This is a genomic window from Streptomyces sp. NPDC048671, assembly GCF_055587045.1.
The window spans coordinates 1-57671 of the sequence record NZ_JBVJHB010000008.1 but is presented as its reverse complement, the minus strand read 5'-3'; the positions used below and the strand labels follow the sequence as shown (position 1 = coordinate 57671).

Here is a 57671-nt window from a genome sequence, read left to right as displayed (position 1 = left end):
GTGGGGGGCGGCGAGGTGGGCGGAGACCACGGCGGCGGCGAGGCGCGCCGGGTCGCGTCCGGGGCGGTCGACCGCGAGGTGGACCACGGTCGCCACCCGGGGAGGACACCGGTCGCCGGCACCGTCCAGCAGAGCGGGAGCCAGCACGTCCCGGACGTACGAGGCCGGAGTGAGCCAGGTGATGGCGACGTCGGTCACGGCCGCGGCCGATCGTGCCATGGCGGGCCGCAGCACACCCGCGCCGATCTCGACGGCCGGGTGCGGGCGGGTGGGTGTCAGCGAGGTACGCAGGCGCTGGTACTCGCCCGTCAGATCGGCCGTGTCGCCGTCGAGCAGGGCGCGGGCGGCGGTGAGGAACTCCGTGGCCGCGGTGCGCGGGCTGCGGTACGGCGCTCCGTGCAGTGAGGCGACGAAGCCGGGGGTCGCGGTTCCGTAGCCCATGACCACGGTCCGGCCGGTGATCAGTGCCAGGGAGCGGGCCTGCGCCGCCGCGTCGTACGGGGTGCGCAGCGGTATCAGGGAGACGCCGGTGCCGACCGGGAGACGCAGCCCGCGGCCGGCGAGGTGGGCGAAGAGCTGGAGCGGGTCCAGGCGCAGTGACTGGCCCGTCCACAGGCGGCGGGCGTTGTGCCGGACCGCCAGTTCGGCGTAGGGCAGGGCGTCGTCGACGGAGTCCGGCTGGTGCGGGATCATCACGGCGGGCGTGGCCCGCGAGGACATGGCCATGGCGTGGGTCCAATCGTGGATCAGCGTCCGGAGGTGGCGAGCCGCCCGGTCGGACTGGGCAGTACCTCGCGGGGCGAGGTGAGGTTGTGAGCGGGGTCGGCCGGGTCGATTCCGGCCTCCAGCAGGCTGTCGTGCACGGTCTGAACGAGAGACCGGGCGGCGGGATCCTGGGCGTGTGCGACGAGGCCCGCGGCCACCGCGGACGCCCGGTGTTCGCCGAAGCTGACCCGGCGCATGCCGGCCCGGCCGTCGTCGGGTTCCCAGGCGGCCCCGACACCGGGGGCGAGTTCGCGTACGAAGGCCGAGACGGTGGCGCCGAGTCCGGGCAGGCCCTGGGCGGCGCCGGCGATGAGTTCCGCCGCGTCCCAGCTCTCCGGGCCCAGGTAGACCACACAGGCGTCCTGGCGGGGATAGCCGATCCGGGAAGAGGTGATCTTGGCGCGGTACGGGACTCGTTCGCACTCCAGCAGGCCCAGCACGTCCGCCCAGATCCGCGGGGCCGCGTCGGGCCCGGTGACGTGCAGGTAGATCCGGAGCGTGCCGGTGGAGCGGGACCTGGCGGCGGTGGTCCCCTCGCAGAGGAAGAAGCCGGGTGACACGGCGGGCCGGGCGGCGTCCAGACGGACCCGGGCGCGGGTGCCGGTGCCCGCACCGGTGGTGTCCACGCGTTCGCGCGCCACCGTCACCCGTACCCCGCCGTCCAGCGCGATGGGGACGCCGGCCTCGTCGCCGTCGCCGAGCAGCTCCACGGGGCGCGTGATGTGGCGGTGCGGCATGGCCGCGAGCAGCCGCGCCTCAAGGGCGGTGTCCCGCAGCGACCTGGGAGCCGTCGTCTCCTCGTCGGTGCGGCCCATGTGGTGGCGGCGGTAGAACTCGGCGGCGATCACCGCGCGCAGGGACCGCGGGTCGTCGGCGGTCAGTTCCCGCTCGCCGACCAGGGCGCTCGTGGCGCCGTCGGCGACGCTGGTCTCCCGCAGAATGCGCAGGATCGCGGGCGCCAACGGGGCCTCCGCGGCCGGGATCGCCGGGGCGTCCGGGGTGCTTCGAACGCTCTGGCTGCGTGGGACGTCCGGAATGCTCCGTGTGGTCCGGGTGCTCGGGGCGGTGCTCATGCCTGGGTTCCCTTCCAGCCGAGTACGGACACGAAGGCGTCCGGGGAGAGCAGGGCGGTGCGGCCGATACCGGCGGCGGCGCGTTCGGCGGCGCCGAGGCGTGCGCTGCGTTCGGACGTGGCGAGGAGCCGGTCGAGCAGGTGCCAGCCGGCGAACGCGGTGGCCCGGGTCAACAGCTCCGGGTCCTGTTCGGTGGAGTCCGGCCGTGCCTGCGTGTAGGCGTCGTGGAAGGCCGCGATCAGCGGGGTCACCCTGGCCAGTTCCGCGATGCCGGTGGCGACGACCTCGTCGTGGGACACGGGTGCTCCGGGAGCCTGGGGCAGGCCGGCCGGCACCTTGAGGACGGCCCGGAAGAGCCAGTCGCCGGCGAATGCGCCGAGGTCACGGGCCGGGTCGCCGAGACGGAACTCCTCCCAGTCCGTCAGGAGCATCCGGCTGCCGGGCGCGGTGAGGAACTGGTCCAGACGCAGGTCGCCGTGGATCGGGGTGCGGGGCGCACGCGCCTCGTCGCGCCTGAGGCCGTGCAGTGCCTCGTGCAGCGCGGGGTCGCCCTGGAGCAGCCGCCACGCCTCCAGGGCGCCGGCGCTGGCCCGGGTGTAGAGGGCCCAGGGCAGGGACCGCAGGTGGCCGAGGGGCGGCAGTGGCAGCGGGGTGTCCTCGATGTCCGCCCCGCCGGCCGGCCGCAGTGAGTGCAAGGTGGCGAGGATCCGGCCGGCTTCCCGCGCGAGCGGCGTCCCGAACTCGTCCTGGGCGGCCAGGTCGCTGCCCGATGAGGCGTCCGCCACCAGCTCGAAGGCCAGGAGCCGGGCCGCCTCGTCCGATCCGATCAGCCGGGGGCGGGGGAGGGACGCCTCATCGGCGGCTGCCGAGACGACCTGTTCGAAGCCGAGTACCCGGCGGAAGCGGCGCAGCGACTGCGCGGGCTCCCCGCTGATGTGTTTGACGAAGACCGGCGTGCCATGGGTGGTGGTGCCTGCCCAGTTGTCGTTGCGGCCGGGGTAGGCGCTGAGCGATTCCTCGGTGAGGGAACCCACCCCCAGACGCTGCAGGAGATCCGGTACGGCGGGGAAGTCGGACAGATCCGCTGGGGCGATCCGACGGCGCGTGCGCTCGTCCGGCGTCGCCAGAGTGTCATTCGGCATGACCGAATGGTAGTCACCCACTTCCGTCACATGTCAAGGACCAGGACATTTTTGGCATGAAACTTGACAAGCTCGGGGTCCGGTCGTGTACACCAGTCAATGTCTTGCGCAGCGTGCCGCTGCGAATGTCGGCGACCCGACGGAGGAACAGCCATGTCGGCCGAACAAGTACACCCGGAACCCCCGCGCACCCGACTGCGCGTGCTGCGCCAAGTGATGAGGGACAGGAAGAACACGGTCCCCGCCGTGCTCCTCGCGCTGGCCGCGACTGCCGCGTCGCTCACCGTGCCGCTGGTGGTCCGCAACATCGTCAGCGAGTTCTCCCAGCACCACTCCGTGACAAATTATGTCATGTTGATGACAGTGCTTGCGCTGGCCGGGGCGGTGGCCTCGGCCCTGTCGTCGTTCCGGCTGGCGCGGGCCGGCGAAGCCATGGTGCTGACGGTCCGGCAGCGGCTGGTCGCCCATGCGCTGCGCCTGCCGCTGTCCGACGCCCGCCGGGTCGGTGTCGGTGAACTGGTCTCCCGCGTCACGTCGGACTCCTCCCAGCTGCGGTCGGTGGTCGACATCGGCGTCACCCAACTGCCGATGGCCGCGCTCACGGTCACCGCCACCCTGATCATCATGGGCCTGCTCGACTGGGTGCTCCTGCTCATCGTGCTGTTCACGTTCACGGTGGCCGGGCTGGCGATCACCGTGTTCATCAAGGGCATCCGGCAGAGCAGCGCCGACCAGCAGGAGGCGCTCGGTGAACTCGCCCAGCGCTTCACCTCCGCACTCGGCGCCCTCACCACCATCAAGGCCTGCCGGGCGGAGACCCAGGTCACGGGCGCCATCGACGGCGACGCGGCGACCGCCACCGGCGCCGCGGTCACCGCGGCCCGCCGTCAGGCGTTCGTCACCCCGATCATGGGGCTCGGCCAGCAACTGGCCCTGATCGGTGTCGTCCTGGGCAGTGGCACGCGGCTCGCCACCGGCTCGCTGAGCATCGCCGAGTTCGCCGCGTTCCTGCTGTACCTGCTGCAACTCCTGGCACCGCTCTCGCTGGTGACCAGCGGCATCGCCCGGCTCCAGCTCGGCTTCGCCGCGCAGGCGCGTATCGAGGACGTCCTCTCGGAGGAGCGCGAGGACGCGTCGCGGGAGCCCCGTCCGCTCGACGAACCGCGCGACGTCCCGGTCTCGGTCCCCGGCACCCTGCCCGGCACGGTCGCTCTCCTGTCTCCCGCCGGGCTCACCGACCCCGGTGCGCCCGCGGTCGAGTTCGACCGGGTGGAGTTCAGCCACGACGGGAAGCACCGGGCCGTCGACGACCTGTCCTTCACGGTTCCCCGGCGCGGGGTCACCGCCCTCGTCGGCCCCTCGGGCGCCGGGAAGACGACCGCGCTGAACCTGGTGGAGCGCTTCCTCGTACCCGACGGCGGCGCCGTCCGGCTCCTCGGCCGTGACACCGCGCTCTGGCCGCTGGACGAACTGCGCGGCCACGTCACCTACCTCGATCAGGCGTTCACCCTCCTGGAAGGAACCGTCAGGGAGAACCTGCTCCTCGGCCGCACCTCCCCGGCCACGGAGGACAGCCTGCTGGCCGCACTGGCGGCGGTGGGGCTCGACGAGGCGGTCGCCCTGCTGCCCCAGGGGCTCGACACCACGGTGGGCCGAGGCGACGACCTCTCCGGTGGCCAGCGTCAGCGGCTCGCGCTGGCCCGGGTGCTGCTCACCGACGCCCCGGTGGTTCTGCTGGACGAACCGACCTCCCAGCTCGACAGCATCAACGAGAACCGGCTGCGCGAGGTGGTCGACCGGCTGTCCCGGGACCGGGCCGTCGTCGTCGTGGCGCATCGCATCTCGACCGTCCGCCGGGCCCAGCGCATCGTCGTCCTGGACGAGGGGCGCTGCCTCGACTCGGGCACCCACGACCAGCTCCTGGACCGCTGCGAGATGTACGCGGAGCTGGTACGGGGACAGCGGCTCGGTCTCCGTGTGGGCGCAGGTGTCTGAGCCGGCCCGCCGCACATCCGTCGCGGCCGACACCGGCCGTATCCGGCGCCTCACCCTGCCCAACGGCCTCCGGGTGGTGCTCGCCCCCGAACACGGCACCGGCGTCTGCGCCGTCGGCCTGCGGTACGGGGTGGGGTTCCGCTCGGACCCGCCGGGGCGGGCGGGGCTCGCACACCTGCTGGAACACCTGATGTTCCGGCGGCGCGGCGCGCGGGGCGACGCGGAACTGGCCGGCGGGTACGCCAACGCGGCGACCGGGCAGGACTCCACCGACTTCTACCACGTGGTCCCGGCCGGTCTGCTGGGCAGCGCGCTCGCCGCGCAACGCGGACGGATGGACGCGCCGCCGCCGGACGCGGCGGTGCTCGCCACCGAGCTCAACATCGTCGCGGAGGAGATCCGGCGCAACATCACCGGCCGTCCTTACGGCGGATTTCCCAAGACCGTGTTGCCGCCCCTGCTTTACCGCACCTACGCCAACACGCACGACGGCTACGGGGACATGGAGGCGCTCGGACACGTCACGCCGCAGGAGTGCCGGAACTTCTTCGACCGGCACCACGCTCCGGGCAACGCCGTCCTCACGGTGATCGGCGCCTACGAACCCGAGGCGACACGGCAATTGATCGAACGGAAGTTCGGCGATGTGCCGGCCCGGCCGGTGCCGCCGTGGGAGGCCCCGTGCGAGCCGGAACAGGTCACCGACCGCCACGGACGGCACACGGATCCGCTCGCGCCGCTGCCCGCCGTCTGCGTCGGCTACCGGCTCCCCGACCCCGTCGCCGACCTGGACGGCTACCTCGCGCATGTGCTCCTTGCGGCGCTCGTGGAGCAGCGCCTTCGCGAGCGGCTTGTGCGGCGGGAGAACCGCGCGGTGGCCGTGACGGCGGGCTGCGGACTGATCGGCGGGGCGTTCGCCGCACGCCACCCGGTGACCCTGGCCTGCACCGTCACCCACACGGAGCGGATGGGCGCGGAAGAGGTCCGGGGCGCCCTCGACACCGAACTCGCCGCACTGGCCGCGGACGGCCCCGCCCCGGACGAACTCCGCGTGGTCGCCAACCGCTGGATCGGCGGCCTGCTGCGTCACCATGACGCGCCCCACGCCCGGGTGCGCGCCATCGGCGCCTTCGAACTGTTCCACGCGGACGCGGCCCTGTACGAGCGTGTCCCCCGGCTGCTGGCCACGACCTCGACGGCCGCGACCGCCGAAGCCGCGGCGCGGCTGCGCGACGCGCACCGCGCCGTCCTCACCCTGGCCCCGCAGGAGCCCGCCCGCCGCACCCAGCCCCCCGTACCCGGACCGTGAGGCAGACATGACCCACAGGACGACCGCCACACCAGGCAGCCCACGCCGTACGGGGCGGCCGCACGTGCTGCGCCGGGCGGGGCTTTGTACGGGGCGTCCGTACGTGTTGCGCCGACCGGATCCCGGTACGGAGCGGCCGCATGTGTTCCGCCGGCCGGGGCCCCGTACGGTACGGCCGCACGCGTTCCGCCGGCCGAGGCCCCGTACGGTACGGCCGTCAGGAGCGGCACGATGACCGGCACGCTCCTCGGTCCCGCCGCCACCGTTCCGCGGAGTGCCGTCGCCCGTCTGCCCGGTGGCCTGCGGGTCACCGCCGTCCGGCTGGCCACGGTGCCCCGCGTGGAGGTGCGGCTCACGATGCCGCTCGCGCCCCGGTTCACCGGGCACGCCGCCGCGGACGCCGTCACCGGACCGGTGCGGGCGGCGCGAGCCGCTGTGCTCGCGGCCTGTGCGCTGCGCGGTGCCATGTGTGCGGACGGCACGCCCACGGAGACCGCGCTGGGGCGGGCCGGCGCGGACGTCGTGCCGCTGGCCGGCGCCGACCGCCTGGCGCTGCACGGCGGTGTGCTCGCCGGCGGCCTGGACGTCCTGCTGCGCGCCATGGCCGGTGCGGTGTCCTCGATGACGTGGTCCGACCACGACGTGGCGGCGGCGCGCACCGTGCTGGGCGGGCAGGCCGCGGTGGCCGGCAGGCAGTCCGCGGCGTCGGCCCGCGCGCTGCTCCACCGGCACGCTCCCGGCTGGGCCGGTGACCCGCAGGAACTGCCGACGCCGGAACTGATCGACGCGGTCACCTCCGAGCAGGTGTGCGAGCTGCACGCCCGTGCCCTCGTACCGGCACCCGCACGGCTCGTCCTGGTGGGCGACCTGGACCCGGACGAGGCCGTCGGCGCGGCCCAGGAGGCATTCGCGGGGTGGACCGGCCCGGCGGCAAGGACACCTGACGCCCTCGGGTGCGAGGGCCTCCCGCCCCTGCCCGCCACGGACTTCCCGTCCGGGACGGTCGGGCTGTATCCCGCCGTCCGGGAGAGCGTCGCGCAGGTGCTCCTGTGCGCGGCGAGCGACGACGAGCCGCTCACTCCGGCCCTGCGTCTGGCGGCCCTCGTATTCGGCGGCCACCCGGAGTCCCGGGTGATCACCCGGCTGCGCGAACGCCACGGCTACACGTACGCGGCCCGGTCCTGGGCGGAGAGCCGAGGAACCCCCGAGCCGGGATCCCGGTCCGGGGGCGGGTTCCCGCTGGGGCGCGGACACCGGCTTTTCATCGGCGCGGACACGGCGCCGTCCACGGCGCGTCCCCTGCTGGAGAGCCTGGGCGACGAGCTGGCACGGATGGTGACGGACCCGCCGTCGGCCGGTGAAGTGGAGCGCGCGTGCGCCCACTTCACCGGGATCTCGCTGATCGCGTGGTCGACCCAGGCGGGTCTGGCGGACGCGCTCGCGGATCCCTCGCCTCAGGCGCCGGCGGACCCGGAACAGCTCCGCGAACTGCTCGTGGCGCTGGCCCGTACACCTCCCGAGACCGTTGCGGCCGCCGCCCGCGGCGCCTTCGCTCCCGGCCGGTTCACGGGTGTGGTGACCGGCGCGGCGCCGGCACCAGGCGCCGGCCGCCACTGGCGGGTCACGACCTCAGCGGAGTGACTGCCGGAGCCGTCCCGAGAGCCCTCGTGGTGCGTTCGTCAGCGGTGCGTTCGTCAGCAGTACGTTCTTCAGCGGAGCTGGTCGAGCGCCTCGGTCGCGATCTTCTCGAAGGCTCCCTGGTCGGCCGCGAAGTCCGAGTCCGGGATGGGCCAGTGGATCACGAGCTCGGTGAAGCCGAGATCGCGGTGGCGGCCGGCGAAGTCGACGAACGCGTCGACCGATTCCAGCGGACGGTTGCGGTCCGGGGTGAAGCCCATGAGCAGGACCTTGTCCAGCGGCGCGGCGTCCCGGCCGATCTCGGCGCAGGCCGCACCGAGCCGCTCGATCTGGCCACGCAGCGCGGCCACCGACTGCTCCGCGGTGCCCTCCTCGAACAGCTTCGGGTCCCCGGTCGTCACCCACGCCTGTCCGTACCGGGCGGCCAGCTTCAGCCCGCGCGGTCCGGTGGCCGCCACCGCGAGAGGCAGCCGGGGCCGCTGCACACAGCCCGGGATGTTCCGCGCCTCGACCGCCGAGTAGAAGTTCCCCTCATGCGTCACCGCGTCCTCGGTGAGCAGCCGGTCGAGCAGCGGCACGAACTCGCCGAAGCGGTCCGCGCGCTCACGCGGCGTCCACGCCTCCTGCCCCAGCGCCGTCGCGTCGAAGCCGTTGCCGCCCGCCCCGATTCCCAGGGTGATCCGCCCGTCGGAGACGTCGTCGAGAGTGATCAGCTCCTTGGCGAGTGTCACGGGGTGGCGGAAGTTCGGGGAGGTGACGAGGGTGCCCAGGCGGAGGCGCTCAGTCGCTGTGGCGGCGGCCGTGAGGGTTGGCAGGGCGCCGAACCAAGGGCCGTCGCGGAAGGTTCGCCAGGAGAGGTGGTCGTAGGTGTACGCGGTGTGGAACCCGAGCTCCTCGGCTCGCTGCCACTTCGCGCGGCCCCCCTCGTGCCATCGGTCCACGGGGAGGATCACGGTGCTCAGGCGCAGACTCATGCCCCGAGCCTACGTGTCACCTCTCCGCCGGCCGGTCAGGCCGCCTGAGCGCTGGCTTCACGGGCATCCGGATGTGGGATTCGCTCCAGGTGCGGGATTCGCTCCGGGTGAGGGGTTCGCTCCGGGTCAGCCGGGCAGGCGCAGGAACTCCGGAGGCACCGCGGCCGTGAGCCAGACCCCGTTGGCGCTGACGCGGAAGGTGTGACCGGCCAGGTGCATCGCGCCGGTGTCCACCGACAGCACGACGGGCCTGCCGCGCCGGGCCCCGACGCGGGTCGCCGTCTCACGGTCCGGGGAGAGGTGGACGTGGGTGCGGTTCATCGGCCGCAGTCCCTCGCTCCGGATCGCGTCCAGGAACCGGCCGACCGTACCGTGATAGAGGTACGCGGGCGGCTCGGCCGGTGGCAGGTCCAGGTCCACTTCCACGGTGTGCCCCTGGCTCGCCCGGATGCGGCCGCCCTCGACGGCGAAGCGCTGCTTGTCGTTGGAGGCGACGACATGGTCGAGCTCGGCGCGGGTGAGCGGGAAGCGGTGGCGGGCCGTGGCCCGGAGCAGCTCGTCGATGGTCACCCAGCCGTGTGCGTCGAGCTGGAGGCCGATCCGTTCAGGTTGATGTCGCAGGTGCTTCGAGAGGTACTTCGACACCTTGACGGTGCGTCTTTCATCCATCCCTCCAGAGTGCCCGCGGCGCGGTCTCCGGCGCATCCGGATTCTGCCCGGGATTTACGGCAGCAATTTTTGTCCACAGGTTTGATCCACAGCCAACTCGGGTTATCCACAGGTAATTTGGCGATTCTGTGGACAAGTGGCGTGCGATTTAGTCTATTTGGTCAATTTGCTCCGTGTTGGCATGAGATGAGGCAAGTGAGTCCAATGTTCTTGCTTGTACCTCACGTTCAGTGGCCGCGGTGACAAAGGCGGAGGCATGTTCCCGGCCAACCAGCCGTTCCACCGCTGTGATTGTCGCGGGCGGCAGGGCCACCGGCACCGGCGGACGCGCCGCGGAACCCGAGGTGAAGGGCTCCTCCGCGGTGAGATGGTGCTCCAGATGACGTGTCGCGAACGTCCGCATCGCACGGGCGAGTTCGGCGTCCACCGTCTGCTGGGCGAGCGGACGGAGCCTGCGCACCATCGAGGCGGCCTCGGTCGCGGCAGCGTCCGTCGGCGGCCGGTGGCCGAGATAGCGGGCGAAAACGTGCTCGGTGGTGAACTCCAGGAAACGGGACGCTATCTGCTCGACCTGACCGCGAAGTTCCCTCAGATGCCCGGAGATCGCGCTGAGCGGGACGCCCGCCGCGTACAACTCCACCGCGACCGCGAGCTCCTGGGGGCTCGGCACCAGGAACTCGTCGTCGCGTCCGGGGATCGGTTCGAGCACGCCGAGGTCCACCGCCTCGGTGATGGCCTGCTCGTCCGAGGTGCCGCCGAACTTCTTCTCCAGCTCGGCCCGGGTGATCCGGTCCGCCCGTTCGTCGGTCCACGGCCCGTGCACCTCGGCGACGAGCCCGAGCACCCCGCCGAGCCCCCGGCCCGTGTCCCACGCCTCCAGCAACTCCTTGATGCTGGCAAGGGTGTAACCGCGGTCGAGCAGGCCGGCGATCTGCCGGAGCCGGGCGAGATGGGTCTCCCGGTACACATTGGCCCGGCCCCGCCGCTCCGGGGTCGGCAGCAGCCCGCGGTCCTGGTACGCGCGGATCGTGCGGACCGTCGCACCGCTGGCATGCGCCAGGTCCTCGATCCGGTACTCCGCGCCCGCCCGCCCGGCCGACGTCGGCTCCGGCCCGCTCACAGCGGCGGCTTCAGCCGGGCGATGCCGCGCAGCGCTCCGGGGCTGACCCGGGACAGGAACCGGGCGGCATGGGACTCCGGCGTCACCGGGACGACGGCCTGGTTGCGGACGACCGCCCGCAGGATCGCCTCGGCGACCTTCTCGGGCGGGTAGTTGCGCACCCCGTACAGCTTGCTCGTCCGTTTCCGCAGCCGCTGCTCCTCCGCCGCGTCGGTCCCGGCGAAATGCGCCGCCGCGGTGATGTTCGTGTTGACGATGCCGGGACAGACCGCGCTGACCCCGATCGACTTCTCGGCGAGCTCGGCGCGCAGACATTCGCTGAGCATCAGCACGGCGGCCTTCGACGTGCTGTACGCCGGAAGCGCGCGTGACGGCTGATACGCGGCAGCGGAGGCCGTGTTGACGATGTGGCCGCCCTGCCCGCGCTCGGCCATCTGCTTGCCGAAGAGCCGGCAGCCGTGGATGACACCCCAGAGGTTGACGTCGAGGACGTGCCTCCAGTCCTCGGTGGTCGTCTCCAGGAACGAGCCGGACAGCCCGATCCCCGCGTTGTTGACCAGCACGTCGACGATCCCGTACTCGGCGGCGACCTTCTCGGCGAGCTTCTCCATGGCCTGCTCGTCGCTGACGTCGACCGTCTCCGCCCAGGCGGCCGGTGCGCCTATCAGCCGGGCCAGCTCCGCCGTCCGGGCCGCACCGTCCGCATCCCGGTCCACGGCCACCACCCGGGCGCCCGCCTCCGCGAAGGCGAAGGCGGTGGCCCGGCCGATGCCGCCGGCCGCGCCCGTCACCAGGACGAGCTGTCCGCCGAACCGGTCCGCGTGCGCCCCCTTCGGCACGGTGTCCCGCACCGGGACCCCGCCCTGCAGAGCCTCCTCGTTGGCGGCGGCGAACTCATTGATCCAGGAGGCCAGCTGGTCGGGCCTGGTGCGCGGTACCCAGTGTTTGGCCGGCAGCGAGCGGCGGGTCAACTGTGGCACCCATGATTCGAGTTCGTCGTAGAGCTGCTCCGACAGGAAGATGTCACCGGTCGGTGTGATCAGCTGGACCGGCATATGCGCGTAGGCATCGGTGCGGGGCCTGCGCAGCCGGGACCGGACGTTGTCGCGGTAGAGCCAGGCCCCGTGCGCGGCGTCGTCGGGCAGGGACGCCGTCGGGTAGTCGCCCGGCGGCACCTTCTCCAGCCGCTCCAGAATGCCGGCCCACCGCTTGCCGAGCGGGCCGCGCCAGGCCAACTCCGGCAGGACCGGCGTATGCAGCATGTACACGTACCAGGACTTGGCGCCCTGGCCCAGCAGCTGGCCCACCCGGCGCGGAGTGGGCCTGGCCATCCGCTGCTTGATCCAGTGTCCGAAGTGGTCCAGGGACGGGCCGGACATCGAGGTGAAGGAAGCGATCCGGCCCTCCGTGCGGCTGACCGTCGCGAACTCCCAGCCCTGGACCGAGCCCCAGTCGTGCCCGACCACATGGACCGGCCGGTCCGGGCTCACCGCGTCGATGACGGCCAGGAAGTCGTCGGTCAGCTTCTCCAGGGTGAAGCCGCCGCGCAGCGGGACAGGCGCCGTCGAACCGCCGTGACCGCGTACGTCGTACAGCACGACGTGCCACTCTTCGGCCAGCTGCCGGGCGACCTGCGTCCAGACCTCCTTGCTGTCCGGGTAGCCGTGCACGAGCACGATCGTCGGACGCTCCGCCTCGCCCAGTTCGACGACACACAGCTCGATACCGCCCGTGGCCACCCGGCGCTCGCGCGCCCCCGGCAGATCCCGCAGACTCATGCCGCCACCCTCTCCTCGGCCCAGCGCCGCACATGCGGCAGATCGTCGTCCAGCCAGAAGGCGCTCTGCTCGGGGTCCCGTGAGTCGGTGACGACCAGGATCTCCTCGAACTTCGCGCCGGTACCCCGGAACCCGAGATGGGGTTCGACCGCCCACAGGCCCGGCTGCGGAGGATGGTCGGAGAAGCGGTACGGACTCCAGAGCGGCGACCAGCCGTCCCGGTGCCCGTGGACCGCGTCACTCAGCAGCCCCTTGAGCGACTGGGTGCCGAACCCGAACACCTGTGGCGACCAACGGCGTTCGGCCACCCGGTCGACCTTGTGGGCGATGACACCGAAGGGGTACGCGCGGTGCCGGTTGGCGTAGCCCTGCCTGATCATCAGGCGCTCGACGTCCTCGTATATCTCGCGCAGCGGGCGCCGCTCGCGCACCTCGCGCAGGATCAGCTCGCGGTGGACCTCCAGGTCGGCGAGCAGTCTGTCGTGCAGGGGGTTCAGCCCCAGGCAGCCGGAGTAGCCGATGTCCGCGGTGAAACCCTTGTACACCGGGGCCATGTCGAGGATGAACGGCATCCCCGGCTCCAGCTGCCGGTTGGTCGGGAAGAACTGCGGCGGCACCTTGAAACCGGTGAACGCCGTGCGGTCCCCGAACCAGGCGAAGGGAAGATGGAACCAGTCCCGCACCCCGCGCTGACGCAGCCACTCGCGCTGCATCCGGGCCGCGTCCCGCTCGGTCACCCCAGGCCTCAGACGGGCGGCGACCGCTTCCGCACAGGCGTACGCGAGACGCTGCACGTCTCTGAACCCCTGCAGCTCCGGGGCTCGTTCGTCGTTCACTCGCGAGGCCATGCCACCGTCCGTTCCCTGCCGTGTGCGGTACGTGCCCGTAACGTGACACTGATGAATGTGACAATGTCCGGCGGCTACGTCAAGAGGTGGGTGAGACCTGTGGACAACTCCGCGCCGCACCCGGCGCGACGGCCGGGAGCAGAGGGCCGGGACCAGCGGGCGGCCTCCTCCTTGACGGGGTCCCCCTACGGGTCCGTACATCTGGAGTCTGACGCGAATCCAGCCGCCAGGTCTGACGACCTGTGTGGCCCGCGCCACTACCGTCGATGACGTGACTGTCATCGCGACCGAAAGCCTGAGCATGCGGTTCCCCCGGGTAACCGCACTTGACCGGCTCTCCTTGGACATCGGCCCCGGCGTGACCGGGCTGGTGGGCGCCAACGGAGCCGGCAAGTCCACATTGATCAAGATCCTGCTGGGTCTGTCTCCCGCCACCGAGGGCCGGGCCGCGGTGCTCGGGCTCGATGTCTCGACCAGCGGCGCCGCCATCCGGGAACGGGTCGGCTACATGCCCGAGCACGACTGCCTGCCGCCCGACGTCTCGGCCACCGAGTTCGTCGTCCACATGGCCCGGATGTCCGGACTGCCGCCCACCGCGGCGCGCGAACGCACCGCGGACACCCTGCGCCACGTCGGCCTGTACGAGGAGCGCTACCGCCCCATCGGCGGCTATTCGACCGGTATGAAACAGCGGGTGAAGCTGGCCCAGGCCCTGGTCCACGACCCGCAGCTGGTCCTCCTCGACGAGCCGACCAACGGCCTCGACCCGGTCGGCCGCGACGAGATGCTCGGCCTGATCCGGCGGGTGCACACCGACTTCGGCATCTCGGTCCTGGTCACCTCGCACCTCCTGGGCGAACTGGAACGCACCTGCGACCACGTCGTCGTCATCGACGGCGGAGCGCTGCTGCGCTCCAGCTCCACCAGCGACTTCACCCAGACCACCACGACCCTCGCGGTCGAGGTCACCGACAGCGACACCCACCCCGACGGCACCGACGCGCTGCGCCGTGCCCTCACGGACACGGGGATCAAGCTGGTGGGTCTCGACGGTCTGGACACGGAGGGGCTGCCGGGGGCGGGCCACATCCTGCTGATCGAGGCGGCCGGCGAGGAGACGTACGACATCGTCCGCGACAGCGTCGCCGGACTGGGCCTCGGTCTCGTCCGGATGGAACAGCGACGCCACCACATCGCCGAGGTCTTCCGTACCGAAGAGGCACCGGCGGCGCAGGTCGTGGCGCAGACCGCGTCCGTGGCCGCCGGGGCCGTACAGCAGAAGGGGAGCGGGAGCGATGAGCACTGAGACCGGCGCCGCGATCGGGAGCGAGACCTCCCGGATCCACAACATCGGCTACCGCGCCTACGACGGCCCGCGCCTCGGCCGGGCCTACGCACGCCGCTCCCTCTACTCGCAGTCCCTGCGCGGTTCCTTCGGGCTCGGCCGTTCGGTCAAGTCCAAGGTGCTGCCCATGCTGCTGTTCGGCGTGATGTGCCTGGTGGCGGCGATCATCGTGGCGGTGGCCATCAACATCCCCGACTCGACGAAGCTGCCGGTCAAGTACACCTCCTACGCGATCTTCCTCCAGGCGATCATCGGGCTGTTCCTCGCCTCGCAGGCACCGCAGTCGGTCTCCAGGGACCTTCGTTTCAAGAGCGTGCCGCTGTACTTCTCCCGGCCGATCGAGCGGGGCGACTACGTCGTCGCCAAGTTCGCCGCCATGGCCTCCGCGCTCTTCGTGCTCACCGGCGTGCCGCTAGTCATCCTCTACGCCGGCGCGCTGCTGGCGAAGTTCGACTTCGGCGACCAGACCAAGTGGTTCGCCCAGGGAATGGTGTCGGTGGCGCTGCTGTCCGTGCTCTTCGCCGGCCTCGGTCTGGTGATGGCCGCGCTCACCCCGCGCCGGGGCTTCGGCGTCGCCGCCGTGATCGCCGTCCTCACCATCTCCTACGGTGCGGTCTCCACCGTCCAGAGCATCGCCTGGACGACGGGGTCCACCGGAGCCGTCCCGTGGCTGGGGCTGTTCTCCCCGATCACGCTGATCGACGGTGTGCAGACCGCGTTCCTCGGAGCCACCTCCGCCTTCCCCGGAGGGGAAGGCCCGGGGGCCGGTGCCGGAGTGGTCTATCTGATCGTTGTTCTCGCGCTCGTCGCCGGCTCGTACGCCGTACTGATGCGCCGCTACCGGAGGGTCGGGCTGTGACCACCATCGAGATCGACCACACCTCCCGCTGGTTCGGCAATGTGGTCGCCGTCAACGACGTGAGCATGACCGTGGGACCGGGCGTCACCGGGCTGCTGGGCCCCAACGGCGCGGGCAAGTCCACGCTGATCAACATGATGGCCGGATTCCTCGCCCCGTCCACGGGAACCGTCACGCTCAACGGCAAGGCGATCTGGCGCAACGAAGCCGTGTACCGGGAGATCGGCATCGTGCCCGAGCGGGAGGGCATGTACGACTTCCTGACCGGCCGCGAATTCGTGGTCGCCAACGCGGAACTGCACGGCCTCGGCGACGCCGAGGCGGCCGTCTCGCTGGCCACGGTCCAGATGGAGTACGCGCAGGACCGCAAGATCTCGACGTACAGCAAGGGCATGCGCCAGCGCGTGAAGATGGCCTCAGCGCTGGTCCACGACCCGTCCGTGCTGCTGCTCGACGAGCCGTTCAACGGGATGGACCCGCGCCAGCGGATGCAGCTGATGGAACTGCTGCGACGGATGGGAGAAGAGGGCCGCACGGTCCTCTTCTCCTCTCACATCCTCGAAGAGGTCGAGCAACTCGCCTCGCACATCGAGGTGATCGTGGCCGGACGGCACGCCGCGTCCGGTGACTTCCGCAAGATCCGCCGGCTGATGACGGACCGCCCGCACCGCTATCTCGTACGGTCCAGCGATGACCGCGCGCTCGCTGCCGCACTCATCTCCGACCCGTCGACGGCGGGGATCGAAGTGGACCTGAGCGAAAACGCCCTGCGCATCCAGGCGGTCGACTTCGGACGCTTCACCACGCTGCTGCCGAAGGTGGCACGCGAGCAGGGCATCCGGCTGCTGACCGTTTCGCCGTCCGACGAATCCCTCGAATCGGTCTTTTCCTATCTCGTAGCGGCCTGAGTAGTGGCCGATAAGGAGCTGTGAAGCGTCATGTACGACCCCACAGTCGCCCGGCTCACCTACCGGGCACTGCTCGGCCGGCGCCGGGCCGCCATCCTCTTCATCCTGCCCGCACTGCTGGTGATCATCGCGGTGGCGGTACGGATGTTCGCCGGGGCCGATGACCAGGTCGCCTCGGATGTGCTGGGCGGCTTCGCCATCGCCACCATGGTGCCGCTGATCGGCGTGATCGCCGGGACCGGAGCCATCGGTCCGGAGATCGACGACGGCTCGATCGTCTATCTGCTGGCCAAGCCGGTGACGCGGCCGACGATCATCTTCACCAAGCTGATCGTGGCGATCGCCGTGACGATGGTGTTCTCGGCGGTGCCGACCCTGATCGCCGGCCTGATCCTCAACGGCAACGGCCAGCAGATCGCGGTGGCCTACACGATCGCCGCCCTGGTCGCCTCGATCGCCTACAGCGCGCTGTTCCTGCTCCTGGGCACGGTCAGCCGGCACGCGGTCGTTCTCGGACTCGTCTACGCGCTGGTGTGGGAGGCCCTCTTCGGCAGCCTGGTCTCCGGTGCGCGCACGCTGAGCGTCCAGCAGTGGTCGCTCGCGCTGGCCGAGAAGGTCGGCGGGGGCGGCGCGATCACCTCGGACGTCGGATTGCCGCTCGCGACGGTCCTGCTGATCCTGGTCACCGTGGCGGCGACCTGGTACGCGGGCCAGAAGCTGCGCACCCTGAAGCTCGCCGGCGAGGAGTGAGCACAGAGACCCTGCGATGCGACAACCCCCGTCCGACGGACGGGGGTTGTCGTATGTCGGACAGTATTACGCGTAACTGTACGGATATCGGTTCGTTGTTCCGGATGCGTGGAGGCAACTGGAATCCGTGACGTCGAGCTTTCGTGAATCTAGGGAATGCCGATGCCGTGGGACACGCCTACGGGCGACACCCTCGGGTCGGCCATTGAGCAAGTGGCAACCGTGAGCGCCCTCCGCCCCTTGAGCCCGGGGAGAGGGCTGTCCCGCGTCGCTTTCACGATCGGAAGGCATGCTCATGCCCACGGAAATCGCCCTGCTCGAATCGCGCGCGCTGCGCGTCGAGCAGATGGAGCGCGTCGACGCTCTCGACAAGGTGAAGAGTCTTGTCATGCTCCCGGACGGAATCCATGTCCGCACCGAGGACGTGGCTCGTTACTTCGAAGTATCCACAGCCTCTGTCAGGAGGCTCACCGATCGCCATCAGAGCGAGCTCATCGAGAATGGGATGCGCGTGCTGCGCGGCTCTGAGCTGCGCTCTTTCCATAGCGACATGGTGTCGCTATGGGGAGACGAGCAGGCGGAAAGTTATCCACAGGCGGCCACGCAGCTCCGTCTTTACACCCGCAGGACCGTCCTCAACGTCGCGATGCTGCTCCGCGACAGCGACATCGCGCGCTGCGTCCGTACGTACCTTCTCGACGCCGAGCAGGACCTGCGGGCGGGATACGCCTCGCTCGAACACCGCGTCACCCGGGTCGAAAGCTGCCTGGCCGGAGTCGGCACCGCTCTCCAGGAACTGGGGCCGGTCCTCAACCGGATGTCGTTCCGGCTCGACAGCCTCGACCGGAGGCTTGAGGTCACTCAGCAGGTGGTCGGTGCCATGAGCGTGCGGCTGGGCGGGGTGTCCGAGGACATCGTCCGGCTCGACGGGCGGATGGACGAGCTGGCGCGCGGTCTGAAGGATCTGAGCCGCCGCAACAGGAGCCGCTGAGAACCCTGATGTCCGGTGTCACCCGGCACCCGCCGCCCGTAAATGGGTGGCACCGGACATCGGGTGCGCGGCACAGTAGCCGGTACGGCACCCGCCGGGTACGGCACCACAGACCGGGAGAGGAGCGCGGCGATGACCGAGAGTCCGAGTCCGTCGAGCTCCCAGCAGGGCGTGCCCGAGCGGGCGGCGCAGTAGTCAGCGACTGCTCCGCCGAGCCGCTTCGAGCAGCACGCCGGGGCGGCCGTTTCCAGCGCATCGCGCGCGGCCGCCCTCCCCCGGAGGATTGGCCGAGTGGTAAGGCAGCGGCTTGCTAAGCCGTCGTCGGGGAGAAAACCCCGCGCGCGTTCGATCCGCGCATCCTCCGCCTCAGGCAGCCGGCCCCGAAGACTGCTGGAGCAGCTGCTCCAGCACCATGGCGATCCCGTCGTCCTCGTTCGACGCGGTGACCTCGTGGGCCACGGCCTTCAGGTCCTCGTGCGCGTTGGCCATCGCCACACCGTGCCGCGACCAGGCGAACATCGGGATGTCGTTCGGCATGTCACCGAAGGCGATCGTGTCCGCCGCCTTCACCCCCAGCCGGCGCGCGGCCAGCGAGAGGCCGGTGGCCTTGCTGAGCCCGAGCGGCAGGATCTCCACGACTCCGGGGCCGGCCATGACCACGTCGACCAGGTTGCCGACGGCCGCTCGCGCGGCCTTCGCCAGTGCGTCGTCGTCCAGATCCGGGTGCTGGATGTACACCTTGTTGAGCGGGGCCGCCCACATCTCGGCCGGGTCCTGCACGAAGAGGGCCGGCAGCGGACCCTCCTGCACGCGGTAGCCCGGACCGACCAGCACCTCGCCGTCCAGCCCGTCACGGCTGGCCGCCATCGCCAGCGGACCGACCTCGGCCTCGATCTTGGACAGCGCGAGACCGGCGAGCTGCCGGTCCAGCGTCAGCGAGGTCAGCAGCTTGCGCTCGCCCGCGTGGTAGACCTGCGCGCCCTGGCCGCAGACCGCCAGGCCCTCGTAGCCCAGGTCGTCCAGGATGTGCCGGGTCCACGGGACCGCGCGGCCGGTGACGATGATGTGTGCCGCACCGGCCGCGGTGACCGCGGCCAGTGCCTCGCGCGTGCGCCCGGAGACCGTGTGGTCCTCGCGCAGCAGGGTGCCGTCGAGGTCGGTCGCGACGAGCTTGTAGGGGAAGGTCACTTGGCGACCGGCTCCAGCACTTCACGCCCGCCCAGGTACGGACGGAGCACCTCGGGCACCCGTACCGAACCGTCGGCCAGCTGGTGGTTCTCCAGAATCGCCACGATGGTGCGCGGTACGGCGCAGAGCGTGCCGTTCAGCGTGGACAGGGGCTGGAGCACCTTCTTGCCGTCGCGGGTGTCACGCATCCGGACGGACAGCCGGCGTGCCTGGAAACCGTCGCAGTTGGACGCGGAGGTCAGCTCGCGGTACTTGCCCTGGGTGGGGATCCACGCCTCGCAGTCGAACTTCCTGGAGGCCGAGGCCCCCAGGTCGCCGGTGGCGACGTCGATCACCTGGAAGGGCAGCCCGAGAGCGGTGAGCCACTGCTTCTCCCAGTCCAGCAGCCGCTGGTGCTCGGCCTGGGCGTCCGCCGGGTCGACGTACGAGAACATCTCGACCTTGTCGAACTGGTGGACCCGGAAGATGCCACGGGTGTCCTTGCCGTACGTACCGGCCTCGCGGCGGAAGCACGGCGAGAAGCCGGCGTAGCGCAGCGGCAGCTTGTCCGCGTCGATGATCTCGTCCATGTGGTACGCCGCGAGCGGTACCTCGGAGGTGCCGACCAGGTAGAAGTCGTCCTTCTCCAGGTGGTACACGTTCTCCGAGGCCTGGCCGAGGAAGCCGGTGCCCTCCATGGCGCGCGGGCGGACCAGCGCCGGGGTGAGCATCGGGATGAAGCCGGCCTCGGTGGCCTGGGCGATCGCCGCGTTGACGAGGGCGAGCTCCAGCAGTGCGCCGACGCCCGTCAGGTAGTAGAAGCGCGAGCCGGACACCTTGGCGCCGCGCTCCATGTCGATCGCGCCGAGCGCCTCGCCGAGCTCCAGGTGGTCCTTGGGCTCGAAGCCCTCGGCACCGAAGTCGCGGATGGTGCCGTGCGTCTCCAGGACGACGAAGTCCTCCTCGCCGCCGACCGGCACGTCCTCGTGGACGATGTTGCCGAGTCGCAGCAGCAGGCTCTTGGTCTCCCCGTCGGCCTCGGTCTGCGTCACGTCGGCCGCCTTGACGTCGGCCTTGAGCTGCTCGGCCTTCTTCAGGAGCTCGGCGCGCTCCTCCGGAGAGGCCTTGGGGATGAGCTTGCCGAGCGATTTCTGCTCGGAACGGAGCTCGTCGAACCGAACCCCGGACGACCTGCGCCGCTCGTCGGCGGAGAGAAGGGCGTCGACGAGCGCGACGTCCTCTCCACGGGCGCGCTGGGAGGCGCGAACACGGTCGGGGTCCTCACGAAGCAGGCGAAGGTCAATCACCCCTCCAGGTTACCGGTGTCGGCTTCCGTAGCTAGAACCGATATTGACAAGAGTGTCGCTTTGCCCGAATTGCCGGTATTGATAATGCTGATGAGGAATCCACGGCAAGCGCGTGGGTGTCACCGTCAATAAAGAGGCTCTATTCCCCTAAATGGGGCAGAAGGGTTCATGGATCTTGACGTATCGGCCTTGTCTGGAAAGGGAGTTGACCGTCGCTTGTCCACAGGGAGGGGTGGTTCTCAAAAGTTATCCACAGGCTGTGAGGAAGATCTGTGGACATGGAGGAGATCATTCCGAAAGTGGCGTGAAGGCTCATGGAATCCCGCTTCAAACCCGCCCTGCACGCTCGTTCGGGTGGGAATTGCTCGCTCTAAAGAGTTGATCAATGGAATTGGGGTGACACCGGACGTCCTGCTGGTCTGTGGATGGATCTGAGCGAACTGGGGAGATTTGTCGACCATGTCGCATTGCGGTGTCGACTTGTCCCCAGGTCGAGACTCGCGCCTGTGGATAACTTTTCCGGTGCCGACAATCCGCTGATCGCACCGGAAGAGCGGGCGCGGCAGGGCGGGCGCGGAAGGCGCGGAAAGGCAGGGGTGCGAGGCCGCGAGGGCGTACGGGGCGGTTGGGGTGCGACGGACCGAGGGCCGTCAGGCTCGCCCGTCCAGGTTCCGGGCCAGCCAGTCCGAGGCCACCGTGAACTCCGCGTCCGACGTACCCGCACGCAACGGGCCCACGTCCGCCGGCGTCACTCCGGCCCGCGGATACGAACCGAGGAAGCGGACGTTCGGGCAGATCCGCTTCAGCCCCATCAGCGCCTCGCCCACCCGGCGGTCGGAGATATGCCCCTCGGCGTCCACCGCGAAGCAGTAGTTCCCGATGCCCGCGCCCGTCGGCCGGGACTGGATCAGCATCAGGTTCACCCCGCGCACCGCGAACTCCTGGAGCAGTTCGAGCAGCGCACCGGGGTGGTCGTCGCCCAGCCAGATGACCACCGACGTCTTGTCCGCACCGGTCGGCGCGGCCGGCCGGGCCGGACGGCCCACCAGCACGAAACGGGTCTGGGCGTTCTCCGCGTCGTGGATCTCAGTCACCAGCGGTTCGAGCCCGTACGTCGCCGCGGCGAACTCACCGGCGAAGGCGGCGTCGTACCGCCCCTCCTGCACGAGCCGCGCACCGTCCGCGTTGGACGCCGCCGACTCCCATACGGCCTGCGGGAGATGCGCGGCCATCCAGTTGCGTACCTGCGGCTGCGCGGCCGGGTGAGCGGTGACCGTCTTGACGTCGGACAGCTTGGTACCGGGGCGCACGAGCAGCGCGAAGGTGATGGAGAGCAGCACCTCGCGGTAGATCATCAGCGGTTCACCGCTGGTCAGCTGGTCGAGGGTGGTGGTGATGCCGCCCTCGACGGAGTTCTCGATCGGTACGAGTGCCGCGGCGGCCGTGCCGTTCCGCACCGCGTCCAGGGCCGCCGGCACGGAGACCATCGGGACGAGCTCACGGGTGGCGGCTTCCGGGAGCGTACGGAGGGCGACCTCGGTGAAGGTGCCTTCGGGGCCGAGATAGGCGTAGCGCGTGGCGGACATACCGTCACCCTAATGCGCCATGGTGGCTCAGGACTCCACGATCAATGCGCCGTACCGGCTCAGGATTCCAACAACCGCTGCCCCACGTACTCCCCGGCCGCCGCACCGCCCGGTACCGCGAAGAGGCCGCTCGCCTCGTGGCGGAGGAACGGCGACAGGGCGTCTCCCCGGTCGAGTTTGCGCTGCACCGGCACGAAGCCCCGCAGCGGATCCGCCTGCCAGCAGATGAACAGCAGCCCGGCGTCCGGGGTGCCGTCCGCGGCGATGCCGTCGTGGTACGAGAACGGGCGGCGGAGCATGGCCGCGCCGCTGTTGCGCTCGGGCGAGGAGATCCGGGCGTGGGCGTTGTCGGGGATCAGGAGTTTGCCGTCGGGGCCCGCCTTGTCGAGATCCATGTCGGTGGTCTCGGTGCCGCCGCTCAGGGGGGCGCCGTCCGCCTTGCGCCTGCCGATGACCTGTTCCTGACTCTCGACCGGGAGCTTCTCCCAGTCGTCGAGCAGCATTCTGATCCGCCGGACGACCGCGTACGAGCCGCCGGCCAGCCATGCGAACGTCGCGTCATCGGCGCCGGACGGGACGAAGACGCGACGGTCGAAGTCGTTGTCGGCCGGTTTCGGATTACCGGTACCGTCGATCTGGCCCATCAGATTTCGGGCGGTCATCGGCCTGGCGGTGGCTCCGGGGGTGCGGTTGAAGCCGTTCATCTGCCAGCGCACGGTGGCCGTCGAAGCGGCCTCCTTCTGTACGGCCCGCAGCGCGTGGAACGCGACGAGCGCGTCGTCGGCGCCGATCTGCACCCAGAGATCGCCGTTGGAGCGGGCGGAGTCGAGGTGGTCGGCGGAGAACGGCGGCAGCGGGTCGAGCCCCGGTGGCCGGCGGCCGACCAGGCCCGTGCGTTCGAAGAAGGTGGCACCAAAGCCGAAGGTGACGGTCAGCGAGGACGGGCCGGCATCCAGCGCGATCCCGGTGTCGTGCCCCGTGCCGTCCGCCGCGCCACCGGCGGTGGGCTCGCCGGCCATCAGCCGCTGCGCGGCGGTGGACCAGCGGCGCATCAGGGCGGCCGCCTCCTTCCGGCCGGCGCCGGGGGCCAGGTCGAAGGCGATGAGATGGCCGCTCGCTTGGAGCGGTGTGGTGATCCCCGGCTGATGTTTCCCGTGAAACATCACCTCGGAGGAGCCGACGGAGGTCAGCGCGGTCGGCGCCTCGTTCCGCGTCGCGGCGTAGCCGGCCGCACCGCCGGCCGCCCCGAGCACCAGCCCGGTGGCCCCGGCCACGCCCGCGGTGCCGAGCAGCCGCCGCCGGGAGAGGGCGCCGGCGGTCCCGGGGCCGGGACTTGTCCCGGCATCGTTGCTGGTCCTCTTGTTCCCGGCGCGTGAGCCGGTTGAGCTGCTTGAAGTGTTTGAGCTGCTTGAGCTGCTTGAGCTGCTTGAGGGGTTCGAAGGGTTTGAAGGGTTTGAAGTGTTTCCGTTCACGATCCTGCTCAGCCGATCTTCACGTTCTTGTCGACCGTCGTCTGGTCGATGTCCGACGTCCGCACGGTCGCCGAGACGTTCCAGTCCCCCGCTATCGGGATCTGGACACCGGTGGATGTCCAGTGCCCCTCGGTCAGCCGGACCGGCACCACCGGAAGGGGCCCGATGTCCTTGGACTTCAGGGTGAGGGCGAGCTTCACCTCGGGGACGTCCATGGCCTTCCCGTTGGTGTCGTCGACCCAGATGTGGACCACATTGGTCCCGGTACGGCCGGGGTCGATGTCCATCCGGACCGTGCCCTTGCCGTTCTTGCCGCCGGTGTCGAAAGGCAGCGTGACGTTGACGGGGCCGCCCGCCGCGGGGGCGGCGGCCGCGTTCGACGCACGGGCCGCCTCCTCCTCGGTACGACCGGGCTCGGTCGAGGTCAGGATGGTGGTCACCGCCAGCAGAGCCACCGCGACGCCGACTTCGGCCAGCACCGAGCGGCGGAGGCCGGAGCGGTCGGGGTCGGCATCGCGCACCCTCCTCTTCTCGGCGGTTGCCACGGCGGCCTTCTGGCGGGCGAGCTGGACGGCCCGCGCCGGGTCCTGCGCCTTTGGCTCGGACGTGGACGTGGCCTCGGCGTTGGCTTCGGCTTGGGCCCCGGCCCCGGCCCCGGCCTCGGCGCTGGCTTCGGTTTCGGCCTCCGCCTCAGCCACCGGTGCCGCAGCCGCAGCCGCCGCCCCCGTGCCGGTCGCCAGCCTTCCCGTCCACCGGCGTGAGAACGATGCGACCCCGACGAGGACCGCGACGAGCCCCACCTTCACGAGCAGCAGCTGCCCGTACCCGGTATCGGTCAGCGCGGACCAGGAGCCGAGCTGGCGCCAGGACTGGTAGATGCCGGTGGCGGCGACCACGAGGACACTGCCGAACGCGATCCGGGAGAAGCGCCGTACGGCGTCGGCGGTGACGTCGGGGGTGCGGTACAGCGCGACCAGCAGGGCCGCGAGTCCACCCAGCCAGGTTGCCACGGCCAGCAGATGGAGTACGTCGACCGGCATGGCGATCCCCGGCTGGATGCCGGTCGACGCGTGCTCGGCGAGGGCCCAGGTCCCGGCGATCCCGGCGGCGATGACCGCGCCGCCGATGGCGAGGCCGAAGGTGAGGTCCTTCTTCTCGCGTTCGTCCTCGCGCTTCGCGTACGCCCCGAACAGCACGGCGACGAACAGCGCACTGGCGCCGAGCAGCAGCAGCCGCGAGACGAGTGCGGCGCCGGGCTTCGTGTCGAGGACCGCCTTGAGCCCGTCGAGGTCGAAGGCGTCCGCGAGCTTCCCGGAACCGGTGTAGGGGTTGCGCAGCAGCAGCATGGCGAGAGTGGCCGCGGTGATGGTCATCCAGCCGCGCACCACGAGGCGTTGCAGCGGGCGCGCGCCCGCCCCGCGCTGCCAGCAGGCCAGCACGAAGGCTGCGCCGCCCGCGAGCACGATGAAGCCGGCGTACGCGGCGTAGCGCGCGATCCCGTAGAGGGTGCCGACGAGGCCGCCCCCGGCCTCGTTGTCCGGGAGGGCGACGCTGGTCTCGGAGGGGGCACCGATGGAGAAGGTGAAGGCGCCGGAGACCGGATGGCTGTCGGCGGAGACGGCCTGCCAGGCGACGGTGTACGTGCCGTCGGGCAGGCCGGTGTGCAGGGCGACGCCGTACTTCACGGTGGAGCCGCTGTGCAGATCGAGCGGGGCGGCCTCGGTGTCGGCGCGCTTGCCGTTGGGGTCCAGGACCCGGATGGATCCCTCGTCCACGGCGACCTGCTCGGAGAAGGTCAGCGTGACCTGCTTGGGTGCGGTGTCGACCACCGCCCCGTCCTGTGGATCGCTCCCGGTGAGCGCGGCGTGAGCCGACGCGGGACCCGCGACCGCCAGCAGCAGACCGAACACCACGCCGACGAGAGCGGCGAGGAGTCCGGCCGCGGCGAGCGGCCGGCGTATGGCGGACACGGACGGGGGCGGCCCGAAGTGCGGGGCGGTGGCTGTCATGGTTTGTCAGTCCCTCACTGCTTCTTCGGGTTGTGGGTGGTCTCCTTCACGGGAAGGTCGACCTTGATGGGGCCGGCCTTCTCGAAGTGCAGCTCCATGGACACCTTCTCGCCCTGCTTGGGCTGCTGCTTGAGCTTCATGAACATGATGTGGTTTCCACCGCGTTCCAGGTCCAGCTCACCGCCCGCGGGTACCGGGAAGGACGTCACCATGCGCATCGCCTGGTTCTTCGTCTCGTGGATCGTGACGTCGTCCGAGAGCGGGCTGGTGACAGAGGTGAGCCGGTCGGAACTGCCGCCGCTGTTCTGCACGACGAGGAAGGCGGCCGCCATGTCGTTGACGGGCTGCGGCATGAACGCGCCGATGACCTTCAGCTCCGGCTCGCTGCCCGGGGAGGAGCACCCCGCCAGCGTCAGACCCGTGGAGAGGGCCAGGACGCCGGCGAGGGTGGTGCGGCGGTTCACGGCTTCTCCCCCTTGATGATCTTGGGGAGGTCCTTGGTGTAGTCGTCGGGCGTGGTGTCCTCGCTGTACAGCGCGTACCCCTTGTCGGTCTTCGGGGAGAACGCCATGACCTGCGAGCCGTGCATCGAGACGGTCGTGCCGTCCTTCTGCTTCTTCGGCGCGTCTATACCGATGCCGATCTGCCGGGCGCCCGCCTGGATGGTGGGGAAGTCGCCGGTGAGACCGATGAAGGACGGGTCCTGGGACTTGAGCCAGCTGCCCAGCGAGGACGGGGTGTCCTGTTCCGGGTCGGTCGTGACGAAGACGACCTGGAGCTTGTCCCGGTCGGCCTCGGGGAGGGACTTCTTGGCGACCGCGATGTTGCTCATGACGAGCGGGCAGACATCGGGGCAGTGGGTGTAGCCGAAGTAGATGAGCGTCGGCTTGCCCTTGGTCTTCTCGCGCAGGTCGTACTTCTTGCCGTGGGTGTCGGTCAGGACGAGATTCGGCTTGGTGAACGGAACGTCGAGCACCGTCGCGGCCTTGGTCTTCTCCTCCATCGAGACGTCGGCGATCGGCTTCTTGCTGTCGTTGTCACTGCCGCCGCAGGCGGACAGGGTGAGCGCGGCCGCGGCGACGAGCGCCGCGGCCAGCACAGACTTCTTAACCATGGAGCACTGATTCCTGATGGGTCGGTGGGGCGGGTGGGGCTTTTAGGGCTCGTGGGGCTTTTGGTTCTTGTGGGGCTTGTGGAGGGTCAGACGGTGCGCCGACGGCCGGCCAGGACGCCGAAGGCGACACCGGCGACGCCGATGGCGATGCCGACGATGCCGAGGACGCGGGCCGTGGTGTCGCTGGAGGAGGCCGCCGAAGCCGTCGTCGTCTCGTCCTTCGCCTGGTCCACGGCAGCGTTCTTGTCGTCGGAGCCGGCGGCCGCGGCGCCGTGCGCCTCGTCGGTGGCAGCCGTCAGCTTGAGGACCGGAGCGGGGCTCTCGGGCTCCTCGGCCCCGTCCTTCTGCTCCTCGATCCAGCGGACGACTTCCTTGTTGTCGTACGTCTGGATGGCCTTGAACACCAGCTGGTCGGCGTTCTCGGGGAGCTGGCCGACGGAGAGCGGGAACTGCTGGAAGCGGCCGGGCTCGATCTTGCCGCCGTCCGCGGTCCAGGTGACCTTGGAGACGGCCTCGTTGATCTTCTTGCCGTGCATGTCGAGCGGCTTGGCCAGCTTGCTCGTGGTGACGTCGATCTTCCAGCCGGGGATCGCCTGCGGCTGGACGGAGGCCAGCGGGTGGTCGGTCGGGAAGTTGACCTCGAGCTTGGTCGTCGCGGCGTCGTCGCGCTCGTTGGGGACCTTGAAGTTGATGACGGCGTAACCGCCCTTGGCGGCCTCGCCCTGCGGCTGGACGCTGACGTGGGCGGAGGCCGTACCGGCGAGGATCAGCACGGTGGACGCGGCGACGCCGCCGGCGAGGGCGATGCGGGAAACGTTCATGTCAGGGATCACTCCACAAAGCACGAAGGAAAGGTGCTCCGCCGCGCGGGTGCGCGACGGCATCGCGACACCTCTTCTCTCACGAGCGGCGTGCGTGCGCCGGCCCGAACCGGCACCGGAGAGGTGCCTGCGAGGGGCGCGCGTACATCGCGAGGAGGGCGTCGCGTCAGGCTGCGAGAGCGAATACGGGTGGCGGCCCGCGTCTGATCACCATGTGCTGCAAGGGGTCCCCGGTGGCCGGGGCCGGTGCGTCCACGGCCGTACGCGGGATGCGCGGCCCGTTCGTCGATCCGCCCGGCAGACCGGCGCGCAGGGCGGACACGAGGACGAGTGCCGCGCGCAGCGCCCGCAGCCGGGCTCCGGCCGCGATCTGCTGGGCGCCGTGCGCCGACAGCCGGGCGAGGCGGAACAGGGCGATCTCGCCGCGCCGCAGCAGCCAGCCGGTGGCCAGCGCCGCCAGCAGGTGACCGAGCAGCATGGGCAGGCTGGGGAACATTCCGGCGAGGCCGGCCGCTCCGGTGCCGAGCATGGCGTCGGAGGGGGCGGCGGCCATGTGCTGATGGGTCTGCCCGGCCACCGCCGCCGGGTCGATGCCCGCGGTGGTGACGATGCGATGGGCGTCGGTGGCGTTCAACTGCGCCGGGCCCGCGCCGCAGACGAGGCTCGCCGCGAACCGGATCAGCGAGTCGTCACCGGCCCCCGAGGGCTGTGGCGTCGCGGTGTGCGTACCGACACCGAAGAGCGTGTGCAGCGCGACCTGCCCGCCGGCCAGGGCCGCGGCGATCGACGGCAGCGAGCGTTCGCGTCCGGCCAGGGGTACCACCACCGCGAGAATCCCGAGGAAGCCGACGAGCAGGGTCCACCCGGGCACCGCCGTGCAGGAGGCCAGCGCGTGTCCTGCCGCGGACAACGCGACGCAGACCGCGGCGAACACCGCGGCCCTCAACAGCCGCAGACCGGCTCCGGCGCGTCCCACAGACGTAGACATGGCCGAGTCATCATCGCACTGCGCCCCCGGCCGCCGTACGGCAGGTCCGGAAGGTCACCTTCCGCCCGATTGGCTGCGTGCCGGGCTGTTGGGGATGGTTGCGGACGGGGTAGGAGCTGCTTTGTGGGCCGGGCATGCACAGGTGTGGCGAGCCCGGGTATCCGCCGAATGAGCGGTCTCACATCCCGTCTGTGCTTACGAACGGCATCGGGCGGCAATAGGTATCGGTATGTCGAGCCGCAGCCAGGAGGCTGGAGCATGAGCATTTGGTGGTCACTCCATCTGCGGCGCGAAGCTGCGAGCGTTCCGCTCGCCCGTCGTTTCCTGCTCGGCACCATGGAATCCGCGGGCGTGGACCCGGACATCTCCTTCGACCTGTCGGTCGCGCTCAGCGAGGCCTGCGCGAACGCCGTCGAGCACGGCGGGGCCCAGGGCGGCCCGGACGATGCCGGGGAGAACCGGGACCGGTGGGACGCCTGGGAAGAGCCGTCCGCTACGGCCTGCGGGCAGTACCGGGTCACCGCGTATCTGGACGGCGAGAAATGCCGTATCGAAGTCGCCGATTCAGGCCCCGGCTTTCCGGCCCGCCGCACACTTCGCGATGCCGCACAGCAACAGCAACCACAACAGCACCAGCAGGAACCGCAGCAGTACGACCTGCGGCAGTTCCAGTCACACCAGTCCGCGCAGCAGTCCGGGCAGCAGACCGGGCCGTACGGCGGGCAGCAGGCCGGTCATCCGCCGCTGGCCGCCGAGGGCGGGCGCGGTCTCTGTCTGATCGAGCAGCTCGCCGACCACGTCCACTTCGGCAACCGGCCGGGGCGCGGCGGTGCGGTGGTCAGCTTCGACAAGGTCCTGAAATGGCGGGAGGGCGCCCTGCTCATGGTGTCCTGAGCAGGGCGCCCTCCGGCGCGCGTCGACGGCCCTTGACCGGCCGGCGGCAGGTCAGCTCTTGAGCCGGGCCATCCAGGCCTCGACCTCGTCGGCCTGACGCGGCAGCTTGTCCGAGAGGTTCCGGTTGCCGTCTTCGGTGACGAGGATGTCGTCCTCGATCCGGACGCCGATGCCTCGGTACTCCTCGGGCACGGTCAGGTCGTCGGCCTGGAAGTAGAGACCGGGCTCGACGGTGAGGCACACCCCAGGCTCCAGCGTTCCGTTGACGTACGACTCCGTCCGCGCGGCGGCGCAGTCGTGAACATCCATGCCGAGCATGTGACCGGTGCCGTGCAGGGTCCACCGGCGCTGCAGACCCAGCTCCAGGACCTCGTCCACGGACCGGTCGCCGAGCAGACCCCACTCGACGAGCTTCTCGGCCAGGACGCGCTGCGCGGCGTCGTGGAAGTCACGGAAGCCGGCGCCCGGCTTCACCGCCGCGATGCCGGCCTCCTGCGACTCGTACACCGCGTCGTAGATCTTCCGCTGCAGCGGCGTGAACGTGCCGTTGATGGGAAGGGTGCGGGTCACATCGGCGGTGTAGAGGTCGGTGGTCTCCACGCCGGCGTCGAGCAGCAGCAGCTCGCCGGAGCGCACCGCGCCGTCGTTGCGTACCCAGTGCAGGGTGGTGGCGTGCGGGCCCGCGGCGCAGATCGAGCCGTAGCCGATGTCGTTGCCCTCGATGCGGGCGCGCAGGAAGAACGTTCCCTCGATGTAGCGCTCGCTCGTCGCCTCGGCCTTGTCGAGGACCTTGACGACGTCCTCGAAACCGCGCGCCGTGATGTCGCAGGCCTTCGCCAGCTCGGCGATCTCGAAGGCGTCCTTCACCACGCGCGCCTCGGAGAGGAAGACCCGCAGCTCCTCGTCGCGCTCCGCCGTGACCTTGTCGGTCAGTGCGGCCTCGATGCCGGCGTCGTGACCGCGGACGTTGCGGACCGGGCCGGTGGCCTCGGTCAGCGCGGCGGGCAGCTCCCGTACGTCCTTCGCCGGGAGGCCGAGCAGCTGCTCGGCCTCGGCGAAGGAGTGGCGGCGGCCGACCCACAGCTCGCCCTGGCCGTCGAGCCAGAACTCACCGTTCTCACGGTCCGAGCGCGGCAGCAGGTAGACGGTCGCCTCGTGGCCGCCGTCCTTCGGCTCCAGGACGAGGACGCCGTCCTGGGTCTGGTCGCCGGTGAGGTACGCGTACTCGGTGGAGGCGCGGAAGGCGTACTCGGTGTCATTGGAACGGGTCTTCAGCCGGCCCGCGGGAACGACCAGCCGTTCGCCGGGGAAGCGCGCGGAGAGCGCGGCGCGGCGGTCGGCGGTGTGCCCGGCCTGAGCGATCGGCTCAAGTCCGTGCAGCTCGGTGTCGGCCCAACCGGACTTCATGTTCGCGGCGAGTTCGTCGGAGACGCCTGGGTACAGGCCGTTCTTCCGCTGCTTGACCGGCTCTGCCTCTTCGGTCTCCGGGTTCTCCGGGTTCTCCGGGATGAGCTCCTCAGACACGTTCTGTCTCCTTGAGTACGACACTGGACCCCCTCCATCGTACGGGCGTACGGAAGGGGGCCCAGGGCCGGAAGACCTCTTACCCGGAGTGCTCGGATCAGCCGGAGCGCCCGGACTCAGCCGGGACGGCCCGGCGGCACCACGGGGGCGGGCGGCGGGGGCGGCTCGGCGCGGCTCATTCGAACCGCGCGGCCAGCAGGACCACGTCCTCCGTTTCGTCACCCTGCTCGGGGCCCTCGGGGAGCACGGTGCGCAGCACATGGTCGGCGACCGACGCGGCGTCGTGGCGCAGCGCCCTGGGGACGCTCGCCGCCGCCGAGTGAAGCCGGGTGAACGCCCGGTCCATGGAGTCCCCGGCCCGGCGCAGCAGGCCGTCGGTGTACAGCAGTACGGTCTCGCCGGGCGCCGGGGCGATCTCCACGCTCGGCGCCTCCCAGCAGGCGAGCATGCCCAGCGGTGCGGACAGGGTGGTCTCGACGTACTCGGTGCGCCGGTCGCCGACGATCAGCGGCGGGGTGTGCCCGGCCCCGGCCAGCAGGACCTTGTGGCGGGCGGGTTCGCAGTAGGCGAACAGCGCGGTCGCGGAACGGGCGGGTTCGGTCAGCCGCAACAGCAGCTCAAGATCGGAGAGCACGGCGACCGGGTCCTCGCCCTCCATCACCGCGTACGCCCGCAGGCCGGCGCGCAGCCGTCCCATCGCGGCCAGGGCGCTCGGCCCGGAGCCGCTCACCGAGCCGACGGCGAGCCCGAGCGCACCCTCCGGGAGGGCCAGCGCGTCGTACCAGTCGTTGCCGCCCTGCGGCGCGGCGTGATGGCGTACGGCCAGCTCCACGCCGGGGATCCGGGGCATCCGGCTGGGCAGGAGCTCCTCGGTGACGGTGGCGACATCGGTCCTGGCCCGTTCCAGTTCCAGCAGCCGGGCCAGGTGTTCGGCGGCGTACCCGGCGTACAGCCCCATCAGGTGGCGCTGGCGCTCCAGCGGCTCGGCGGGTTCGTCGTAGAGCCAGACGGCGGAGGCGAGCCTGCCGGTCCGGTCGGTGGTGATCGGCAGGGCGTAGCTGGCGGCGTAGCCGAGCCGGGCGGCGACCTCACGCCTGCGGGGGTCCAGGCCGGTGTCGCCGAGCAGGTCGGGGGTGGTCAGGGGGCCTTCGGGGTTGGGCAGACCTTCCAGGATGCGTCCGTAGGACGTGGCGCTGCGCGGCACCGTCTCGATCTGGCCGAGCTCGGCGTGGGCCAGTCCGAGGCCGATGGTGCTGACGGGGCCGCGGCGGTCGGACGGTTCGAACACGATCAGCCCGCGGCGGGCTCCCACCAGAGCGGCTCCGGCGTCGAGCAGCTCGTGAAGTGCGTCGTCCAGGCCGCTGGTTCTGGCCAGCCGCTCGGTGAGCTCGTGCAGCGTGGTGAGGTCGGAGACCCAGCCCGCCAGACGGTCTTGGATGAAGGCACTGGGGGCGGCGGGCACCTCGGAGAGAGGCCCGTCAACGTGCGTCGAAACCGGAACTGTGGGATCGATTCCAGCCACTTTCGGCAGGTGCGGGGCACTCATGTTCGCCGGCTTTCCGACTGGTGTGTTTCGTCGAATAGCATCGCAAACCCCCATGTCATTCTGCGCAGCTATCAGTGCATCCACATGTACACGCACAAGTAAGGCGATGTCCAGCATTGTCACCACAGGATTTGTGGTGTCCAAGTGATATCCAACTTGGCCAAAAAATGCACCCTGCGGCCGCTATTTGCGGTCGACTGGGTCTGCTCGGCAGGGGGTGCCCTCGGGGTGAAGTCCCGAGGGGAGCGTCATTCCGGGCATGCTGGGTACGTAATCGGTAGATGGCCAGGGGCGGTTCCGACCGTCCCCGGAACCTGGCAGCGGGCCCGGACGTCCTCATCTGTGACGGCCACGCCCCACCCCCGAGTGGCGAGGTTGTACGCACGGACGGCAGGCGCGACACGCGCCCTGCGCCTCACCATGATTTCGACTGGAACCGGCTCGATTCGGCTCAGCACAGCTCACGCTCGGTAGCGACGACCAACCCGTACCGCAGGCTCGACGAGCATGTACACACAGTGAAATTCCGCACACGCGATGTGACGCACGCGTGGTGTGATGTGGACCCTCGGCGTTCAACGGAAAGGAACGAGCGCTCATGCGCGAGATCCTCGGAAGGCGACGCAGGCTCCGGTTCCGGGACAGGCCCGCCCAGCTCGACGCGGCCCTGACCTGTGCCACCGAGTGGCAGTGGCCGGTACTCCCGGGAGTGGGACTGCAGGCGGCCGACGGCCGCGGCGAGCGCGGCTGCGCCTGCCCCGATCCCGAGTGCGCCGTACCCGGCGCGCACCCCTTCGATCCCGGACTGCTCGCGGCGACCACCGACCCGCGGATGGTGCGGTGGTGGTGGACGAACCGGCCCACCGCGCCGGTCGTGCTGGCCACCGGCGGGCCGGCGCCGTGCGCACTGAGCCTGCCGGCCGGTGTCGGTGCCGGCGCGCTGGCCGAACTCGACCGGATGGGGGTGCGGCTGGGCCCCGTGGTGGCGACGCCGACCCGGTGGTCGCTGCTGGTCGCCCCGTACACCCTCGAACGGCTCGGTGAACTGCTGCACGCCCAGGACTGGGTGCCCAGTTCGCTGCGGTTCCACGGCGAGGGGGGCTACCTCCTCCTTCCGCCGTCCGAGACGGGCACGGGGCAAGTGCGCTGGGAGCGGGCGCCGGACCGGGTCTCCCGGCTGCGGCTGACCGGTGGAGCACCCGTCGCGGCGGCCGCCTCGCCGTGGCTGCCGGATGTAGGAGCGGTTCTGGACGCGCTGGTCGAGGCGAGCAACAGTGCGCCGGACGGTGGAAGCCGGCTCGCCTACTGACGCCGTGGCCTCGTACCGGCTGTGCGAAGCAGGACGGCGTGAAGCACGACGGGGCGAAGCGCGACGGCACGACGACGCAAAGCATGATGGCGCAAAATGTGACGGTGCAAAGTCGTTCGGTGGTCGGCTTTCTGATGCCCCCTCCGAATCGTGTGCGAAGAATGTTCGAGCTGCTCTTTCGGGAATCGCTCCGGGCGCTGTCCGGGATCAGTCCGGGATCAGTCCGGGTTCAGTCCGGGCGGGTGTTCGGTCCTAGGCCAGCCCTTAGTCCGGGAGTTGTTCGGGTGCTGTCCTGGTTGTTTTGCGGCCGCATTCCGGCGGAAGTCGCATTCCTGCGGCTGTTCGAAAGGTCCGGGGGACGGCTCAGGCCGCCGTCCTCCGGCCGCAGTCCTCTGGCCACCGTCCTCCGTCCGACGCCGGGGGTCCTGGGGCCGCCCTCGGGCCCGCGGACTGTGCGGCGTCGCTGTGGGAGCGGGATCCGACCCGGATCCTGTGGGGGCCGGAGTCAATCCGGTTCCGTCCGGGGCGGGTTGACGCAGGCCGTGGCCGCTGCTGCCCGAGCTGCCAGGGGCCGCAGTGAGCGCAGCGAGCCGTCGGGAGGCCGATGGCGAGACTTACGTCACTGGGGGCTCTTCCGGGGACCTGCATCAGGTCTGTGCGCGGTTCGTGCGCCGCGCTGTGCGCCATGGGCGCCGTACCCGGAAATGAGGATGCCCGATCGCTGGCGACGGGGGATGCACCAGCGACCGGGCTTCTAGAACGGTAACAAGAGATCTGCCGTTCGCAAATTCGATCTCGCGTATTCGGACAGCGATTTACCTGTCAGTACGGCGAGTTGTGACGCGAGTCACCGTACGCCGCCGTACGCCGCCGTACGCCGCCGTGCGGTCCGGGCGGTGGTCACTGTCAGCTGAGCGTCACCTGGCGGTTGGTGAGCCCGCCGCGCGCGCGGCGCTCCTCGGGGGTGAGGGGCGCGTCCGAAGCGAGCGCCGTGGCCAGCCGCTCCGCGAACACCGCGGCGGGCTTCTCGCACTCCTCGGCTCCCATGGTGCTCGGCAGATCCCAGACCGGGACCATCAGGCCGTGCGCGCGGAAGGAACCGACCAGCCGGGTCCCTTCGCCGAGGGACGAGACTCCGGCGGCGTGCAGCCGGGCGAGAGCGTCGAGGAGCTGCTCCTCGGGGTGCGGCATGACCCACCGGAGGTGGTTCTTCTCCGGCGTCTCGCACCAGTACGCGGCGTCCACCCCGGTGAGCAGGACGGTCGGGATCGCGGCGTCGTTCGCACGCTCCAGGGAGGCGGACACCTCGGCTGTGGCGTTCTCCGCGTCCGGCACCCAGAACTCGAAGCCGGAGTGCACGACGGGCGCGAACGGCGCGCCCGGGTCCAGGACGTCCTGCAGCCGGGGCCCGTCGGCCGGAACACGCCGGGCGGTCACGGGCGAGCCGGGCTCGGTCTCCAGCGCTCGCTGCAGGGTGTCGGCGAGGTCCCGGCTGAGGTCACCGGAGGAGGTGTCGTTCTGCAGAGCGAGCAGAACCGATCCGTCGTCGCGGCGCAGCGCGGGCCAGGCCATCGGGAGCACGGTCGCGAGCGTCACGGACGGCACGCCCTCGGGCAGCCCGCCCTTCAGCGTCAGCTCGACCGTGGCGGCGGGGACCAGCTCGCGCAGCGCGACCCAGTCGCACTCGCCGGCCAGTCCCTCGAAGGGGCGCTGGACCAGCTCGGTCACGGCCTGGGCGGCGGCGCGGCCGTGGCAGGCCTTGTAACGGCGGCCCGAACCGCACGGGCAGGGCTCACGAGCCCCGACCACCGGGATCTCGCCGTCCTTGAGTTGCTGCTTCCCGGCCTTGGTCTGAGGGCGCTTCTTGGCCATGGTGGGCTTTCTCCCGGTTGCGACGGTTGCGACAGTGCGGTCTGGGCCGCGAGCCTAGCCGCCCGTACGGTGTCCGGTGTGCAGCTGCCCCAGCTGCCTGCGGGCACGGGCGCGGGAACGCCGCTTTCCCGGTGCGACTTCCCCGGCTGTCGTACCGCTTCCGCCGTGCTTCCGTCGTACCGCTTCTGTCCTACGGCTTCTGGCGTACCGCTTCGCCCGGGTCAGCCCACGTCGTCGAAGGCGTCGGCGAGATCCAGCCCGTCGAGCCCCGGTACGACGGGTACCGCGGCCGCACTCGGCAGCGCGGTCGTGCCGTTCACCCGTCCGTTGCCCCGTCCGCCCGGTCGGCCACCGGGGCGCCCTGGTCCCTCGGTGACCAGCACCCAGACCGTGACCTCGCCGGACGAGCCGTCGCGTACGCCCCACTTCTTGGCGAGCGCGCTGATGATGTTGAGCCCTCGGCCGCCGCGAGCGGTTACCGATGGAGTCGCCGGAACCGGTCGGGTCGGACCGCCTCCGTCTGTCACCTCGACGGTCAGCCCGCCCGTTCTGTCGACGCGCCACGCGGCGCGCACGTCACCCTCTCCCACGTCGCTCTGCCGGCCCAGCGGCCTGCCGTGCCGACAGGCATTGCTGAGCAGTTCGGAAAGGATCAATACAGCATCGTCGACGACCGAATCCGACACCCCGTGGCTGCGCAACTGCTCACGCATCCGGTGCCGTGCCTGACCCACGCCCGCAGGGCCATGGGGTACGGCCATGCTCGACGACGTGGGCACTTCCTGTGCCACCACCAACGCCACCCCCGAGACCTCCTTTGCCCCACGCCACGGAGTGGATGCCCCCCCGGGCTGGACCGGAAACCGGCCAATGGTCCGCCAGTGACGCACTCGTAACGATCGAGTACACCCCGAATGCGCCGGTGCACTCCCCGTTACTGACAGGAAGACCGACCCGCATATGTGCCGGTCGGTCTATGAGCGTCCCAATTGCGACAGGACCTGCTTGGGGCGGTTCGTGATGATCGCCTCCACTCCGAGCCGGACGCAGAGGTCGACGTCCTCCGGTTCGTTGACCGTCCACACATGGGCCCGGTGGCCCGCGCGGTGCAGGCGGTCGATGTAGCCCGGGTGGCTGCGCACGATCCGCATCCCGGGACCGGCGATCCGGGCGCCGGCCGGCAGGCGCCCGTCACGCAGTCGCGGCGAGACGAACTGCATCAGATAGACGGTGGGCAGCTGCGGGGAGGCGTCCTGGATGCGGTGCAGGGAGCGGGCCGAGAAGCTCATGACGCGGACCGGCGAGGGGCCCCCGGCCGGCGGTGCGTCGAGCTCGAAGCGCTTCAGCAGATGCAGCAGCCGCTCCTCGACCTGGCCCGCCCAGCGGGTCGGGTGCTTGGTCTCGATGGCCAGCTGGAGCGGACGCCCGGTGGCTCTTGTCTCGACGAGCAGTTCGAGCAGCCGTTCCAGGGTGAGTACGGAGGTGAGCTCGCCCGGCACCGGGTCCCAGTCCGGGGACTCCGACTCCTCGCGGTCCTTCCACGAGCCGAAGTCGAGCGCGGCGAGCTCGGAGAGCTCCAGGGTGGAGACCGCGCCGCGACCGTTGGACGTACGGTTCACCCGGCGGTCGTGTACGCATACGAGATGGCCGTCGGCGGTGAGCCGTACGTCGCACTCCAGGGCGTCGGCGCCGTCCTCGATCGCCTTCCGGTACGCGGCCAGGGTGTGCTCGGGGGCGTCGTCGGACGCGCCCCGGTGTGCGATGACCTGGATGGGATGCTGCGTGGTGTGCTGCTGCCGTGCGTGGGTCACCGCGTCATGGTGTCACCGGCGGGCCCGCGGGCGCGCGAACCCTGCGACGTGTGACCGTTTTGCCCGATGTAAAGGCCCGTGCGCGGATGCACAGGTCCTGCTTACAGTGGTCTGACGTGCTGTGGGAAAAGCTGACTCCAGACACGTACACAGCGGATCTCTTGCCGAATCATGATGTGGAACCGAGGAGTATAGAGCTGTGAGCACAGAGAACGAGGGCAACGAGGGCACCGCGGCCGAGGCCGCCCCGTCCGTTCCGTCCGCACCTCCAGTGCCGGCCGATGCTCCCCAGGGGCCTCCTGGAAGCACGTACCCGGCCCCTCCGCGGACGGATGTGACGGCCGAGCAGCCACAGGTTCCCCCGGCCCATGACCCGGCGACCACGCCCATGGCCCAGGTCCCGCCGGCGCCGCAGCCCCACATGCCCCCTCCCGTACCGCAGTCGGCAGCGGATGCCGGCTGGCCCCCGCCCCCGCCCGCGGTCCCCGCCTACGCCCACGGCGCGCAGGGCGGCGGCCCCGTGTGGGGCCCGCCCGGCCAGCTGCAGACACCCGACGCCCCCCGCAAGCGGGGCGCCGGCGGTCTGGTGGCCGCGGTGGTCGTGGCAGCGCTCGTGGCGGGCGGCATCGGCGGAGCCCTCGGCTACTGGGCCGCGGACAGCAATGACGGCTCCGGCTCCTCCGGTTCGACCACGGTCGCGGCGTCGGCCAACCCGCAGGACCTCAAGCGCGACCCGGGCACGGTCGCGGGCGTGGCGGCCAAGGCACTGCCCAGCGTGGTCACCATCGACGCGAAGGGTGGCGACGGCGAGGGCGGCACCGGCACCGGCTTCGTGTACGACAAGGAGGGCCACATCCTCACGAACAACCACGTGGTGGCCTCCGCCGCGGACAACGGCCAGCTCACGGCGACGTTCTCGAACGGCAAGAAGTACGGCGCCGAGGTGGTCGGCCGGGCCGAGGGCTACGACGTCGCGGTCCTGAAGCTGAAGGACCCGCCGCAGGGGCTCACCCCGCTGGACCTGGGCAACTCTGACAAGGTGGCGGTGGGCGATTCGACGATCGCGATCGGCGCCCCGTTCGGCCTGTCCAACACGGTCACCACGGGCATCATCAGCGCGAAGAACCGCCCGGTCGCCTCCGGTGACGGCTCCGGCGGCAGCAACTCGTACATGAGCGCCCTGCAGACCGACGCCTCGATCAACCCGGGCAACTCCGGCGGCCCGCTGCTGAGCGCCGGCGGCGCGGTCATCGGGATCAACTCGGCGATCCAGTCGACCGGCAGCAGCACCGGCCAGAGCCAGGCGGGCTCCATCGGCCTCGGCTTCGCGATCCCGATCAACCAGGCGACGAACGTCGCCCAGCAGCTGATCAAGACCGGCCAGCCGGTGTACCCGGTCATCGGCGCCACGGTGACGATGGACGAGAAGACGGGCGGCGCGGTCATCTCGGACCAGGGCACGAGCGGCACGGACGCGGTCCCGAAGGACAGCCCGGCGGGCAGGGCCGGTCTGAAGCCGGGGGACGTCATCACGAAGTTCAACGACACCGTGGTCGACAGCGGCCCGACCCTGATCGGCGAGATCTGGACCCACAAGCCGGGCGACAAGGTCACGCTGACCTACAAGCGCGACGGCAAGACGTCGACCGCCGAAGTCACCCTGGGGGAGCGCAAGGGCGACAGCTGACCGGCTAGGCTGTCCTAGCGTCGAAAGCGGGTTGTTGGCCGCCGGCGCGGGGTGGGTTGCCCGAGCGGCCTAAGGGAACGGTCTTGAAAACCGTCGTGGCAGCGATGTCACCGTGGGTTCAAATCCCACACCCACCGCAGTTGAACGGCCCCTGACCGGGTGAATCGGTCAGGGGCCGTTCCGCTGCGCGCTGTCTGTCAGTACTCGTGGTTCCCCGTCAGCTCCCGGCAGAACGGGCACGGCAAGAGTACGGATACCACCTCGGCCGCAGCGGGATTCCTCAGGATGGTGGACGGGGCGGAGCTGTAGCGCAGAGGTCGTCGCGCGCGGTCTCCTAAATCGCGAGGACGCTGGTTCGAATCCGGCCGGTTCTGCCTTCTCGCCCGTCCGCTCGGCTCCGCCTGGGTTGAAGGCGGTCCGGATGGGAGCCCGCAGCGCTCCGTCACCTCGGGGGTTCGCAGCGGGTTGTGGTGAGACGTGCCGCTGAGGCGATGGTTGCGCGGGCCTCGTGTTCGGGGAGGCCGGTGCGGACGGCGGCTTCGGTGAGGGCGTCCGCCAGGCCGTCGCCGAAGCCGTGTTCGTAGGCGCGGCAGGCGGCCCAGAAGAGCCGGGTGTTGCGCTGGCCCTCGTCCCCCGCGAGGACGAACCGGATCAGGCCGCGGCCCCGGTCGTCGGGGCGGCCGTGGCGGCGATGTGTGCGTGCCGGGGGTGTCAGCAGCTGGAGGAGGGCGCGGGGGCAGGGGGCCGGCGGGAGGCTGCCGGTGCCGGGGACGAGCCGGTAGGTGCCGCGGGTGGTGGCAGAGCCGGGGCCGACCAGGTAGCCGCCCGTGCCGCGGATGTCGATGCCGGGGGCGAGCCGGCCCGCGGAGTTCGGTACGACCGTTCCGGGCGGGCCGGACAGCCAGATGTGGCGGCCGCCGCTGGGGGTGAGCACCGTGACGGTCGGCGGGATGGTGAACAGATGCTCCAGGGCGAGCTGTTGCAGGGCCGCTGTGGAGTCGTTCCGGCCGGTGGCATCGATGTCGAGGTCGATACCGATGAGGTGGTGCGGGGCCCGGCCGCAGGCGATGCCGTAGCCGGTGGCCCAAGGAGCGGCGGCGAAGAGGGCGTGTACGGCGGTGGGGTCGGTGGTGGCGTCATGGACCCCGTGTCCGGGCAGGCCGCAGGCACCCCGGCAACTGCTCGGGCGGTCCTCGTCGCGGTGCGGGGAGGGCAGGGCGGGGAGCTTGGTGGCGGACAACGGGATGACGGGGAGCCCGTGTTCGGCCGCGGACAGTGCGTGGGCCAGGGCCAGGGTGAAGGTTCGCCGGTAGGTGATGGCCATGCTTCCATGTTCGTACTAACGTTCGAATAAGGGAAGAGGGGCGGGTTCGTGAGTGCGGTGCGAGGCGTAGCGGCGGAACGCTTCTTCTCCTGCGGGGCAAGGGCTGTGGGGGTGCGTCCGGCTGACCTGCGAGTCTGTGATGTCTGGGGGTTTATCGGCTCCTCCTCACGCTTGCGGGGGAATCGAAAAGCATGGGTGGTTCGCCGGGGTGATGGCGGGCAGCCTTGATCTCGCGACGTCGTGACCATCACCCGGGCAGTCGGCCAACTGGCCCGGAACCAGCCTCACTTTCGGTTCCTGGAGGAATAGACATGGCAAGCATCCGTACCGCTCGTGCCCTCGCCGTTGTCGCCGCTCTGCCCCTCACCGCCGCGCTCTTCGCCGGTGTGGCCCAGGCCGACAACGGCTCGTTCGCGAACGACGGATCGAACGCGGGGGTGGCCGCGATCAGCGGCAGTGGCGTCGGGGCCAACTTCGGCAACTCGTCCACCTCGCAGCAGCAGGCCGTCGGAGACGGGGCGTCGAACCACAGCAACTCCGCCCAGGTGAACGGCTCCGCATTCACGGCGATCGACCAGTCCAGCCACACCGTCGCGGTGAACTTCACCAATCTCTGGTGATCCGGTGCCTGCCGCGGGCCGGTCGGGGGGCCGGGCCGCGGTTGGGGGAACGACGGCCTGCGTGGCGTCCCTTCGGTGGCGGCGTGCAGGCCGTTCGTCTTTCTCGGGGGTGAAGGGGGGGAGTTGGGGGGTGAGGGGGGCGGGCTGAGGGGAACGCGGGGATGAAGGGGGTGGGAGGGGGCGAAAGGGGAGGGGCCGGTGAGGGTCTGCTGTTGGGTGTCTTGACAGGTGAACGGAATCTGACGGACAGTCAGAAACCCTGATCCCTGATCCGCAGGCCCTTCCCGGGAGGCAGTCGCCGTGCACCTGGCCCCTACGGAGCGCCAGCTACAGCTGCGCGCCGAACTCCGCACGTACTTCCGCGATGTGATGCCGGAGTCCGGACACCGGGCCGGTCCGGTGGCCGGGAGCCCGGCCGAACAGCGGCGGCTGCTGCGCCGTATCGGCGCGGACGGGATGCTGGGACTCGGCTGGCCCGTCGAGTACGGCGGGCAGGGACGCGGCGCGGACGAACAGTTCGTGTTCTTCGACGAGGCCTACCGGGCGGGCGCCCCCGTCTCGATGGTCACCCTCAACACCGTGGGCCCCACCCTGATGAAGTACGGGACCGAGGCGCAGAAGGAGTACTTTCTGCCGCGGATCCTGGCCGGTGAGATCGTCTTCGCCATCGGCTACAGCGAGCCGGAAGCCGGTACCGACCTGGCGGCGCTGCGGACCAGGGCCGTACGGCAGGGCGACTCGTGGGTCATCGACGGGCAGAAGATCTTCACCAGCAACGCGCAGAACGCGGACTGGATCTGGCTCGCCTGCCGTACGGATCCGGACGCGCCCAAGCACCGGGGTATCTCGATCATCCTTGTGCCGACGGACGCGCCCGGCTTCTCCTGGACGCCCATCGAGACCGTGGGCGGGCTGACCACGACCGCCACGTACTACGACGGCGTGCAGGTGCCCGCCACCGGGCTGGTCGGTGCGGAGAACGGCGGCTGGGGGCTGATCACCAACCAGTTGAACCATGAGCGGGTGGCCCTGGCCGCGATCGGGATGCAGGCCGAGGACTTCTACGACGCGGCGCTCACCTTCGCCCGCACACCCGATCCAGTGACGGGGCGGCGCCCGGTTGACGAGCCGTGGATCCGGTCCAGGCTGGCCGAGGCCTATGCCCGGCTTGCGGCAACGCGCCTGCTCAACTGGCGTCTGGTGGGGGATATCGGGTCCGGTGCGCTGGCCCCCGGCGAGGCGAGCGGCGTGAAATTCGTGGGAACCGAAAGCGCCGTAGAGGTGTATCGAATGTGCCAGGAAATCACGGGCGGTGCCGGAATGATCCGGGGCGGTTCGCCCGGCGCCTTCGGGGACGGGGAGCTGGAGCGAATGAACAGGGCGGCGCAGATCAACACCTTCGGCGGCGGGGTGAGCGAGGTGCAGCGGGAGATCGTCGCGACGATGCGGCTCGGGATGAAGAGGGGGAAACGGTGATGGACGGGCAGGGCGTGCGGGACGAACTGTACGAGCGGCTCAGGGCGTACGAGGGGCGGTCGGCCGCCATCGCCGGCAGCGGCAAGGATCCGGTCAACGAGCCCATGATCAGGCACTGGTGCGAGGCCATGGGGGATACGAACCCCGCATACGACGGCCCCGACGCCATTGCCCCTCCGGCCATGCTGCAGGCGTGGACGATGGGCGGGCTGTCGGGGCACACGGACCGGGGCGAGGCCTACGACGAGCTCTTCGGCCTGCTCGACGGGGCCGGGTACGGCTCGGTGGTCGCGACCGACTGTGAGCAGGAGTATCTGCTGCCGCTGCGGCCCGGTGACCGGATCACCTTCGACGCGGTGATCGAGGCGGTGTCGGAGCGGAAGACGACGAAGCTGGGCACCGGCTACTTCATCACCACGCGTATGGACGTCCGGGCGCAGGACGAGCCGGCGGGGACGCACCGCTTCCGGATCCTCAAGTACCGGCCGGCGGCGCCGAAGGGGAAGGCGGAGGGCCCGGAGGCACCGGGCAAGGGGACCGCGCGGTCCGGGGAGCGGCGGGGCGGCGGGAGCGTGCGGCCCAGGCCGGTGATCAACCGGGACAACGCCGGATTCTGGAAGGGCGTCTCCGCACACCGGCTGCTGATCCAGCGCTGCGGCGCATGCGGCACCCTGCGCTTCCCCTGGCTGCCCGGCTGCAATGCATGCGGGTCGCCCGAGTGGGAGACGGTCGAGGCATCGGGCGAGGGCACCGTCTTCTCGTACGTCGTGATGCACCACCCGCCCTTCCCCGCGTTCAGCACGTCCGAGGGCGCCGAGCCGTACGCGGTGGCGCTGGTGGAGCTCGCGGAGGGGGTCCGGATGGTCAGCAACGTGATCGGGGTGCCGTACGACAAGGTGCGGGTGGGAATGCCGGCCCGGCTGGAATTCCTGCGTACGGACCCCGAGTTGGAACTGCCGGTCTTCCGGGGGAGCGAGGGCTGACATGGATTTCACACCCACTGAGGAGCAGACCGCCGCGCAGGGGCTCGCCGCCCGGATCTTCGGGGATCTGTCGACGCACGACCGTCTGGTCGCGGCCGGCACCGGTACGGACGCCGAGCTCTGGAAGGAGCTCTGCGCGGCCGGACTGCCCGGGGCGGTCGAGGAGATCGGACTCCTCGGCCTGGTGCTCCTCCTGGAGGAACAGGGCCGGACGACCGCACAGGTGCCCCTCGCGTCGAGCTGCGTATACGGGCTCCTCGCCGTCGCCGGACACGGTACGGACGAACAGCGCGAGCGGCTGCTGCCACCGTTCCGGGACGGTACGGCGGTGGCGGCGGGGGCCTTCCCGGCAGGCGGCTCCGTACGGGCACGGCCGGAGGGAGGACTGTGCGGCACGGTGCCGCTGGTGCCGTGGCTGAGGGATGCCACCCATGTCCTTGTCGCAGCCGCGGACCGGTCGCTGTGGCTCGTACGGACCGCGGACGCCGGTGTGCTGACCGAGCCCGTGGAGACCACGGCCCCGTGGTCGGCGGGACGGCTCGTGCTCGACGGGGCGCCCGGCGAACGGCTCGGCGGGGCGCGGGCGTACGAGGAGGTGCTCGCGACGGCCCGGACGGCGTTCGCGGGCCTTCAGGCGGGGGTGTGCGCGGGTGCGGTGGCGCGCGCTGTCGAACACACCGGCACGCGTGAGCAGTTCGGGCGCCCGCTCTCGACCAACCAGGGGGTGCTGCTGCGAGCCGCCGACGCCCATATGGACACCGAGGCGATACGCGTCACGGCGTACGAGGCCGCATGGCTGCACGACAAGTCGCTGCCCCGCGCGGCGCAGGCGCTCACCGCCGCGTGGTGGGCGTCCGAGGCGGGAAAGCGGGTCGTGCACGCGGCGCAGCACCTGCACGGAGGTACGGGGGCCGACCTCGACCACCCCGTGCACCGGCACTTCCTCTGGGGCCGTCAGCTCGACGCCTGTCTCGGCTGCGGCAGCGAAGTGCTTCAGGAACTCGGCGGACTGCTGGTGGAGGAGGGATCGCGGTGAAGGTCGGTGAAGAGCTGGCACCGCTGGAGATCGCGGTGACCCGCACCCTGATCGTGGCGGGCGCGGTCGCCTCCCGCGATTACCAGGACGTGCACCATGACGCGGAGCTGGCCCGGGAGAAGGGCTCCCCGGACATCTTCATGAACATCCTGACGACCAACGGCCTGGTCGGGCGTTACGTCACCGACCACTTCGGGCCCTCGGCGGTGCTCAGAAGGATCGCCATCAGGCTGGGTGCCCCGAATTATCCGGGCGACACGATGGTGTTGAGCGGCAAGGTGACCGCGCTCGGCGACGACGGGACGGCCGAGGTGTCGATAGTCGGCGCCAACGGCCTCGGCAGGCATGTCACCGGCACGGTGACCATCAGCGTTCCGGAGGGATCCGCATGAGCGTGCGCAGGGCCGATTCGCTCGGCGGACGGGCGGCCGTGGCCGGGATCGGGGCGACCGAGTTCTCCAAGGACTCAGGACGCAGCGAACTCAAACTGGCCGTCGAGGCCGTGCGGGCGGCGCTCGACGACGCGGGGCTCAGCCCCGCCGATGTCGACGGACTGGTCACTTTCACCATGGACACCAGCCCCGAGATCACCGTCGCCCAGGCGGCCGGCATCGGTGAGCTGTCGTTCTTTTCCCGCATCCACTACGGCGGCGGGGCGGCCTGTGCCACCGTCCAGCAGGCGGCCCTCGCCGTCGCCTGCGGGGTGGCCGACGTGGTCGTCTGCTACCGCGCGTTCAACGAGAGGTCGGGGCGGCGCTTCGGCTCCGGGGTGCAGCAGCGGGAACCCACCGCCGAGGGCGCGGCGCTGGGCTGGAACCTGCCCTTCGGGCTGCTCACCCCCGCCTCCTGGGTGGCCATGGCGGCGCAGCGGTATCTGCACACCTACGGGCTGACGCCGGAGGCCTTCGGCCACGTCGCGGTCACCGACCGGCGCCATGCCGCGCGCAACCCGGCGGCGTACTTCTACGAGAAGCCGATCACCCTTGCCGAACATGCGGCGTCCCGCTGGATCGTCGAGCCCCTGCGCCTGCTCGACTGCTGTCAGGAGACCGACGGCGGACAGGCGATCGTCGTCACCAGCGCGGAACGGGCCAGGGACCTGCGGCAGCCGCCCGCGGTGATCGTCGCCGCCGCGCAGGGAGCCGGGCGGGCACAGGAGCAGATGACCAGCTTCTACCGTGACGGGCTGACGGGTCTGCCGGAGATGGATGTCGTCGCCCGCCAGCTCTGGCGGAGCTCGGGCCTCTCCCCCGCCGACATCGACGTGGCGATCCTGTACGACCACTTCACCCCGTTCGTGCTGATGCAACTGGAGGAGTTCGGATTCTGCGGACCGGGTGAGGCCGCCGACTTCGTGGCAGCCGACGCACTGCCCCTGAACACCCATGGCGGCCAGCTGGGGGAGGCGTACCTGCACGGGATGAACGGCATCGCGGAGGCGGTCCGGCAGATCCGGGGCACCTCGGTGAACCAGATACCCGGGGCGGCCCGGTCCCTGGTCACGGCCGGCACGGGGGTACCCACCTCGGGTCTTGTCCTGGGCCGGGAGCAGTGAGCGGCCCAACCGGTCCGCGAGGCGCGGTCTGCCGGGCGACCCTGAGTACTGGCGCGCGGCCCCTCCACCTTCAGGAGGTGGCAGGGGGGCCGGTCCTACACCCTGAGGCGGACCCGGTTTCGGGACCTGGGGGCGATCCCCGGAGCGGCGCCCGCTCCTAGCGTGGAGGCATGACCACGCCAGTCTGCACGGGCACTTCCAGGGGAGTCGCCGCCAACACCGGACGCACGCCGCACATCCCGCAGGCGCCGCTCGCCGGACACCCGCCGCATGCGTCGACGGCCCCGCGTGCACCGCACGCGCCGGTTGCCCCGTACGCGGTGCCGCGCACCCCGGCCGCCGCGCGCACACCGTACGGTGCACGCGTTCCGTACGTCCCGTACCCGTCGTTCACGTCGTTCGTGAAGGCCCGCGGGCCTGTGCTGCTGCGCGCGGCCCGCTCGCTCACCGCGAATCCCAGCGATGCCGAGGACCTGCTGCAGACCGCTCTCACCAAGACGTATGTCGCCTGGGAGCGGATCGAGGACCACCGGGCTCTCGACGGCTATGTCCGCCGGGCTCTGCTGAACACCCGGACCTCGCAGTGGCGCAAGCGCAAGGTCGACGAGTTCGCCTGCGACGAGGTGCCCGAGCAGGAGACGGTTCCGGGGCCCGACCCCGCGGAGCAGCAGTCGTTGCACGACGCCATGTGGCGGGCTGTGCTGAGACTCCCCGACCGTCAGCGCGCGATGGTCGTCCTGCGCTATTACGAGGATCTCAGCGAGGCGCAGACGGCCGAGGTGCTGGGAGTGTCCATCGGCACGGTCAAGAGTGCCGTGTCCCGGGCGCTCGGCAAGCTGCGCCAGGACCCGGAGCTGGCACCGGTCAGGTGAGGCGTCGCCCGCGTCGCCCCGGCCAGGGAGCGAGACGTCGGCTGAGACATCGGCCCGGGGGCATGGCTGAGGAAGGACGCGAGGCTGGCCATGGACATGCTCATGGACATGCTCATGGACATGCTCATGGGCGTGGTCATGGATGCGAGGAAGGAAGGTTCGGTCATTGCGCACGGGTGGTGTGATTTTGTCGGACGACATTGATCCGTACGTCCGGGAGTAGTGACATACCGCTCGGTATGTGCGCAGAATCAGCGGAACCTTACTGCCGCGTAGCGCCTACCGGGAGGACGCCGTGCTCAGCACCATGCAGGACGTACCGCTGACTGTCACCCGCATCCTGAGCCATGGGATGACCATCCACGGGAAGTCGCAGGTCACGACCTGGACCGGAGAGCCCGAGCCGCAGCGGCGCAGTTTCGCCGAGATCGGTCGGCGGGCCACGCAGCTCGCCCACGCCCTGCGGGACGAGCTGGGTATCGACGGGGACCAGCGCGTCGCCACGCTGATGTGGAACAACGCCGAGCACGTGGAGGCCTACCTCGCCATCCCGTCCATGGGCGCCGTGCTCCACACCCTCAACCTCCGGCTCCCCGCCGAACAGCTGGTCTGGATCGTCAAGCACGCCGACGACAAGGTCCTCATCGTCAACGGCTCCGTGCTGCCCCTCCTCGCGCCGTTGCTCCCCCAGCTGACGTCGCTGGAACACGTGGTCGTCTCGGGACCCGGTGACCGTTCCGTCCTCGACGGCGCCGTGCCCCGCGTGCACGACTACGAGGAGCTGCTCGCCGGCCGGGCCACCAGCTACGACTGGCCCGAGCTGGACGAACGCCAGGCCGCCGCCATGTGCTACACCTCCGGCACCACCGGGGACCCGAAGGGTGTCGTCTACTCCCACCGTTCGATCTACCTGCACTCCATGCAGGTCAACATGTCCGAGTCGATGGGCCTGACCGACAAGGACACCACCCTGGTGGTCGTCCCCCAGTTCCATGTCAACGCCTGGGGTCTGCCGCACGCGACGTTCATGTCCGGCGTCAACATGCTGATGCCGGACCGCTTCCTTCAGCCCGCCCCGCTCGCCGACATGATCGAGCGGGAGAGGCCGACCCACGCCGCCGCCGTTCCCACCATCTGGCAGGGGCTGCTGGCCGAGGTCACCGCGAATCCGCGCGACCTCACCTCCATGGCGCGCGTCACCATCGGCGGCGCCGCCTGCCCGCCCTCTCTCATGGAGGCGTACGACAAGCTCGGTGTCCGCCTCTGTCACGCCTGGGGCATGACGGAGACCTCGCCGCTCGGCACCATGGCCAACCCGCCCGCCGGACTGACCGAGGAGCAGGAGTGGCCCTACCGCATCACCCAGGGCCGCTTTCCGGCCGGTGTCGAGGCACGGCTGGTCGGACCCGGCGGCGAGCACCTGCCGTGGGACGGCGAGTCGGCCGGTGAGCTGGAGGTGCGCGGCTCCTGGATCGCCGGTGCGTACTACGGCGGTGCGGACGGCGAGGCGCTGCGGCCCGAGGACAAGTTCAGCGAGGACGGCTGGCTGAAGACCGGCGACGTCGGGGTGATCAGCGACGACGGCTTCCTCACGCTCACCGACCGCGCCAAGGACGTCATCAAGTCCGGCGGAGAGTGGATTTCGAGTGTTCAACTCGAAAACGCATTGATGGCGCACCCGGATGTGGCCGAGGCGGCGGTCGTGGCCGTCCCGGACGACAGATGGGGCGAGCGTCCGTTGGCGACCGTGGTCCTCAAGGAGGGCGCGAGTGCCGACTACCAGGCGCTGAGGGCTTTTCTCGCGGAGCAGGGCATCGCCAAGTGGCAGCTGCCTGAGCGTTGGTCGGTCATCGCGTCCGTACCGAAGACCAGCGTCGGGAAGTTCGACAAGAAGGTGATCCGCAAGCAGTACGCGGAGGGCGAGCTGGACATCACCCAGCTCTGATCCGGACGGCCGGGGCCAGGATCAGGATCAGGGCCGGGGCCAGGATCGGGGCCAGGGCCAGGACCAGGGCCAGGACGAGAACGAGGGCGGTACGGGATCTCTCCCGTACCGCCCTCGTCGCGCTGCTGCCGCTGCCGCTGCTGTCACTGCCACTGCCACTGCCACCGCCACCGCCGCCGCTGTCCGCGGTCAGTTCGTGCCGATCTTCGCGAGCAGGTCGACGATGCGTGCCTGCACCTCGTCGCTCGTCGAACGCTCGGCGAGGAAGAGCACGGTCTCGCCCGAACTCAGCTTCGGCAGGTCCGACTGGCTCATGTCGGCCGAGGTGTAGACGACCAGCGGGGTGCGGTTCAGCTGGCCGTTGGCGCGCAGCCAGTCGACGATTCCGGCCCGGCGGCGGCGTACCTGCATCAGGTCCATCACCACCAGGTTCGGCCGCATCCGGGTCGCGAGCGAGACGGCCTCGCTGTCGGTCGCGGCACAGGCGACCTGCATGCCGCGGCGCTCCAGCGTCTGCGTCAGCGCGTACGCGATGTCCTCGTGCTCGTCGATCAGGAGGACCCGCGGCGGGTGCTGTTCGCTGTCGCGCGGGGCGAGTGCCTTCAGGAGCACGGCCGGGTCGGCACCGTACGCGGCGTCCCGCGAGGCCTGCCCCAGACCGGCCGTCACCAGCACGGGCACCTCGGCCGCCACCGCCGCCTGGCGCAGCGACTGAAGGGCCTTACGGGTGATGGGACCGGTCAGCGGGTCGACGAAGAGCGCGGCGGGGAACGCCGCGATCTGGGCGTCGACCTCCTCGCGCGAGTGCACGATCACCGGCCGGTAGCCGCGGTCGCTCAACGCCTGCTGGGTGGAGACGTCGGGCGCCGGCCAGACGAGCAGACGGCGCGGGTTGTCCAGCGGCTCCGGGGGCAGCTCGTCGTCCACGGGCTGCGGGGAGGGGCGGTTGGCGACTTCGACCGCGCCACCGGGGCCGTCCAGCGGCTCCGGTCCCTCGGCGGCCCCCTCGTCGGGTGCCCCGATCGCGTACGCGCGTCCTTCGGCCGCCGGAGCGGGCAGCAGCGGGCCCGATCCCGAGCCCGAGCCTTGCGGCGTGCCGCCCGTGCCGCCGGGGCCGGGGCCGCCGGGGCCACCGACACCTGCCCCGGACTGCGGGTTCGCCGGCTGCGGTGCTGAGGCAGCCGACGCCGGCAGGGGGGCCTGGTCGGTCAGGTTGGTCGGGTCGGCCGGGTCGCTCTCGGGCGGTGCGGCGAGCTTGCGGCGTCGGCCGGCGCCGCCGAGCGTCTGGTTCTGCTGGTGCGCGATGTGCTGGGCGAACGGCACGCCCTGCCCGAGCGTCCGCACGCTGAACGCGCGTCCGTGCGTCGAGTCCGAAGACCCCTCGGGCATGGGCGCCTCGGCGGGCAGTGGCTGCCGCCGCGCGTCCGGTCCGGGCACGAGGGTCCTGGGACGGGTCTCGTCGGGTCCGGTGGGGCCGTCGGGGCCTGCGGAGCCGGAGAGGCCGTCGGGGGTGTCGGTACGGCCGGAGCCGCGGGCGTTGCCGGCCGGGGACGTGCCGGTGGTGTGCGTGGTGTGGCCCGCGCCGGGCCACTCCGCGTCGCCGTCGGGCTGCTCCCCGGGAGACCGGACTGCCCCGGCCGAGGTTGCTCCGTGGTTGTGGACCTGGCCCAGGGCCGGTACGCCTTCCGGTTCCCAGTCACCGTTCTGTTCCCAGCCGTTGTCCTGCTCCCACCCACCGTCCAGTGCGGCGGACGGCGCCGGCTGTGCGAACGGGGCAGCGGGCGCGGCCGGGGGAGCCTGTTCGGGCAGGGCGGCGGGAGCCGCCTCGGGCAGCAGCCCCGATGCCTCGGGCAGCTGCTGCGGCGGGGCCGCCTGCGCGTCCGCGTGCCGGGCCCGGCGGCGTCCGGTCGGGAGCGGGTGTGGCTGCGGCGGGGTGTGGTCGTCATCCGGCGGACCGGACACGGCGTCGTGACGCCCCGGCAGCGAGGCGTCGGGCTCGGCGGCGACGGCCGGCATCTGGTCGGCGGCGGCGGGCGGCAGGGCGAACGGGACCCGAGGGCCCTTCGGCTCGGCCTGAGCGGCCCGGTCCTGGGCGGCGGAGAGCGCGCGCCGGGCCCGTCGCCCGCCCGGCTGCTGCCGTGCGGGCGCGGATTCCGGAGCCGGCGCCGCCGCCGGACGGGCCTGCTGAGCCGACGCCTGTGTCCCGGCGGCACCGTCGAGATCGGAGAGGGCCGCAGGGCCCTCGGACTCCACGGCGTTCACCGACGGCATGGCGGCCGGAAGGGCCAGCCGGCTCTCCCCGCCCTGGCGCGCCCGGTGGCCGGCGGCCGGTACGGGCGTCGGCGCCTCGTTCGGAACGCCCTGCGGCGGCACGGTCTGCCCCCGCTGCGGACGCCCCCCGGCCCCCTGAGCGCCCTCGGCCGCCGTCACCACGGACCCCTCGGACGGGGCCGCGGCAGCGGGCAGCGCCAGGGCCTGACCCGGTCCCTGCTGCCCCTCGGCGGTCTGGGCGCCGGTCTCCGCCGGGCTGGGCCGGCCGCGTCTGCGCCCGGACCCGCCGCTCTGCTCGGCGGGATTCAGTTCGTGCGGGTTCGGCCCGTGATGCTCGACGGCAGCCGCGGACGAGGACGGGTCCACGGGCCCGTCAACAGTTTCGGCCGCAGGCTTGCGCCGGGCCCGCCGCCGTCCGGTCGGTTCGGCCGCCCCGGTGTCCCCGGCCGCCGCCCCGGGCTCACCCGCGCCCTCGGAACCGCCCACCGGGCTCTCCAGGAAGGCATCCGTGGAGGCCCTGCGCGCCCGGCGCCGCCCCCCGCCACCCTCATGACCACCCGCGGCCCCCGGAACCGCCTCAACCGGAACCGCCTCAACCTGAGGTGTCTGAGAAACCCGAGGATCCTGAGGCGCCTGAGGGACGTCCAGAGCCTCTGGAACCATCGCAGCACCCGGAGCCATCGCAGCCCCCGGAACCTCCAAACCTCCCGCAGGAACCTCCAGCCCCCCCGCGCTCTCCAGACCTCCGAGGCCGAGGCCGGGGCCGGGGCCGGGGCCGGGGCCGGGGCCCTCCAGACCTCCCGGGCTCTCCGGAACGTCCGGGGCCATGGGAGAAGGCATCACTGTTCCCGAGCCCGTGCCCAGCGGTACTTCGAGCACGTACGCGCTGCCGCTCATGCCCGGCATCTCGTGTGTCTGGAGCACGCCGCCGTGCGCCCGCACGATCCCGCGCACGATCGGCTCGTGCACCGGGTCTCCCCCGGCGAACGGTCCGCGCACCTCGATCCGTACGACCTCACCGCGCTGTGCCGCGGCGACGACGACCGTCGAGTCGACGTAGCCGCCGCCCGGCATCAGCCGTGCCTTGCCGGTCGAGTCGACGCCGGCGACGTCCGCGACGAGGTGCGCGAGCGCGGTCACCAGCCGTCCCGCGTCGACCTCGGCCTCGATCGGCGGCGCGTGCACCGCGAACTGGGCGCGGCCGGGACCGATCAGCTCGACGGCGGCGTCGATACCGGCCGTCACTACTCCGTCGAGCAGCACGTTCGTCTTGACGAGCGCTTCGGAGCCGCCGTCCAGGCGCTGGTAGCTCAGTACGTTGTCGACGAGCGTCGTCATCCGCGCGTAGCCCGCGGCCAGGTGGTGCAGGATCTGGTTGGCCTCGGGCCACAGCTGGCCCGCGGGGTCGGCGGCGAGCGTGGACAGCTCGCCGCGCAGCTCCTCCAGCGGTCCGCGCAGCGACTCGCCGAGCACGGCGGTCAGCTGGGTGTGCCGGGCGGACAGGTCCGCCAGCCGTTCGGCCTGCTCCGCCATCCGGTCGGTCTGCTCCTCCAGCGCGGAGGCGTGCCGCTCGGTCTGGTCGGCCAGTTCGGCGGCGTGCTGTTCGGTCAGGCCGGTGATCTCGGCGGTGTGGTTCGCGGTCAGCTCGGTGACCTCGGCGGTGTGGCTCTCGGTCAGTTCGGTGATCTCGGCCGCGCGCTGCTCGTCGAGTTCCTCGTACGGCCTGCGGTCGGTGAATGTCATCACCGCACCGACCAGCTGGTCGCCGTCCCGCACGGGTGCCGTGGTCAGGTCGACCGGCACCTGGGCGCCGCTCTTGGACCACAGGACCTGCCCGCGCACCCGGTGCTTGCGCCCCGACTTCAAGGTGTCGGCGAGCGGCGATTCCTCGTACGGGAACGGCTCGCCCTCGGCCCGCGAGTGCAGGATCAGCGGATGCAGCTCCTGGCCGCCCAGGTCGGTGGCGCGGAAGCCGAGGATCTGGGCGGCGGCGGGGTTGACCAGGACGACCCGGCCGTCCGTGTCCGTGCCGACGACACCCTCGGACGCGGCGCGCAGGATCATCTCGGTCTGGCGCTGCGAGCGGGCCAGCTCGGCTTCGGTGTCGACGGTGCCCGACAGGTCGCGCACGACGAGCATCAGCAGCTCGTCACCCGTATAGGTGCCGTTGTAACTCGTCTGGACGTCGTTGTACGCGGCCTGCCCGTCCTCCAGGCTGGCGCTCGTCACCTCGACGGGGTACTCGTTGCCGTCGGTCCGCCGCGCGGTCATCCGCGTGGGCTTGGTACGGCCCCGCTCGTCCGCAGCCTCCGGCCTCCGCATCGACCCCGGGATCAGCTTGGAGTCGAACTCCGGCAGCAGATCGAGCAGTCCGCGTCCGACGAGCGCGGTGCCCGGCGTCTCGAACATTTCGAGGGCGATGGTGTTGGCGTTGACGACCGTACCGTTGCAGTTGACGAGCAGAAGCCCGTCCGGAAGGGCGTCGAGTATGGCTGCGAGGCGAGCAGCGCCTCGGGATGGCCTGCTGCTCACGACGACGCTTCCTCCCTGATTACTGCACCTTGCCGACAGCGGCCCCATCTTGCCCCTCGGGCCTCAGGCTGTCACTGGAGGAGTCTAAAGGCAGGGGAGGGCAAGGGGCGGCGGATGAGGGGGAGCTCTCACCAAGGTTCTGTGCATACGGTGTACGACTCCGACCCGTTACGCGCCCCGCGCGCCGCTCCGTGACCTGCGGAGCCCCTGCTCAGCGGACGTTCGGGAGCACCGGACGCAGGTTGTTCCAGCGCCCGATCTCGCACCCGTTGGACCGGTCGAACGAAGCATCGACGCTTCGCCCCCGCCAGCTACCGGTGACCCGGGCGGTGGCCGGTCCGCCGTACTGCTGCGTGCACATCGCGTCCCGGGAGACCGGCGTGAACGGGTCCGTGCTCTCGCCGGGCAGCTGCGCCAGCCGGTCGCAGGCCTGCCGCGCCGCCGGGTGGCTGCCGCCCGCCGGCTCGCACTCCAGCTCGTAGCTCCCGTCCGCCGCCGGGTCCCCCGACCCCGAGACGACCACCGTCAGATGCGTCCGGCTGTCCTCGCCCTGGAGCACGGGCAGCGGCAGCGGCAGCAACTGCAGCGGCAGCGGACCGGCCGAAGCCGTCGCGGCCGGGGCGGCGGCGGAGAGTGCGGCGAGGGACACGACAGCGGTGAGGGCGAGGCGACGCAGCATGCGGGCTCCTGTGGTCGTGCACGTCGGCGGCAGTGGCCGGCGACGGAGGGGATCGGCGGGGGGCGGCGCCCCCGGCATGACTAACGCTCCGCACGCCACGGCGTTGCGCAACCGCAGGCGCTTTGCCCTCGCGGCCGACTGCCTAGTACCGTAGGCAGCGATTGGTGACACGGCGCGTAGCTGTGTCATCATCTGCACGCACCACCCGCGCTTGCGCGGGGTGTGCTGGAGGCGTCGCCTAGTCCGGTCTATGGCGCCGCACTGCTAATGCGGTTTGGGTCTTAAAGCCCATCGAGGGTTCAAATCCCTCCGCCTCCGCGTGATCACCGAAGCCCCGTGCCACTGGCCGGGGCTTCGGTCGTATCCGGGTCCGGCTCCGCTGGGGACCGGTGCGCGCCGGTCCTGGACCGGCCCGGGACAGGCCTGCGTCCGGACGTCGCCGAACGGGTGTTTTCACAGCTCAGCAGCGGTGCGGCTAATGGATTTCGCGTGACGCCGCAGGTCATGTAATGTTGTTCTCGCAACGCAGACGGGGCAGAAAAGCCCAGGACGCCAAGCACTCGTAGCTTAACGGATAGAGCATCTGACTACGGATCAGAAGGTTGCAGGTTCGAATCCTGCCGAGTGCACAGCAGGTTAGAGGCCTCGTGGACATCGTCCACGGGGCCTCTAACCATCAGCGGGCGACATCAACACACCCGGGACCAGGCGTCGGCGTCCGGCTTGGCCTCGTCGTATTCCCCGCTGCCGAACCCCAAGGCGTCGTCCATACGCTCTGCTGCTGCCCGCAGCGTTGTATTCATCACCGAAGGGGCTTCAGGAGTCCTACGAGCGGGTTCTGAACGCTCGGTCCCGCATCGAGGTCGAGCTGTGGCGCGAGAGTGCGGCCCGCGCCCACCGGGTCCCCGGAGAACTCCTGGAATTCCTCGCTCCTCGCCACAGGTGCCGACAGGACTGGCCCCGGCGCCACCGAGACCCATCAACACCAAGCCCTGTGACGGCGACTTCGACCACCACGGGGAACGTGAACCTGCGACCGTCGAGACCACTGGCCCGGTCGTCACCCATCACCGCTGCCGAGATGTACAGCGAGCTCCATGCCACCCGTGAAAGCGTCAGCCGCATCGAGGGCCAGCTCGACGGCCTTACCGGAATCAAGGAATCTCTGGTCGACCACGAGGAACGCCTCCGCAGCTTGGAGGCTCAGCGCTGGCCGTGGTCGGCCTTGGGCCCAAGGGCCGAGGATCTGCCAGCCGTCGGCCAGCAGTCGCACACGCACGATCTCGCGGCCAGCCGCGCCGCGGCGGTCGACACCGCAGTCTCGTCCTCAACTACGACGATCAGCCGGGCCTGTGCAGGCTCCCACCGGTAGGCGAGGCGGCTTCCGGGCTGGGCTGCCGTCACGCCGCCGTCTGGGTCTGTGATGTAGAGCAGCTGGTCGCCGGCGAACTCCACCTCGGCCGCCCCCCCGGCGGTGGCGCGCGGGTGAGTTCCGCAGCCGCGTCCGGGTCGACGTCCGCGGCGACGACTGGGCCGTGGATGTCGGAGGCCCCGATGGTGCGGGCGTTTCATCACGACTCGAAGTAGCGCGGCGCCCAATTGGTGACGGCCGGGGTGCAGCTGGTGACGGTGACGGCCTGTTCGTCTGCGGGCGTGATGTGTGTGGCGTGGAAGTTGGAGCGCCTCTGCGCAGCGGGGCAACCCGCGCGGGGGACCCCCACGAGGGCGACGACTCCACTGGTTCCATTTTCGAATACTTAGATCTCGAACGGGGCAGGCAGGTTGAATTCCCCGACCTCTAAACGGAATTCACGCTACCGCTATTCGTGGACCGGTCGACTTCGAGCGAGGCCCTGGATTCTGTTTCCCCAGCGTAAGGCCGTGATCATTGGTGAGGTGGACTGCGGTGCCATAACTTCCCGCACCCACGCTTCGGTGGCCCAGGGTTCGCTACACCCCTAGATGAAACCATTGTTCTGATTGAGAGGGCCAACGGGTCTCATGTCAGCGGCACCCCAAATTCCACAAAGTGCCCAGATCGGCAGCGATACGTCGTGTCTGAAGCTCAGAAGAGCCTCAGATGAATCGGGATCCGTTGACGCGCAGTAGATGACTCGTGCATTTTTTGTGACGCAAGGTTCGCAAGGGGAGAAAAAGTGAACCTGCAAAGGGGGGGATTTCTGAATGCATGCCGGCAACGGTGTGCTGCCACCCTTTCCTGCTCGATTTCACAAGTCGAAAGAAAATCAACGAAAAGGGAGAATCTGTAGTTATGAATTCCGCAATGCGAGGTGCTTTCGCTTCTCTGGTCTGACGCTGGCGGGCATGGCCTTGGCCGCCGCACCCGGTACGGCCGCCGCCGCGTCGGCGAGCGAACCGGAGACTTCTTCCCCCGCTGCCTACGTCGCCTACCTGACCGAGAAGGCGGCCGCTGGGGACACCGGGGCCCAAGAGACGGCGAACCAGTTCAAGGAACTTTCGACCGAGAGGCAGAATCGTTTCCTCGCTCTGGTCAACGACCCGGCAACGACGAAGGCATTCGTCGAGGAGGCCAGCAAGGCGCCTGCGGAGGCCGCCGCCTGGACCACGCTCGCCGGCGGGGATGTCGTGTTCGAGCGCGAGAGTGACAGCGGGACCCAGACCGGCCCGCAGCTCAGTGCTGCCTACAAGGACATGTGGGCGTCGTACGGGTACTTCGACACCGTCTTCGGCATCAAGGTCACCGTCCGCACGAACTACCAGGTCAAGGGGAAAGGCACCACCAAGGTGTATCCGGGCAGCGCTTCGCACTACAACTACGTGCCGGCTGCCTCTTTCTCGAACAGCGCCGTCAAGGAGTGGATCTCCTCTCCCCCGGCGGGCAATGCCCGGTCGGAAACCGTCTGGACCGCTACCTGGACAGGCGGCCTCGGCTCCTGGTCGGCCCGTGAGGGGGTCTGGGGTGACTACCGCGGCTTCGTGGGTGGCTACCTGAAGTAGCCGGCCGCAGCCCGTAACTGGCGTGGGGGGGGGGGGGGGGGGGGGGGCCCCCCCCCCCCCCCCCCGGGGGGGGGGGGCCGGCCCCCCCCCCCCCCCCGGGGTGTGGGCGTAAAAAAAAAAAAAAAAAA

46 protein-coding genes and 5 tRNA genes (1 of these 51 running past the window's edge) are annotated in these 57671 nt (G+C 70.7%); 26 read left to right on the top strand and 25 right to left on the bottom strand.

All coding sequences use genetic code 11. The features are described 5' to 3' along the window. The 3 genes in view from ACZ6S6_RS17225 to lxmK are tightly spaced (at most 20 nt apart) and all read right to left on the bottom strand, a layout consistent with a single transcriptional unit that may run on beyond the window. On the bottom strand, positions 1–726 hold the 5' portion of the coding sequence (locus ACZ6S6_RS17225; RefSeq protein ID WP_362953227.1) for an LLM class flavin-dependent oxidoreductase. It extends 261 nt beyond the left edge of the window; 726 of the gene's 987 nt are visible here — the first part of the coding sequence; its start codon is at positions 724–726; the stop codon falls past the left edge of the window. A gap of 20 nt (positions 727–746) precedes the next feature. Then, complete coding sequence (locus tag ACZ6S6_RS17220; RefSeq protein WP_469706131.1) at positions 747–1838, bottom strand: T3SS effector HopA1 family protein; 1092 nt, start codon at positions 1836–1838, stop codon at positions 747–749. Beyond that, on the bottom strand, positions 1835–2980 hold the full coding sequence (gene lxmK / locus ACZ6S6_RS17215; RefSeq protein ID WP_362953225.1) for a class V lanthionine synthetase subunit LxmK: 1146 nt from the start codon (positions 2978–2980) through the stop codon (positions 1835–1837). Before lxmK ends, ACZ6S6_RS17220 begins: the two co-directional genes overlap by 4 nt. A 153-nt stretch (positions 2981–3133) precedes the next feature. Between lxmK and ACZ6S6_RS17210 the strand changes: the two genes are divergently transcribed. The 3 genes from ACZ6S6_RS17210 to ACZ6S6_RS17200 all read left to right on the top strand — a co-directional run bounded on the left by ACZ6S6_RS17210 (position 3134) and on the right by ACZ6S6_RS17200 (position 7925). Then, complete coding sequence (locus ACZ6S6_RS17210) at positions 3134–4975, top strand: ABC transporter ATP-binding protein (protein WP_469706130.1); 1842 nt, start codon at positions 3134–3136, stop codon at positions 4973–4975. Beyond that, positions 4968–6284: a M16 family metallopeptidase gene (locus ACZ6S6_RS17205; RefSeq protein ID WP_469706129.1), complete on the top strand. Its 1317-nt coding sequence runs from the start codon at positions 4968–4970 to the stop codon at positions 6282–6284. Before ACZ6S6_RS17210 ends, ACZ6S6_RS17205 begins: the two co-directional genes overlap by 8 nt. A 231-nt stretch (positions 6285–6515) precedes the next feature. Beyond that, positions 6516–7925, top strand: coding sequence for a M16 family metallopeptidase (locus tag ACZ6S6_RS17200; RefSeq protein ID WP_469706128.1), 1410 nt, complete (start codon positions 6516–6518; stop codon positions 7923–7925). A 68-nt stretch (positions 7926–7993) separates the two neighbouring features. On the opposite strand, the gene ACZ6S6_RS17195 is transcribed toward ACZ6S6_RS17200, so the two are convergent. From ACZ6S6_RS17195 to ACZ6S6_RS17175, 5 genes are all read right to left on the bottom strand, one after another. Then, positions 7994–8896 (bottom strand): LLM class flavin-dependent oxidoreductase, encoded by a 903-nt coding sequence (locus ACZ6S6_RS17195; RefSeq protein ID WP_362953221.1) that lies wholly within the window; start codon positions 8894–8896, stop codon positions 7994–7996. A 126-nt stretch (positions 8897–9022) separates the two neighbouring features. Then, positions 9023–9565 (bottom strand): RNA 2'-phosphotransferase, encoded by a 543-nt coding sequence (locus ACZ6S6_RS17190; RefSeq protein ID WP_469706127.1) that lies wholly within the window; start codon positions 9563–9565, stop codon positions 9023–9025. Between the two features lie 148 nt (positions 9566–9713). Further along, a complete protein-coding gene (locus ACZ6S6_RS17185; protein ID WP_469706126.1) occupies positions 9714–10685 on the bottom strand; it encodes a MerR family transcriptional regulator in 972 nt (323 codons plus the stop codon). Then, positions 10682–12463 carry an SDR family oxidoreductase gene (locus tag ACZ6S6_RS17180; RefSeq protein WP_469706125.1) on the bottom strand — a complete coding sequence of 594 codons (1782 nt, stop codon included), beginning with the start codon at positions 12461–12463 and terminating at the stop codon, positions 10682–10684. The genes ACZ6S6_RS17185 and ACZ6S6_RS17180 overlap by 4 nt, the downstream gene beginning before the upstream one ends. Next, the gene (locus ACZ6S6_RS17175) at positions 12460–13311 is read right to left on the bottom strand and encodes a M24 family metallopeptidase (protein WP_362953217.1); all 852 of its coding nucleotides are present in this window, start codon (positions 13309–13311) and stop codon (positions 12460–12462) included. The genes ACZ6S6_RS17180 and ACZ6S6_RS17175 overlap by 4 nt, the downstream gene beginning before the upstream one ends. Positions 13312–13612: 301 nt before the next feature. Here ACZ6S6_RS17175 and ACZ6S6_RS17170 point away from each other — a divergent pair, with 301 nt between their 5' ends. The 6 genes from ACZ6S6_RS17170 to ACZ6S6_RS17145 all read left to right on the top strand — a co-directional run bounded on the left by ACZ6S6_RS17170 (position 13613) and on the right by ACZ6S6_RS17145 (position 18528). Continuing rightward, a complete protein-coding gene (locus tag ACZ6S6_RS17170) occupies positions 13613–14617 on the top strand; it encodes an ABC transporter ATP-binding protein (protein ID WP_362953408.1) in 1005 nt (334 codons plus the stop codon). Continuing rightward, positions 14607–15515, top strand: a complete 909-nt coding sequence (locus ACZ6S6_RS17165) for an ABC transporter permease (protein WP_469706124.1) — start codon at positions 14607–14609, stop codon at positions 15513–15515. Before ACZ6S6_RS17170 ends, ACZ6S6_RS17165 begins: the two co-directional genes overlap by 11 nt. After that, a complete protein-coding gene (locus tag ACZ6S6_RS17160; protein WP_362953215.1) occupies positions 15512–16423 on the top strand; it encodes an ABC transporter ATP-binding protein in 912 nt (303 codons plus the stop codon). Before ACZ6S6_RS17165 ends, ACZ6S6_RS17160 begins: the two co-directional genes overlap by 4 nt. Before the next feature lie 30 nt (positions 16424–16453). Beyond that, positions 16454–17173, top strand: a complete 720-nt coding sequence (locus tag ACZ6S6_RS17155) for an ABC transporter permease (protein ID WP_362953214.1) — start codon at positions 16454–16456, stop codon at positions 17171–17173. A gap of 295 nt (positions 17174–17468) precedes the next feature. Continuing rightward, a complete protein-coding gene (locus ACZ6S6_RS17150) occupies positions 17469–18164 on the top strand; it encodes a hypothetical protein (protein ID WP_362953213.1) in 696 nt (231 codons plus the stop codon). A gap of 277 nt (positions 18165–18441) precedes the next feature. Further along, positions 18442–18528, top strand: a tRNA-Ser gene (locus tag ACZ6S6_RS17145). Between the two features lie 2 nt (positions 18529–18530). Here ACZ6S6_RS17145 and ACZ6S6_RS17140 read toward each other — a convergent pair. The 9 genes from ACZ6S6_RS17140 to ACZ6S6_RS17100 form a co-directional block, all read right to left on the bottom strand. Beyond that, positions 18531–19352 carry an HAD family hydrolase gene (locus ACZ6S6_RS17140; RefSeq protein WP_469706123.1) on the bottom strand — a complete coding sequence of 274 codons (822 nt, stop codon included), beginning with the start codon at positions 19350–19352 and terminating at the stop codon, positions 18531–18533. Further along, on the bottom strand, positions 19349–20638 hold the full coding sequence (gene serS / locus ACZ6S6_RS17135; protein ID WP_469706122.1) for a serine--tRNA ligase: 1290 nt from the start codon (positions 20636–20638) through the stop codon (positions 19349–19351). The genes ACZ6S6_RS17140 and serS overlap by 4 nt, the downstream gene beginning before the upstream one ends. A 650-nt stretch (positions 20639–21288) precedes the next feature. Then, positions 21289–22224 (bottom strand): prephenate dehydratase, encoded by a 936-nt coding sequence (pheA, locus tag ACZ6S6_RS17130; protein WP_024492880.1) that lies wholly within the window; start codon positions 22222–22224, stop codon positions 21289–21291. Between the two features lie 59 nt (positions 22225–22283). Continuing rightward, entirely contained in the window at positions 22284–23696 is a 1413-nt protein-coding gene (gene efeB, locus ACZ6S6_RS17125) for an iron uptake transporter deferrochelatase/peroxidase subunit (RefSeq protein ID WP_469706121.1), read from the bottom strand. 8 nt (positions 23697–23704) lie between these two features. Continuing rightward, a complete protein-coding gene (locus ACZ6S6_RS17120; protein WP_469706120.1) occupies positions 23705–25705 on the bottom strand; it encodes a copper resistance CopC/CopD family protein in 2001 nt (666 codons plus the stop codon). Between the two features lie 14 nt (positions 25706–25719). Then, positions 25720–26169 (bottom strand): copper chaperone PCu(A)C, encoded by a 450-nt coding sequence (locus tag ACZ6S6_RS17115; RefSeq protein ID WP_362953209.1) that lies wholly within the window; start codon positions 26167–26169, stop codon positions 25720–25722. After that, complete coding sequence (locus tag ACZ6S6_RS17110; protein ID WP_362953208.1) at positions 26166–26819, bottom strand: SCO family protein; 654 nt, start codon at positions 26817–26819, stop codon at positions 26166–26168. Before ACZ6S6_RS17110 ends, ACZ6S6_RS17115 begins: the two co-directional genes overlap by 4 nt. Before the next feature lie 86 nt (positions 26820–26905). After that, positions 26906–27640: a YcnI family copper-binding membrane protein gene (locus ACZ6S6_RS17105; RefSeq protein WP_469706119.1), complete on the bottom strand. Its 735-nt coding sequence runs from the start codon at positions 27638–27640 to the stop codon at positions 26906–26908. Positions 27641–27806: 166 nt separating this feature from the next. After that, positions 27807–28628 (bottom strand): hypothetical protein, encoded by an 822-nt coding sequence (locus tag ACZ6S6_RS17100; protein ID WP_469706118.1) that lies wholly within the window; start codon positions 28626–28628, stop codon positions 27807–27809. A gap of 258 nt (positions 28629–28886) precedes the next feature. Here ACZ6S6_RS17100 and ACZ6S6_RS17095 point away from each other — a divergent pair, with 258 nt between their 5' ends. Then, a complete protein-coding gene (locus ACZ6S6_RS17095; RefSeq protein WP_469706117.1) occupies positions 28887–29522 on the top strand; it encodes an ATP-binding protein in 636 nt (211 codons plus the stop codon). A gap of 51 nt (positions 29523–29573) precedes the next feature. Here the strand turns inward: ACZ6S6_RS17095 and ACZ6S6_RS17090 are convergent, their stop codons facing one another. Further along, a complete protein-coding gene (locus ACZ6S6_RS17090) occupies positions 29574–31046 on the bottom strand; it encodes an aminopeptidase P family protein (protein ID WP_469706116.1) in 1473 nt (490 codons plus the stop codon). Positions 31047–31221: 175 nt separating this feature from the next. Continuing rightward, positions 31222–32709: a PP2C family protein-serine/threonine phosphatase gene (locus ACZ6S6_RS17085; protein ID WP_469706287.1), complete on the bottom strand. Its 1488-nt coding sequence runs from the start codon at positions 32707–32709 to the stop codon at positions 31222–31224. A gap of 481 nt (positions 32710–33190) precedes the next feature. On the opposite strand from ACZ6S6_RS17085, the gene ACZ6S6_RS17080 reads away from it, so the two are divergent. Next, entirely contained in the window at positions 33191–33901 is a 711-nt protein-coding gene (locus tag ACZ6S6_RS17080; RefSeq protein WP_362953202.1) for a bifunctional DNA primase/polymerase, read from the top strand. A 906-nt stretch (positions 33902–34807) separates the two neighbouring features. Here the strand turns inward: ACZ6S6_RS17080 and ACZ6S6_RS17075 are convergent. From ACZ6S6_RS17075 to ACZ6S6_RS17065, 3 genes are all read right to left on the bottom strand, one after another. Further along, entirely contained in the window at positions 34808–35773 is a 966-nt protein-coding gene (locus tag ACZ6S6_RS17075; protein WP_469706115.1) for a DUF5926 family protein, read from the bottom strand. A gap of 221 nt (positions 35774–35994) precedes the next feature. Next, the gene (locus ACZ6S6_RS17070; protein ID WP_469706114.1) at positions 35995–36663 is read right to left on the bottom strand and encodes an ATP-binding protein; all 669 of its coding nucleotides are present in this window, start codon (positions 36661–36663) and stop codon (positions 35995–35997) included. An 84-nt stretch (positions 36664–36747) separates the two neighbouring features. After that, on the bottom strand, positions 36748–37584 hold the full coding sequence (locus ACZ6S6_RS17065) for a glycerophosphodiester phosphodiesterase (protein WP_469706113.1): 837 nt from the start codon (positions 37582–37584) through the stop codon (positions 36748–36750). A 199-nt stretch (positions 37585–37783) separates the two neighbouring features. Here ACZ6S6_RS17065 and ACZ6S6_RS17060 point away from each other — a divergent pair, with 199 nt between their 5' ends. The 3 genes from ACZ6S6_RS17060 to ACZ6S6_RS17050 all read left to right on the top strand — a co-directional run bounded on the left by ACZ6S6_RS17060 (position 37784) and on the right by ACZ6S6_RS17050 (position 39645). Next, positions 37784–39271 carry a S1C family serine protease gene (locus ACZ6S6_RS17060; RefSeq protein WP_469706112.1) on the top strand — a complete coding sequence of 496 codons (1488 nt, stop codon included), beginning with the start codon at positions 37784–37786 and terminating at the stop codon, positions 39269–39271. A 50-nt stretch (positions 39272–39321) separates the two neighbouring features. Next, positions 39322–39408 (top strand) — tRNA-Ser (locus ACZ6S6_RS17055). Between the two features lie 162 nt (positions 39409–39570). Beyond that, a tRNA-Arg gene (locus ACZ6S6_RS17050) sits at positions 39571–39645 on the top strand. A gap of 68 nt (positions 39646–39713) precedes the next feature. Here the strand turns inward: ACZ6S6_RS17050 and ACZ6S6_RS17045 are convergent. Then, positions 39714–40595: a bifunctional DNA primase/polymerase gene (locus ACZ6S6_RS17045; protein ID WP_469706111.1), complete on the bottom strand. Its 882-nt coding sequence runs from the start codon at positions 40593–40595 to the stop codon at positions 39714–39716. Positions 40596–40906: 311 nt separating this feature from the next. On the opposite strand from ACZ6S6_RS17045, the gene ACZ6S6_RS17040 reads away from it, so the two are divergent. The 8 genes from ACZ6S6_RS17040 to ACZ6S6_RS17005 all read left to right on the top strand — a co-directional run bounded on the left by ACZ6S6_RS17040 (position 40907) and on the right by ACZ6S6_RS17005 (position 49082). Continuing rightward, complete coding sequence (locus ACZ6S6_RS17040; RefSeq protein WP_362953167.1) at positions 40907–41215, top strand: hypothetical protein; 309 nt, start codon at positions 40907–40909, stop codon at positions 41213–41215. Positions 41216–41515: 300 nt separating this feature from the next. Further along, positions 41516–42691, top strand: a complete 1176-nt coding sequence (locus tag ACZ6S6_RS17035) for an acyl-CoA dehydrogenase family protein (protein WP_469706110.1) — start codon at positions 41516–41518, stop codon at positions 42689–42691. Then, positions 42691–43674, top strand: coding sequence for a bifunctional MaoC family dehydratase N-terminal/OB-fold nucleic acid binding domain-containing protein (locus tag ACZ6S6_RS17030; RefSeq protein WP_469706109.1), 984 nt, complete (start codon positions 42691–42693; stop codon positions 43672–43674). Before ACZ6S6_RS17035 ends, ACZ6S6_RS17030 begins: the two co-directional genes overlap by 1 nt. Before the next feature lies 1 nt (position 43675). Beyond that, positions 43676–44710, top strand: a complete 1035-nt coding sequence (locus ACZ6S6_RS17025; RefSeq protein ID WP_469706108.1) for an acyl-CoA dehydrogenase family protein — start codon at positions 43676–43678, stop codon at positions 44708–44710. Then, the gene (locus tag ACZ6S6_RS17020) at positions 44707–45102 is read left to right on the top strand and encodes a MaoC family dehydratase (protein ID WP_469706107.1); all 396 of its coding nucleotides are present in this window, start codon (positions 44707–44709) and stop codon (positions 45100–45102) included. Before ACZ6S6_RS17025 ends, ACZ6S6_RS17020 begins: the two co-directional genes overlap by 4 nt. Continuing rightward, on the top strand, positions 45099–46265 hold the full coding sequence (locus ACZ6S6_RS17015) for a lipid-transfer protein (protein WP_362953157.1): 1167 nt from the start codon (positions 45099–45101) through the stop codon (positions 46263–46265). Before ACZ6S6_RS17020 ends, ACZ6S6_RS17015 begins: the two co-directional genes overlap by 4 nt. Positions 46266–46435: 170 nt before the next feature. Continuing rightward, the gene (locus ACZ6S6_RS17010; RefSeq protein ID WP_469706106.1) at positions 46436–47137 is read left to right on the top strand and encodes a SigE family RNA polymerase sigma factor; all 702 of its coding nucleotides are present in this window, start codon (positions 46436–46438) and stop codon (positions 47135–47137) included. Between the two features lie 295 nt (positions 47138–47432). Beyond that, positions 47433–49082, top strand: a complete 1650-nt coding sequence (locus ACZ6S6_RS17005; RefSeq protein ID WP_469706105.1) for a long-chain fatty acid--CoA ligase — start codon at positions 47433–47435, stop codon at positions 49080–49082. Positions 49083–49271: 189 nt separating this feature from the next. Here the strand turns inward: ACZ6S6_RS17005 and ACZ6S6_RS17000 are convergent, their stop codons facing one another. Both ACZ6S6_RS17000 and ACZ6S6_RS16995 read right to left on the bottom strand, forming a co-directional pair. Continuing rightward, positions 49272–53885 carry a response regulator gene (locus ACZ6S6_RS17000; protein WP_469706104.1) on the bottom strand — a complete coding sequence of 1538 codons (4614 nt, stop codon included), beginning with the start codon at positions 53883–53885 and terminating at the stop codon, positions 49272–49274. 211 nt (positions 53886–54096) lie between these two features. Continuing rightward, on the bottom strand, positions 54097–54564 hold the full coding sequence (locus ACZ6S6_RS16995) for an SSI family serine proteinase inhibitor (RefSeq protein WP_469706103.1): 468 nt from the start codon (positions 54562–54564) through the stop codon (positions 54097–54099). Positions 54565–54791: 227 nt separating this feature from the next. On the opposite strand from ACZ6S6_RS16995, the gene ACZ6S6_RS16990 reads away from it, so the two are divergent. From ACZ6S6_RS16990 to ACZ6S6_RS16975, 4 genes are all read left to right on the top strand, one after another. Next, positions 54792–54882, top strand: a tRNA-Ser gene (locus ACZ6S6_RS16990). Positions 54883–55120: 238 nt separating this feature from the next. Continuing rightward, a tRNA-Arg gene (locus tag ACZ6S6_RS16985) sits at positions 55121–55193 on the top strand. 452 nt (positions 55194–55645) lie between these two features. Next, positions 55646–55936 carry a hypothetical protein gene (locus ACZ6S6_RS16980; RefSeq protein WP_469706102.1) on the top strand — a complete coding sequence of 97 codons (291 nt, stop codon included), beginning with the start codon at positions 55646–55648 and terminating at the stop codon, positions 55934–55936. Positions 55937–56748: 812 nt separating this feature from the next. Continuing rightward, a complete protein-coding gene (locus ACZ6S6_RS16975) occupies positions 56749–57543 on the top strand; it encodes a hypothetical protein (RefSeq protein ID WP_362961453.1) in 795 nt (264 codons plus the stop codon). The last annotated feature ends 128 nt before the right edge of the window (positions 57544–57671 follow it).

Bases quoted from the DNA above. Each gene is read 5' to 3' on its own strand.
- ACZ6S6_RS17220 (WP_469706131.1), bottom strand. From the start codon at position 1,838: ATGAGCACCGCCCCGAGCACCCGGACCACACGGAGCATTCCGGACGTC.
- lxmK (WP_362953225.1), bottom strand. From the start codon at position 2,980: ATGCCGAATGACACTCTGGCGACGCCGGACGAGCGCACGCGCCGTCGG.
- ACZ6S6_RS17210 (WP_469706130.1), top strand. From the start codon at position 3,134: ATGTCGGCCGAACAAGTACACCCGGAACCCCCGCGCACCCGACTGCGC.
- ACZ6S6_RS17200 (WP_469706128.1), top strand. From the start codon at position 6,516: ATGACCGGCACGCTCCTCGGTCCCGCCGCCACCGTTCCGCGGAGTGCC.
- ACZ6S6_RS17195 (WP_362953221.1), bottom strand. From the start codon at position 8,896: ATGAGTCTGCGCCTGAGCACCGTGATCCTCCCCGTGGACCGATGGCAC.
- ACZ6S6_RS17190 (WP_469706127.1), bottom strand. From the start codon at position 9,565: ATGGATGAAAGACGCACCGTCAAGGTGTCGAAGTACCTCTCGAAGCAC.
- ACZ6S6_RS17180 (WP_469706125.1), bottom strand. From the start codon at position 12,463: ATGAGTCTGCGGGATCTGCCGGGGGCGCGCGAGCGCCGGGTGGCCACG.
- ACZ6S6_RS17175 (WP_362953217.1), bottom strand. From the start codon at position 13,311: ATGGCCTCGCGAGTGAACGACGAACGAGCCCCGGAGCTGCAGGGGTTC.
- ACZ6S6_RS17170 (WP_362953408.1), top strand. From the start codon at position 13,613: ATGCGGTTCCCCCGGGTAACCGCACTTGACCGGCTCTCCTTGGACATC.
- ACZ6S6_RS17165 (WP_469706124.1), top strand. From the start codon at position 14,607: ATGAGCACTGAGACCGGCGCCGCGATCGGGAGCGAGACCTCCCGGATC.
- ACZ6S6_RS17155 (WP_362953214.1), top strand. From the start codon at position 16,454: ATGTACGACCCCACAGTCGCCCGGCTCACCTACCGGGCACTGCTCGGC.
- ACZ6S6_RS17150 (WP_362953213.1), top strand. From the start codon at position 17,469: ATGCCCACGGAAATCGCCCTGCTCGAATCGCGCGCGCTGCGCGTCGAG.
- pheA (WP_024492880.1), bottom strand. From the start codon at position 22,224: ATGTCCGCCACGCGCTACGCCTATCTCGGCCCCGAAGGCACCTTCACC.
- ACZ6S6_RS17120 (WP_469706120.1), bottom strand. From the start codon at position 25,705: ATGACAGCCACCGCCCCGCACTTCGGGCCGCCCCCGTCCGTGTCCGCC.
- ACZ6S6_RS17110 (WP_362953208.1), bottom strand. From the start codon at position 26,819: ATGGTTAAGAAGTCTGTGCTGGCCGCGGCGCTCGTCGCCGCGGCCGCG.
- ACZ6S6_RS17105 (WP_469706119.1), bottom strand. From the start codon at position 27,640: ATGAACGTTTCCCGCATCGCCCTCGCCGGCGGCGTCGCCGCGTCCACC.
- ACZ6S6_RS17100 (WP_469706118.1), bottom strand. From the start codon at position 28,628: ATGTCTACGTCTGTGGGACGCGCCGGAGCCGGTCTGCGGCTGTTGAGG.
- ACZ6S6_RS17095 (WP_469706117.1), top strand. From the start codon at position 28,887: ATGAGCATTTGGTGGTCACTCCATCTGCGGCGCGAAGCTGCGAGCGTT.
- ACZ6S6_RS17085 (WP_469706287.1), bottom strand. From the start codon at position 32,709: ATGCTGGACATCGCCTTACTTGTGCGTGTACATGTGGATGCACTGATA.
- ACZ6S6_RS17080 (WP_362953202.1), top strand. From the start codon at position 33,191: ATGCGCGAGATCCTCGGAAGGCGACGCAGGCTCCGGTTCCGGGACAGG.
- ACZ6S6_RS17075 (WP_469706115.1), bottom strand. From the start codon at position 35,773: ATGGCCAAGAAGCGCCCTCAGACCAAGGCCGGGAAGCAGCAACTCAAG.
- ACZ6S6_RS17045 (WP_469706111.1), bottom strand. From the start codon at position 40,595: ATGGCCATCACCTACCGGCGAACCTTCACCCTGGCCCTGGCCCACGCA.
- ACZ6S6_RS17040 (WP_362953167.1), top strand. From the start codon at position 40,907: ATGGCAAGCATCCGTACCGCTCGTGCCCTCGCCGTTGTCGCCGCTCTG.
- ACZ6S6_RS17030 (WP_469706109.1), top strand. From the start codon at position 42,691: ATGGACGGGCAGGGCGTGCGGGACGAACTGTACGAGCGGCTCAGGGCG.
- ACZ6S6_RS17025 (WP_469706108.1), top strand. From the start codon at position 43,676: ATGGATTTCACACCCACTGAGGAGCAGACCGCCGCGCAGGGGCTCGCC.
- ACZ6S6_RS17015 (WP_362953157.1), top strand. From the start codon at position 45,099: ATGAGCGTGCGCAGGGCCGATTCGCTCGGCGGACGGGCGGCCGTGGCC.
- ACZ6S6_RS17010 (WP_469706106.1), top strand. From the start codon at position 46,436: ATGACCACGCCAGTCTGCACGGGCACTTCCAGGGGAGTCGCCGCCAAC.
- ACZ6S6_RS16995 (WP_469706103.1), bottom strand. From the start codon at position 54,564: ATGCTGCGTCGCCTCGCCCTCACCGCTGTCGTGTCCCTCGCCGCACTC.
- ACZ6S6_RS16980 (WP_469706102.1), top strand. From the start codon at position 55,646: ATGTACAGCGAGCTCCATGCCACCCGTGAAAGCGTCAGCCGCATCGAG.
- ACZ6S6_RS16975 (WP_362961453.1), top strand. From the start codon at position 56,749: ATGCATGCCGGCAACGGTGTGCTGCCACCCTTTCCTGCTCGATTTCAC.